Genomic DNA, 53,977 nt, shown 5'->3' with positions numbered 1-53,977 from the left:
GCGACACCCCGAACACCGCGTCCTCGGCCGGGTCCTCGAAATCGATCACCTCGCCACCCGAACGCATCGGCGCCAACGCACCCAACGCGACACCATCATCGGCATCACGCTTGAAATAGATGTTGAAGAACGCCAGGAACCGATGCCAGGCCACACCCATACTCGGCTTGAGTCCGATGGTGATCGCCCACGTCATCGAGATGACGATCTTGACCGTGGCGACGATGAAGATCAGGTTCTCCAGCGTGCCGTCGGAGAGGTCCGCGAACGCGACCACCAACGGGTAGCTCACCCAGTAGCCCGGCTCGTACGCGTCGACTCCCGCCAGCGCGCCCTCCAGGCCACGCAGCATCATGATGCAGACGCCCACCGAGCCGACCACGAACTCGACGAAGTACGCCTGGCCGAACCTGGACCCGGCGAACCGGCTCTTGCGACCGGGCCGGCGCGGATGGGAGGACTGCCGGATCGCGATCAGCACCAGGATGCCGACGATGGTCATCAGGCCCATGAACTCGGTGAAGACCTCGAACACGTCCCAGTGCCCGAGACCCCACAGCGCGAATTTTGGCGAGAAGAGTTGGCCGTACGCGTTCACCAGGGTCAGGATCAGCGCGCCGAACCCGACCATGACGAACCAGTGCGCGGCACCGACGATGCCCCAACGGAGCATCCGGGTATGCCCGATGGTCTCGGTGAGCATCGTGCGCAGACGCGTGCCGGCCGCGTTGGTCCGGCCGCGCACGGGCTGCCCGAGTTTGACGAACGAGTAGATGTAGGCGGCGGTGCGCCCGAGTAGGGCGAACCCGATCACGCTGATCAGCAGCGAGATCACGATCCCTGCGAGTTGCATGCTGTTCGGCTCCTCCGGTGGGACGTCCCTTCCGGGGCGTGTATCGGCCGACTGGGCAAGGCCGCTCGGGCGCCCTACCCATTGGTAACTTGACCACTGCGTCGATGATATCGGCCCGCCCGACACCGCCGACCTCGCGGGTTTCGCCCGCTTCGCCCCGACCGCGCCGCACGTTCCGATCCGACCGGCCGGCTCGCCAGTTGTGTGACGCACCGTCAGATCAGTCAGCATGCATGCTGCCATGTCGGAGCGTCGAAATCCGCAACAGGTCCCGGCATCGCGCCGTCGTCATCCGGGCACGGGATCGAAACCCTCGGCGCTCAACCGAACTGCGAGCGTCACATGCGATGCGCGTCCTCGGTCGGGTCGTGCCGATCGGTTCGAATTCGGGTTCGCGCCGAACCTGCTCCCGGGCGGCTTCGACCGGCTCCACCAGCGGGTATGGACGTGCACCGGGCACCGACCTCGGCACCGTCCCCGCATGGCCGCTCGCAAACGCTTGACCTGGCGGTCACTCCGAGAAATCGTGAAAGTGCGGAGCGATTCGGGTACTTCGCTCCGGCTCGTCCGATCTTCACGAGAAAGGGTCCCGAATGGCCGTCTCTCCCCCCGCTGATTGGACCACCAGCAGTTATTCGCAGCATCAGAATTGTGTGCAGTGGCGCAGCCCGGATGACGGGGACATCCGTGTCGCCGACTCCAAGGCCGGCCCCGACGGGCGGCAGATCCCGGTGGCACGAACCGCCTGGACGGCGTTCGTGGACGGACTCAAGCGCGCTTGACCCGAGGCCGTCGCCCGGGCGGGGGCACCCGCGCACGGGTGCCTTCGCCCGGGGTTCGCGAACGCTGCCAGTTCGGGTTCGCGCGTACGGCGCGCCGCTACCAGGCTTGCGCGGCGCGCCGCTACGAGGCTTCGTGCGCGGCGCGCCACTCGGGGGCGAGGACCGACCAGATCTCGGTGTCCTGGCGCACGCCTCGGTAGGGGTAGTTCTGCCGCTGGACTCCTTCGCGGCTCATGCCCAGGCGCTTGGCCACGTTGATGCTCGGGGTGTTCTCGGCGGGCACCAACCACTCCACCCGGTGCATGCCGCGTTCCCGGATCGCCCAGTCGATGATCACCCGGGCCGCGCGAGTGGCCAGCCCGCGGCCGGCGACGGTCGGTTCCAGCCAGCAACCGGCCTCGCAGTTGCCCGCGGCCACGTCGAAGGTCGGGAACAGCACGCCGCCCACGAGGAGTCCGTCGACCCAGATGCCATACACCCGACCGGCGTCGGCGGCGGTCTTGTCCGCGTAGCCCTGGAGCCACTTCCGGGCGGAATCGAGGTCTGCCGCGACGTCGGGCAGGCCGACGTATCGACCGATGAAATCCCGGCCGCGGTCGATGTGGGCGAGGAACTCCTCGGCCCGCCAGGGCTCCAGCGGCCGCAACTCGGCTCCGTCGCCCAGGGATAGCGCGAACATTCCCGTCCTTCCGCAATGACCGTGCAGGATCGCCGATCGATCATGCGGATTCTAGGACGATCTTGGGTCGGCTCGGACGGTTTCCACACCACGGCGTCACCGCAGACCAGCGCGAGCGCGGTGTTCCACGACCACACCGCGGCCGGAAAGTTGAAGGCGGAGATGACGCCGACCACGCCCAGCGGGTGCCACGACTCGGACAGCCGATGCCCGGGCCGTTCCGAGGGCATGGTGCGCCCGTAGAGCTGCCGGGAGAGGCCGACCGCGAACTCGCAGACGTCGATCATCTCCTGTACCTCGCCGCGCACCTCGGTCCGGATCTTGCCCCCTCCAGGGTGATCGGCTCGGCCACGTCCTCCCGGTGTTCGGCGAGCAACTCGCCCAGGCGTTTCACCAGTGCCCCGCGCACCGGGCGCCGGTGTCGTACGCCAGGTCTCGTAGGCCCGCCGCGCGGCCGTGACGGCCTCGCTCACCTGCTCCGGCGTCGAGGAGACGAGCCTGCGCAGCACGCCACCGGTGATCGGGGTACGCACGACCACGTCCCCGGCGTCGGGTCCGGGCGCGGCCCCACAGCGACGCAGGCACGCGTCGGCCCGTGCCCGCTGCGCCTCGGTGTCGGGGAGGCGGGCAGCGGAATCGGGCATGTCGTCTCCTGCTCGGGGCCGCGGCCGGTCGCGGCGTCGCGGGTGTGCGGGAATCACGCCGGTGCGGAGGGTGGCACCGCCAACTCGGTGCGGGCCTCGGCGAGGGAGGTGTCCCGCTGCGCGGCGTAGAGGTCGATCGGGTCCTGTACGGGTCGGCCGATGGTCTCCGCCAGCCAGGGCCGGTCGTAGTGCGTGCCGGAGCGGGTGGCGTCCCGGGTGCCCGCGTCGGTCAGGTTGGATTGGAAGATTCCGGCGGCGGAGCGCGGCAGGAAGTCCTCGTACACGATCGGCTCGGCCTCGATCCAGCCCTCGTCCAGGAGTGCGGCGAGGTCCTGCGGCGGCTGCCGCTCCGTCGGGCGTCGCTCCGGTGCGGTCGCCCGGTAGGTGAAGAACGCCTGCTCGTTCAGGGCCAGTTCGCGCTCGGTGCGGGGGAAGCGCGCGGTCCAGACCGCACGCGCGAGCTCGGCCCGGTCCACCGCCGTGACCCCGGCGGCCCGCCGGTCGGTCTCGGTCATCAGGTCGTCGTACAGCGCCCGGCCGGTCGTGGTGAGCGCGATGCCGCGGGCCTCGACCTCGCCGAAGCGGACCCGCAGTGTCCCGAACTCCGTGCCGCCGTCGGCGCTGCGGAACCGCCGCTTCTCCTCCAGGGCCCGGAAGGAGGTCTGCCGCAGCAGCACGTCGGGGCCGTCCCAGCGGGGTGGGCCCTGGATCTCGTCGATCATGGTGATCCCGCGCCGGCCCATCTCCGCGTAGAGCCGGTCGATGTCCAGCACCCGCGGCGTGAGGTGGTTGATGTGCGTACCGGTCACCCCGCCGATGTCCGCGGCCACCGCGGACACCCGGGCCAGTTCCCGGTACCAGGCTCCGTCGATCGGGTCGGAGGACAACCGGAAGGCGTCCACGGCCAGGGCGAGGAAACGTTCGGCCGGCTCCGGATCGAGCCCGCCGTCGCGCTCGGCCCGATCCGCGAGTTCCAGGAGCTCGGCGGGAAAGAGTTCACGCCGGGCGAGGAAGGCTTCCAGACGTGTCTGGAGATCCTCGTCGAAGAAGCGACGATCGGCGCTGGTGAGCAGGGAGGTGAAGACCCGGAAGGGATTGCGCGCCAACTCCGCCGGTTCGGTCGGCCGAAACGCGGTGGACACCACCGGTACCGAACTGCTGCTCGCCTCGCGCAGGTCGTAGAAGCCGACGGGACGCATCCCCATCGCGCCGAAGATCGCCGCGACCTGCCGCAGTTCGCCGGGTGTGCCGACCCGGATCGCCCCGTGCCGCTCCGCCGCGACCCGCTCCACGCCGCCGAGTCGACCGGCGTCGCCGTCGACCCGCGAGACGTCCTCGTTGATCTCCGCGACGGCGGCCGACAGCGTGGTGTAGGCCGGGACTTCGGTCCCGTACATGTCCGACAGACGGCGGGCGAAGGCGGCCCGCAAGCGCCAGGCGGGTACGGTCCCCATGAGTGCTCCTCGATCGGTCGGCGGCCGGAGCCGGGTCGGCGTCGAGGTCGAGACCTCGCGCCGTGGATCATTCGACCTCCCAGTCGTACCCACGCGCCGGGCGTGCGCACTCCCACCATCTCGCCGCCACGCCCGCCCCGGCGCACGCCGCGCCCGCGGGCCCGACCGTGGTGCGCCGTCCGGGCGAAGCGATCGCGACGCGGCGGCTTCGCGGCGGATGCACGGCGCCGACACTGCACGGATTTGACAAGACACGGAGTGTGCGCTCCTACGCAACGATGATTTGTCGCTTCAGCGATGACCAGACAATCACCGAAGACCTTCGAGCAAGCAAAAACTCGCGCATCATCGATCAATTTCGCTCTTCAACGACCCGATGCTCCTGATCGGGCATCCGTCCACACTTCGGCAGGGTCGCTCGCAAGGGTGATGGTTCTCCTCGTTGGGATGAATACCCGGGGGTCGGCGTGTGCCGGGCACGAAAGCCTCGTTATCCGCTCCGAAGCCGATCCGCGACCCACACGCTTCGACAAGCACCCCCGGGGCCGGCCTGCGCACGCACCGACTTCGGCGGTCGTACGAACCAGGAGCCGATCACGCCACGCACGTCGAAATCCGCATCCGGCCCCGCCCCGCACGACGAACCACGGTCCGCCGCCATCCGGGCGGGCCGCATCCGTCCACGCCCCGTCGTCCTCGCGGCCATCGCCCTCGGCGTCGCCGGCGTCGGCATCGCCGTCGCCTGGACCCGAGCCGCCGGCCAACCGGGATCGGCCACCCTCGCGCTCGTTCTCGCCGCCGTCTCCCTCGTCGTACTCGCGCGCTCCGACCTGGGATCGACGCCGCCGCGGCTGACCGTCCAGGGTTTCCTGGCCATCGCCGTGGGGACCGTGCAGACCCTGTCCTTCCCGCCCGCGGCCGCGCCCTCCCGCGCCCTGTTGTGGCCGCTGCTCGCCTTCCTCGCGATCGCCCTCGCCATCACCGTCGGCGTAGCGGTCCGGCAACTGACCGTCCTCGCCCGCTTCGAGGGCGCGTGCGCGCGCCGGGTGCGCACGGCCCTGGACACGTGGTTGATCGGCGCCTCGGTGGTCGCCCTGGGCCAAGCCCTCGCCCGGCACTGCGCCGCCGGCGAACACCGACACGAACCCACCACGGTGACGTGGGTGATGGTGGGGTGGTTGTGCGTCGACATGCTGCTGTTCTGCCTGGCGCCGGTACTGTGCGCCCGGCCCGTGCGGGGGCGCCGAGCCGCCGCGACCCTGGTCGCGCTCGTACCCGCCGTGGTGATCGGCGTCGAGGGCCTCGACGCGCTCGGGCACGCGACGGCCACCTGCACGGATCGGCTCTCGGCGGCGACCCGGATCGCCGGGATGCTGATGATCACGTTCGGGGCCTGCCTGTGCGCCGGCACCCGAACCGCGATCACCGTACGCTGCCGGGCGGCCACCGGTGCGCTGACCGTATGCGTCCCGGTGCTCGCCTGCGTGGCCATCGTCTGTGCCCACACGCTCGCCGGCCACCGACCCGACCGGTTCACCCTGGGCGTCGCCGGCTCCATCGTGGCCGCGTTGTGGATGCGCCAATGCCTGACCCACGCCCGCAACCTGCGACTCGCCGAGCAACTCGCCGCCCGCAGGCCGCACATCCCGCGCCAGACGACCCGGCGAACGCGCTGACGGGCACCGCCGCCGAGTCGCCCCGAACACTCCGGCGCAACCGCCCGGGGCCGCCCGGCACGCGCCGGGCCGACATCCGCCGCCGCGCCTCGGGCCGGTGCGCACCCGCGAACGTCGACTCGCGAGAATGGGCGACCATGGCACCGAAGATCGAACTGCTCCTGCCCACCGCTGCCGACGCTCGGCTGCGCACCGAGGTCCATCACGTCTTCCACGACGTCGCGCGCCTCGGCGGCGCGATCGGCTACCTGACACCGCCGGCCAAGCCCGCCACCGACGCCTGGCTCGAGGACGCCCTCGCCGCCGTCCGGGCCGGCGACGCCGCGTTCATCGTCGCCCTGGTGGATGGCGCCGTGCGGGCGACCGGCCTGTGGCGGCGCAGAGCAGAGCCGGTCTTCGCGCACACCGCCGAGGTGGAGAAGGTGATGGCACACCCGGCCGGCCGCGGCCTGGGCCTGGGGCGCCTGCTGATGACGGCCCTGATAGACAACGCGCGCCGGGCCGGGATCGAGACCCTCGCGCTGGGCGTCCGGGGCAACAACCACGGCGCGATCGAGTTGTACGAGGAGCTCGGCTTCACCGTCTGGGGTCGCCTGCCCAACGTCATCGAGATCGACAACGAGCGCTTCGACGACATCCGGATGGCCCTCTCCCTCGGCCACGGCCCCGACGTCGTGCTGCGCGGCTCCACGCCCGGCGGACCGGGCTCATCACCCCGGCGCCCGCTCACCCGCTGAGCGACCCGAGACCACTGTTCGGCCCCGCCCGACTCGGGACGCCGCCGACTCCGGCTCGTCGTCGGCGCCGCGGAAAGCGGCGATCGTGCCCGGTACCGCCAGCGCGGGCGCGATCTCCAGGATGACGTCGGAGAAAGCCCGGATGCGTGTGTCCGCGTCGTCGCGGGAACGCCAGACCAGGCCGTGCTCGATCGGCGGCATGTCGGGAGCCGGGACGAAGCGGATCTCGGGGTGTTGGTACAACATCGGCAGTTGTGCGTCACCGGGCACCATCGCCCGCCCGGCGGCGACCTGCGCCAGCGCTTGCGGATACGTGGCGCACGGTTCGCCGCGCCGCCCGATCACCCGCCCGGCGGGGGTCCGGCGGGGCGTATGGAAGTCGGCCCAGGATCCGGGGACCGAGTCGGCCATCGTGACGAACGCCTCCCCCGCCAGATCCTCGAACGAGAGCATGTCGCGTCCCGCGAGGCGATGCTTCGCCGGCAGTGCCATGTACCTGACGCTGCGCGTGATCACCGGGCCGATCGTCAGGTCGGGCTCGTCGACCGGCAGCGTGATCAGCAACAGGTCGGCGTCGCCGTCGCGCAGTTGTCCCACATGGTGGTGCAGGAGGGTCTCCACGACGTGCACCGCGCAGTCCGGGTTGCGCCGCTCGAAGACCTCTCGCGCGGCGGTCACGAAGCGCCCGGCCTGAATGCCCATGAACCCGACGGTGAGCGTGCCGGTGATGCCCCGCCCGGCGAGTTCGGCGCGGTCCATCGCGCGCTGGATGCCCTCGTACAGCGGCACCAGGTCGTCACGCAGCCCGCGTCCGACGGTGGTCAGCTCGACCCGCCGACTGGTGCGTTCGAACAGGGTGACGCCGAGGCGCCGCTCGATCTTCTTGATCGTGGTGCTCACCTGGGCAGTGGACACATACAGGCGCGTGGCGGTGCGCCCGAAGTGCAACTCCTCGGAAAGCGTCAGAAATATCTCCATCTCCGCGCGTTCCATCGTCCCCACCCATTCCCCGGATCCATCACCTGACGTAGACAATCCTCCCGCATCGTTCACACAGCCTGAACAATGGGGCGCCGGTCGGGAGGCAGGGGCGGCCGACGGTCACGGTGCTCGCGCGTTCGGGGTGCCCACCCGGCTCGCCGACGCGCCTCGACTCGGGTACGGGTGGTGGCGATCGGTACGGCGCCGACCCGGTGGGCGATCGGTCGGCTTCCGAGCGCCGTGCGGTAGCGCCGGTTCGTCTCCACGAGTTCCAGGCGCACGATCATGTCGGCGATACAGGCCGAGAGTTCGTGCACGGCGCGCTCCGGCCGAGCGCGGCACGCCGCGCCGCAGCGCTCCGGGCCGGTTTGCCGGCGCGCTCGGGAGGAGCGCGTGGGCGGGCGCCCGATCGGCTCCGGGGCACGACCCGTCGCCGACCGGGCATCCTCGACTACGCGAGCAGGTCCTCGTGGTTGTGCACCACCAACCAGGCCTGGTCGAACCGTCGCGCCACCGCCGTGTTGCGGATGTGTTCGGGGGGCGGCGTCGAGCCGTCGGCGGCGGAAGCGAAGTCGACCCGCAGGGTGTAGCGGGCCAGCGCGGTGTTGCCCCAGACGTCGATCACCTCGTCGCTCGCGTGGATCCCGGTGACCACGGGCGCGTCCGGGCCGACCGGTCGCGCGGCACGGATCCGGTCCAGGTCGGCCCGGCCGAAGAGGAGTTCCGGCGCGGCCGAGTCCCAGATGGTGGCGTCGGGGTGGATGCGGGCGTCGATCCGCTCGCGGTCGCCGGCCGTGAAGCCGGCGTAGATGTCGAGCAGGGCGCTCCACACGGCGGCGCGGTCCTCGGCCGACCCTGCGGGTCGGTGCGTGTCGCGCGGGGCGGCGTCGGTCATGGCACGAGTGTCCTTTGCGTCGGGGGTGGGTCGGGTCGCGGACGCGGCGACGGGTGGGGGCCGGCGAGGTGTACCCCCCGGACCGCGTCCCGCGACGGTCAGGCCGCCAGGTCCTCGCGGACGATCCGGCCGCTTTGCATGACGAACGACAACCGGCCGAGCGCCGAGATGTCGTGCAGCGGGTCGCCGTCGACGGCGATCAGGTCGGCGGTGAAGCCGGGCGCGACCTGTCCCAGGCGGTCCTCGGCCTTCACCAGTCGCGCCGCGGTGGTGGACACCGACTGGAGCACGCGCAGGTTGTCCAGGCCGCCCCGGGCCATCAGGAACATCTCGTACACCGCCGCCGGCACGCCCTCGACCAGGTCGGCGGGCGGGATGTCGGTGCCGTTGACCAGTTGTACGCCGGCCGCGACCGCGCGGCGGAAGCTCTCCCGATGCGGTTCGATCGCGTTCTGCGCGTTGGCGATCGAGGCCTCCTCGAAGCGGTTCTCCCGCATCCAGCCCTCCGAGTTGGTTACGCACAACGTCGGGGTCACGAACGCGCGCCGGTCGGCGAGCAGCCGCGCCGTGTCGTCGTCGAGCGCGTACGCGTGCTCGAAGGAGCGCACGCCCTGGGCCAGGGCCGCGCGGATCGCGGCCGACTCGCCGGAGTGGGCGACCACGTACGCGTCGTGCTCGTGGGCGGCCCTGACCGTGGCGGCGATCTCCTCGTCGGTCATCTCGGCGTGTTCGAAGTCCTCCCCCTCGCGCGCCAGACCGGAGTTGATGAAGATCTTCAGGTGGTCGGCGCCGGCCGCCAGTTCGCCGAGCGCGGCGCGGTAGAAGCCGTCCGGGCCGCTCGCGTAGGAGCAGTCCGCGCCCTCGCCGTGCCCGTGCGGTGTGGACAACGCACGGCCGGCGCCGAAGATCCGCGGCGCTTGGATCCAGCCGCGCCGCTGCGCGTCGCGCAACACCAGGTCGATCTGGTTCTGCTCGTGCACGCAGCGCAGCGTGGTGATACCGGCGCGCAGCGCGTCGTGCGCGCGCTGGGCGGCGCGGAACGCGGTCAGACCGGGCGACTCGTCCTCGCGCGTGTCGGAGAACGGGAAGACCACCGACAGATGCGAATGGCAGGAGATCAGCCCCGGCAGCAGGTACCGGCCGCCCAGGTCGTGCGCGTTCGCGTTCGGCGGCAGTGCGGCGCGTACCTCGTCGATGGTCGCGTCCTCGACCCGCACGCTGCGGTCGCGAAGCACCTCGCCCGTGACCACGTCGACGATGTGACAGTTGGTCAGCCACATGAGTGCGCTCACCCGACTTTCTTGAGGTTCGGCGCCAGGACGGAGCACGCGGCGCGCCGGCGCGGAAGGAACTCGACCAGCACGGGTTCGTCGTCCGCGCAGGCGTCGACCGCGATCGGGCACCGGGGGTGGAATCGGCAGCCGGCCGGCGGGAAGGCCGGGTCGGGCACGTCGCCGGGCAGGTCCACGGGCAACTCGCCGCTGCCGTCGGCGCGCGGCACGGCCGCGATCAGCGCCTTGCTGTACGGGTGGCGCGGCTCGGCCCAGACCTGGTCGGTGGGGCCGCTCTCCACGACGGTGCCCAGGTACATCACCGCGACCGTGTCGGCGATCTGCCGCACGATGGAAAGGTCGTGCGAGATGAACAGCAGGCCCACATTGCGCTCGCGGGCCAGTTCGAGCAGCAGGTTGGCCACCGACGCCTGCGCGGAGGCGTCCAGCGCGGCGATCGGCTCGTCGGCGACGATGCAGGTGGGTTCGGCGGCGAGCACCCGGGCGATGGCGATGCGCTGGCGCTGGCCGCCGGAGAACTCGTGCGGGAAGCGATCGGCGAACTCGGCCGGCAGGCCGACCCGTTCGAGCAGTTCGCGGGCCACGCCGCGGCCCTTGTCGCGGGTGCCGCCGGCCAGGACCACCGCGTCGGAGATCTGTTCGCCGACCCGGCGGCGCGGGTTCAGCGACGCGTACGGGTCCTGGAAGACCATCTGGAGGCCGCGTTGCCTCGTCGGGCGCGAGCGCAGTCCGAGTGGGGCGACCGGGCGTCCGTCGAACTCGACGGCGCCCGAGGACGGCTTGAGCAGGCCGACCGCGGCCTTGCCCAGGGTCGACTTGCCACAGCCGGATTCGCCCACCAGGCCGACCACCTGCCCCGGTTGCACCCTCAGGCTCACTCCGGCCACGGCGCGCACGGCGGGCCGACCCGGCGAACGGTAGGACACGCTCACTTCGCGCAGCGTCAGCCCGATGTCCTTGGAGGTGACGGCGATGGTGGAGGTGAGGGAGGACAAGGTCATCGGCTATCCACCTTCGAAGCGGCGACGGCGAGCGGGTCGATCGGGCAGGCCCCGGCGTGGGTGGGGGTCAGCGCCAGCAGTCGCGGGCGCTCCTGTCGGCAACCGTCCACCGCGTGCGGGCAGCGCGGGTGGAACGCGCATCCGCCGGGCGCCTGACCCAGCTTGGGCGGCGCCCCGACGATCGGCACGAGCGCCGCGGTGCCGCCGTCGGGGTGCGGCAGCGCGTCCAACAGGCCCCGGGTGTACGGGTGTCGCGGCTCGCGCAACACGTCCGCGCGCGGCCCGCTCTCCACGATCCGGCCCGCGTACATCACGCTCACGCGGTCGGCGAGCGCGGACATCACACCGAGGTCGTGCGTGATGATCAGCACCGACAGGCCGTTCTCCCGGCGCAGCCGGTCCAGCAGGCGCAGAATGCCGGCCTGGACGGTGACGTCGAGCGCGGTGGTGGGCTCGTCGGCGAGCAGCAGCGCCGGGTCGCAGGCCAGCGCGATGGCGATGGCGATGCGCTGGCGCATGCCGCCGGAAAACTGGTGCGGATAGCGGCGCAGCGCCCGCTCGGGGTCGGGGATGCGCACCGTGGTGAGCAGTTCCACCGCACGGGCGTTGGCCGCGCGTTTGTCCAACTTCTTGTGGTGGCGCAGGTGTTCGGTGAGTTGTTTGCCGATGCTCAGCATCGGGTGCAGCGAGGTCATCGGGTCCTGGAAGACCATCGCCACCCGGTTGCCGCGCAGGTCGCGAACCTGACGCGGCGTCATGGTCAAGACGTCCTGGCCCTCGACGAGCATCCGCCCGCTCGCGCTGCCGCCCTGGGGCAGCAGTCCGAGCAGGGCGAGCGCGGTCATCGTCTTGCCGGAGCCGCTCTCGCCGGCCAGGCCGACGATCTCGCCGCGGCCCACGGTCAGGTCGACGCCGTCGATGGCGCGCAGTCGTTCGCCGTCGGGTCCGGGCAGTTCCACGACGAGGTCGCGGATCGCCAGGAGCGGTTCGTCGTCGGCGACCGGCGGGGTCGGGGTGTCGTTCATGTCCGTCACTTTCGGATCGCCCGTGCCGTACGCGGGTCCAGCGCGTCCCGCAGGGTGTCGCCCAGGAAGTTGAAGGCGAGCACCGAGAGCAGGATGGCCGCGCCGGGGAAGACCGCGACCCACCACGCGTCGAAGTTCGCCGAGCCGGCGTTGACCATCGCGCCCCACTCGGCGGCGGGCGGTTGTGCGCCCAGGCCCAGGAAGGACAGTCCGGACAGCAGCAGTACGGCGTTGCCCAGGTCGAGCGCGGCGAGCACGGCGACCGGGCCGGCCAGGTTGGGGCGCAGGTCCACGGCCAGCACCCGCCACCCGGAGGCGCCCAGGAGTCGGTCCGCCTGGACGAAATCGGATTGGCGCAGGGTCAGCACGAGTCCGCGGACCACGCGGGCGTAGGTGGGCCAGCTCACGATCACCACCGCGAGCACGGCGTTGGTGAGGTTGGGGCCCAAGGCCGCGACCACGGCCATGGCCAGGATGATCGCCGGGAAGGCGAGCACCAGGTCGGCGCAGCGCATCACGACCATGTCGATCCAGCCGCCGAAGTAGCCGGCGACCGCGCCGAGCACGGTGCCGATGACCATCGCGAGCACGACCAGCAGCAGTGCCAGCGGGAGCGAGATGCGGGTGCCGTGGATGACCCGGGAGAGGATGTCGCGGCCGAGTTGGTCGGTGCCGAACCAGTGTTCACCGGACGGCGACTGGTACTTGGGCCATTTCTGGGCGAGCGGGTCCTCGGGCGAGATCACCGACGCGAAGATCGCCGCGATCAGGAAGACGCCGATGATGACCAGGCCGGTGATGGCCAACGGGCTGCGCCACGGCGACTTGCCGGGGCGGCGCTTGCGTCGCGGGGCGGGGTCGTCCGTGCCGGTGCGGTCGGCTCCGAGCCGATCGCCGAGGAAGAGGCGCGTGGCGTTCACGAGAGGCGAATCCTCGGGTCGATGACCCCGTAGAGCAGGTCCACGAGGAGGTTGATCACGACGTACACGACCGCGACGAACAGGCAGACGCCCATGATGGACGGCAGGTCCAGGTTGAGCGCGCTCTTGTACGCGTACTGGCCCAGGCCCGGCCAGGACAGCACGTTCTCGACCAGGACGGTGCCGGCGAGCATGCCACCGAAGGTGAGCCCGGCAACGGTCAGGATCGAGGTGAGTGCGGGTCGCAGCACGTGCCGGCGGATCACGGTGGACTCGGGCAGGCCCTTGGCCCGGGCGGCGCGGACGTAGTCGTTGCCGAGGGCTTCCAGGACCGCGGCGCGGGTGAAGCGGGTGAGCACGCCGATGTTGAACGCGGCCAGCACGCACGCGGGCAGGATCAGCCGGGAGAAGGCCTCGCCGAAGGTGCCCGTGTCGCCGGTGAGCAGCGAGTCGAGCGTGTACAGGCCGGTGATGTCCTGGGGTGGGATGGCGCCGGGGGACAGTCGCCCGCCGGCCTGGATCCAGCCGAGTTTGAAGGAGAACAGGTAGAACGCGACCTGGGCGAGCCAGAACACCGGCATGGACACACCCGCGAGGCTGACGACGCGGATGATCCGGTCCGGCCAGCGGTTGCGGGTGACCGCCGCGACGATGCCCAGTCCGACGCCGATCACCAGCGCCAACACGATGGCCACCAGGGCGAGTTCGAGGCTGGCGGGGACCCGGTCGGCCAGGTCGTCCCAGACCGGTCGGTGGGTCTGCTGGGAGGTGCCCATGTCGCCGTGCAGCAGGTTGTTCAGGTAGGTGCCGTACTGGGAGGGCAGGGACTCGTCGAGCCCGTTCTTCGCCTTGAACGCGGCGACCGCGGCCGGGTCGTTCTGGGCGCGGTCGCCGAGGTTGGCGGCGACCGGGTCACCGGGCACGGAGTGGGTGAGCACGAAGGCCAGGATCGTGATGCCCACGCACAGCAGCAGACCGACGGACAGCCGCACCAGCACGAAGCGGGCGAAGGGATGGGAGCCGCGCGCGGCCCGGGGGCCGGCGGCCGCACCCTTGCGGGGTGCGGCCGTCCGGGGGGTGCCGCGCTCGACCGTGGGGTCAGCCGAGCTTGTCGACATCGATGTACCAGATCGGGTTGTAGTGCAGGTTCTTCACCGAGTTGTTCGCGGCGATCACCTGTGCGGGCTGGAGGAGCGGGATGAACGGGCCGGTCTTGTTCATCGCTTCCTGGAGCTGCTTGTAGAGCTGGACGCGTTCGGCGTCGGAGGTGGCGACCTTGGCCCGCTGGGCGAGGGCACTTACCTCGGCGTTGCCGTCCGCCTTCCAACCGGCGCGCTTGGCGACCAGTTCACCCGGGGTGAAGGCGAGGTAGTCGCTGGCGTCCGGGTAGTCGGCCTGCCACCACCAAAGGCCCATCGCCTCGGTGCCGTTGCGGTAGGAGTCCAGTGCGGTCTGGGTGGGGGCCGGCTTGAGGTTGACGGTGATGCCGACCTCCTTGAGGTTGGCCTGGACCCGCGCGCCGAGGTCGCCGAAGTTTATCCCGTTGATGGTCACGTCGGAGGCGTAGTACAGGTCGACGCTGGGGTTGTTCAGGCCGGCCCGGGCCAACGCGGCCTTGGCGCGCGGGACATCGCGCACGATCGCCTTGGCCGGGTCGAGCGCGCCGGTGAAGAAGCCGGGCACGATCCCGGCGGCCTGCGCGGAACCGGCGCCGGCCACGTCCAGCAGGCTCTTGTAGTCCACGCCGTAGCGCACCGCCTCCTGGAAGTCCTTGTTGGAGGTGGTCGGCGAGATGGCCGGGTTGTCGTTGGTGAACAGGAACGCGGTGGTGGGCGTGGGCTGTTGCAGCACCTGCGCCTGGCCCTTGACCTTGACCGCCTGGTCCGGCGACATGTCCAGGGAGACCTGGCTCTCACCGCTGAGCACGTTCAACTGCTGGGTGTTCGCGGGCACGTTGCGCACCACGACCTTGGCGTACTTGGGCTTGGCGCCCCAGTACTTGTCGTTGCGGGTGAGGATGACCTCACTGCTCACGTCGTACTTGGTGATCTTGTACGGACCGCTGCCCTGCGAGTCGGTGTTGAGGAACTGCTCGGCCTTGTCGCCCTGGTCGGCGCCGGCCGCGTCGGTGCCGCCGTGCGCGGCGACGGTCGTGGAGTTGACCACGCCGAGCGCGGGGGTGGCGATGCGGAACGGCAGCGCGGGGTCGGCGGCCTCGGTGGTCAGCACCACCGTGTGCTCGTCCTTGGCGGTCGCGGTGACGCCGTCGAGCAGGAAGGCCGGGTTGCCCTTGAGGTTCTTGACCCGGTTGAACGAGAACACCACGTCCTTGGCGGTCACCGGCGAGCCGTCGGAGAACTTGGCCTCCGGGCGCAGCGGGAAGGTGAACGTCTTGGCGTCCGGGGCGACCTCGTAGGACGCGGCGAGCAGCGGCACCGGCTTGGTCACGTCGCCGCCCGCGAAGGTCAGCAGCGTGTCGTACACGGGACGGGTGACCAGGATCCCGGTGGGCTCGAACGTGCGGCCGGGGTCGGCGGTCTTGAGACTGAACGAGGTGTCGACGACGAGCGTGCCGCCGCCCTCCGCGTCGCCGGACTGCTTCTTGGCTCCGCCGCACGCGGCGAGCATCAAAGCGGCGGCGACGGTGACCGCCAGTGGGGCGGCGGCCCGGCGTACGGCCTTGGCCCGGCGACTGTCCCCGATGGGGTGATTGCCCTGCATGGCGTACCTTCCTCGAGCCACCCGATCGGCCGATGACGGAACCGAGTGTTTGATCTGGCTGAACGGTGGGCTCGAAAGTAGGCGTGGCCGAGCGTGATGGTCAATGACTTTCTCGGCCGTCTCGAAATTTGGGACCAAAGATCCATTCAACGTGATCGCACGTCCACGTGGAGCGACGATTTTTCGCCTTGATAACGGTTTGATGACTGCTCAGAGCCCTCTCGGGACCTCGCGGGCGTCATCCGGCGCACCCGTCGGCGGCGTTCACCGCGGTGCCCGGCCGGCGGGATCCACCCGGTCCCACTCCGGTGGCCATCACCCGGACGACACCGTGATCTTGACGGGGAGTCAGCTTCGTGCCTATGTTCGCCCCGAAGCGTTCAACCACATTGAACACGTCATGAAGCACAAGCCAGGATCCGCGAGTCGAGGGTGCTCGGCACCGGAGCGAACGGGGATCGGACCATGCTGGGTGACCGACTGCGCGAGCTGCGCCAGGCGCACGACCTGACCTTGCGTCAGTTGGCCGTCCAAGCCGGTATCTCGGCGGGGATGCTCAGTCAACTGGAGAACGGCGCCGCGGAACCGAGCCTGAGCACCCTGCGCAAGCTCGCCCGCGTCTTCGACACCTCCATCGCGACCCTGTTCGACGATCCGGACGTACCGCGCGTGGCCGTGACCACGCGCGAGCAACGTATGCGGCTCGGCGCGGCCCGCCAGCACATCACCTATTCCAGGCTCACCCCCGGATCGGGCGATCTCGAAGTGCTGGAGGCCGACATCGAGCCAGGCCAGGCATCCTCCGACGAGCCGTACAGCCATCCCTCCACGGAATGCGCCACCGTGCTCGCCGGACGGCTCGACGTCGAGGTGGACGGCCGCGTCCACCACCTCGAGGAGGGTGACGCGATCACCTTCGACTCGCGTCTGCCGCACCGGTTCGTCAACTCCTCCGACGCACCCGCGCGGCTGCTCGTCGCGGTGACGCCGCCGATGCCGTAACCGGCACCGCGTCGCCCGGATCCCGCGTTTGTGCCCCGAAAGGACCCAGGGCATGGATCGCACCACCGTCGACTGGCACGGCTACATACCGGCCGTGACAACCCCCTTCACCTCCCAGGGCGACCTCGATCTCGCGGCCTGGGACGAGCAGTTGGAGTGGTTCGCCGCCGAAAGCGTCGACGGCGTGATCATCGCCGGCACCACCGGCGAGTGGTACACCCTCACCGCGACCGAACGCGCCGCCCTGTTCACCCGCGCGGCCCGCCGGGTACGCGGCCGCTACACGCTGCTCGGCGGTTGCAACGCCTACACCGCGTCCGCCGCGATCGGCCACGCCCGCGCCGCGCGGGCGGCCGGCCTCGACGGCATCCTGCTCACCCCGCCGCCGTACGTGGTGCCCAACCCGCGCGAGACCGCGGCCTTCTACCAGGACGTCTCCGCCGCCGTCGACATCCCGATCTGCGTGTACAACTGGCCCCGCGGCACCGGCCTGGACCTGGACACCGACACCCTGTGCGCGCTGGCCGAGGTGCCCAACGTGGTCGCGATCAAGAACTCCACGGGCGACTTCGGCGCCTTCGTCAAGGGCCTGATCGCGCTGCACGACCGGGTGCGCTACTTCGGCATCACCACCGACCAGGTCGGGCTGGCCCTGATGCGCGGCATCGGCGGCGACGGCCTGATGGGCGCCGGCGCCGTACTCGGCCGCGACCACGCGGCCTTCTTCACCCACCTCGCGGCCGGCGACGAGGCCGCCGCGCTGGCCGTCGGCGCCCGCGACCGGGTGCTGATGCGAGCCTGGTTCACCGCCGACTACGGACCCCGCTTCGGCAGCGCGCCCGCCATCCTCAAGCACGCGCTGACCCTGCGCGGGGTGCCCGCCGGTCACCCCCGCCGCCCGCTGCTGCCGCTGAGCGTCGCCGAGGCCGAACAGGTACGGGCCACCGTCGCCGAACTCGGACTCCTGGCCTGATGGACCGCACCGAAGTCCTGGTCGTCGGCGGCGGGTTGCTCGGCTGCGCGCTGGCCTACCACCTCGCCCGCGCGGGTGCCGACGTGCGGGTGATCGAGAAGGATCAGCTCAACCGGCACGCCTCCGGCCAGAACGCGGGCAGCCTGCACTTCCAACTCGAGTACCGGATGATCCAACACGGCCCCGCGGTCGCCGCGCGCGCCGCCGAGGCCCTGCCGCTGCATCTGGACGCCATGCGCTCGTGGGCCGCTCTGGAGGACGAACTCGGCGAACCGTGCGGCGTGCGCCGCGGCGGCGGCCTGATGCTCGCCGAATCCCCCGAGGACATGGCCCTGCTCGCGCACAAGGCCCACCTGGAGCACGCCCACGGACTCGACGTCGAACTGCTCGACGCGCGCGCCACCCACGAACGTGCCCCCTACCTCTCCGACCGGGTGATCGGCGCCGCCTGGTGCCCCGGCGAGGGCAAGGCCGACCCACGCCTGGTCACCCACGCCTATGCCCGCGCCGCCCGCCGGCACGGCGCCCGGATCGACACCGGCGTACGGCTGACCGCTCTGCGCCACGACGGGCGGCGGTGGCTCGCCGAGAGCACCGGCGGTCGCCGACTGGCCGCGAACGCGGTCGTGGTCGCGGCCGGCGTGTGGACCGGCGAGGTCGCCGCGATGGCCGACATCCGCCTGCCCGTGGTACCCGTCGCGCTCACCATGACGGTCACCGCCGCCGCGCCGCCGCTGATCCCGCACCTGGTCCAGCACGCCGGCCGCCGACTCTCGCTCAAGCAGACCCGCGAGGGCAACATACTCATCGGCGGCGGCCGGGCCGCCAAGTTCGTCCAGCACGCCGGTGCCCTCGACCTCGACGCACGCCCGGAACTGCGCCTGGACTCGGTGTTCGCCGGCGCCGACGCCGCCCGGGTGGTGCCGGCCGTACAGCGCCTGCCGGTGCTGCGCGTGTGGTCGGGCGCCACCTCGCTGGCCCCCGACCAGCTCCCGCTGCTCGGCCCCGTCCCCCGTCGTCCCGACTTCTACGTCGCCACCGGCGGATCCGGATTCACCCTCGGCCCCACCTACAGCCGACTGCTCGCCGAGCAGGTGCTCACCGGCAGCACCGGTCTGCCCCTCGACGACTACTCCCCCGCACGGTTCGGAGCACTGAACTTTGTCTGACCACCCGGCGCAGGTGTCCATCACGCTCGACGGCCGGCCGCACACCGTGCCGTCCGGCCGCTCGCTGGCCGCCGCCCTGATCGCCACCGACCGACCCGTCACCCGCTACGACCGGGCCGGCCGCCCCCGCGCCCCCTACTGCGGGATGGGCGTGTGCTTCGACTGCGCCGTCACCGTCGACGGCACCCCGCTGGTCCGGGCCTGCCAGGAACCCGTCCGTTCGGGCATGCGCGTGGACACCGGCCGCGGGGTGCGCGCGGGCACGCCGGACGAGAGCGACACGGACACGCGCGACGAAAGCGGCCATGCAGCCGTCATAGGTGCGCGGGACGACGGCGACACGAAGACGCGGGACGAAACCGGCCGCGACGCCCGCGCGGACACGCGTGGCGACGCCCGCCCCGAGGACGTGTGATGAGCGCCGTCGAACCGCAGGTGTTGATCGTCGGTGCCGGTCCCGCCGGGCTCGCCGCCGCGGTCACCGCCGCCCACCATGGCGCACAGGTGCTGGTCGTCGACGAACAGGCCCGCCCCGGCGGGCAGATCTGGCGCCGACCCGACCCCGGAGCGGGCGGCCCCGACCCGCTCGCCGGTCCCGCCTACACCGCCGGCCGCACGCTGCTCGCCCGGGCCGCCGCCCATCCGCGGATCACCTTCGCGCACGACACCACCGCATGGGGCGTCTTCGGCACGCGCACCACGCCCGACGGCTTCGCCGCGCCCCCCGGTACGCCCGTGCCCGAGGGTCCCCGGGTCGCCGTGCACGGCCCCGCCGGAGTGGAAATCCTGCTCCCCCGGGCGCTGTTGCTCACCGCCGGCGCCTACGACCTGCCCGTGCCCATGCCCGGCTGGACCCTCCCCGGCTTCTTCACCGTCGGCGGCATCCAGGCCCTGCTCAAGGGCCACCGCACGCTCGCCGGGCGCCGCATCGTGCTGGCCGGCGCGCACCCGCTGCTGCTGATCGCCGCCGCGCAATTGGTCCGGGCCGGCGCCGACGTCGCCGAAGTCGCCTTCGCTCAGGGTCTGCCCGGCCCCGCCGAGCTGACCCGCGCACTCGCCGCACTGCCCGGCAACCGGGCCAGGGTCACCGAAGGTACGACCGCCGTGCGCACCCTACGGCAGGCCGGCGTACCGATCCGCACCCACACCCTGATCCTGCGCGCCGAGGGCGCGGACCACCTCACCGGCGCCGTATTGGCCCGGGTCGACCGGAACTGGCGGCCCATACCCGGCACGGAACGCACCGTCGCCTGCGACACGGTCGGCACCGGCTACGGCTTCGTCCCTTCCACCGAGCTGGCCCGCCAGGCCGGGTGTGCCGCGACCTGGAACGGCCCGGCCGGCGGCTGGGTCCTGGTCCACGACCACGCCATGCGCACCACGCTCCCGCACATCTGGGCCGCCGGCGAACTCACCGGCGTCGCCGGCGCCGAACACGCGGTCGCCACCGGCAAACGCGCCGCGCTGGACATCTGCCTCAGCCTCGGCATCCTCACCACCGCCGACCACGATCGGGAACTCAGCGCCGTGGACCGTGAATTGGCCACGACCATGCGAATGGCCAAGCTGCTGGAATCCACCTGCGCCCCCGACCGCGCCGCGCTGAACGCACTCGCCGACGACGACACGCCGCTGTGCCGCTGCGAGGAGGTGAGCTACGGGCAGATCCGCTGCACCATGCGGGACAACCCCGGCCTGGGCACCGCCGACGCGGTCAAACTTCTCACCCGCGCCGGCATGGGCCCCTGCCAGGGCCGCATGTGTGGCCCCGCCCTCGTCGAACTCCTGCACCAGGAAACCCACATCCCCCGGGAAACCCTCGGCCCCTTCACCGCCCGCCCCCCGATCAAGCCCCTCCCGCTCGCCGCCCTCGCCGAGGCCCACGCCACCACCACCCGCACGGCCGCACCGCCGATCGACACCGACACCGACATGTCCTAGGCACCCCGGCGTCAGCCCTGGACCTCTCTGCCGGAGCCGGACCAGTTGTCGTGCAGGCGGTCCAGGTACGAACTCGCCTGTGAACCCGGCTTCACGCCGCGTGCGAAGGCCGACATACCGGCCGGTCGAGATCGCGACGGCGCAGGGGGCCACCGGCTGCTCGCCGTCGAGGAGGTCGGGGTGACAGACCCGGCCCACGTGCCACAGTTGGGCGAAGATCCGGCTTCCGGCGGCATGCACGGCCCGCGTGGTCCGGCGCCACCCCTCGACCTGCGCCGGCTCGGTCAGCCCCGGAACGCCGGGGCCGCCCTTGCCGGGCCGGTGCGGCCGAATTCCCTCGCCGACGATCAGGCCCGCGCCGGCGCGCCGGGTGTAGTACTCGGTCGTGATCGGGGTGGGCACACCGGTGTCGTCGTCGGCCCGCGCGGGATCATCGGCGCCATCGCCGCGCGGCTGGGCAGGCGCAGCGCGGGGCCGCGACAGAGCGCCGGCAGCGGGGACTTCACGGTCCTCCTCACGGCGCGGTGAGCGGCTCGGCCCGGTAGGCGCGGTGCAGCAGATCCATGAAGGCCGGCGACCCGGGCAGGGACACGTCGCCGATGCGGAGCACCTCGACACCCGGCGTCCACGAGTTCATCACCACGGCCGCGGTCAGTGTCGGCAGGTCGGCGGGCGTGATCTCGCGGACCCGTTGCGGCACTCCGAGGCGATCCAGTTGCCGACGGACGATGGCCATCGTGGTCCCGCCCAGCACCTCGGCCTCGGGCCAGATCACCTCGGCACCATCCCAGAACGCCAGGTTCCAGATCGTCGCCTCGCCGAGCCGGCCCCGCCGGTCGACGAAGGCGGCGTCGTCGAAGCCGCGCGTGACGGCTCGGCGCAGGTAGTGGGTCTTGGCCACCTCGCCGACGTGCTTGATCTCCGGGAGCACCCGCTCATACTCGACTACGTCCAGCGTCAACGGCCCCGTCGGGCCGGTCGCGGGCGGGTCGACACGGACCAGCACTTCGGGGTCCGCGTCGCTCCCGGTCGCGGTGAACTCGCCCACCGGCGAGTACATCGTGGCCGTCAGCGAGGCGTCGGCCGGACCGGCCGCCAGCGCCGCGCGCAGGTGGGACCGTACCCGATCGTCGGACAGCGCCCGCCCGAACAGCCTCGCCGAGGCGCTCCGCAGCCGGCTCAGGTGCAGGTCGAGGCCCCGGATCCGGCTTCCGCGGACCTGCATGGCGGTGAAGTGGGCGTAGCCGGCGAAGGCCAGCGGCGCGAGTTCCTCGGCGGTCGCCGGCCGGCCGTTGCGGTGTGCGACGGGGGTCGCACGCACCGGTGGTGTCGTGCCACCGGGTGTCATGTGCCGGAGGGTCTCGTTCTGGGGTGTCGTCGTGGCGGACGGCGCGGTCGGGACGGTGTCGGTGCTCATCTGAAGTCTCCCCGAATCGTGGTCGGTCGCCCCCGCCGACGGCTCGCTCGGAGGGGGTGGCCACGAGCCTGCCGCACCTCGGCCGGGTCACCCAGAGCCCTGTTCGGCTTACGACCGGTGGTCCTACCACTGGCAGGGTCAGGCTCGCCCACCCTCGTGGTCCTACCACCGGAGATAATGGGCGGCATGAACGATCGGCCCGACAACACGGCGGCGGAGGCGGCGGATCTCGGCGGCGAGCCGATCGATCCGCGTGCCGAGATCAGCGAATTCCTGCGCAACCGCCGCTCCCGGCTGCGGCCGGAGGATGTGGGCCTGACCGGCTCGACCGGGCGGCACCGGCGCGTACCGGGACTGCGCCGCGAGGAGCTGGCCCAGTTGGCCGGCGTATCGGTGGCCTACCTCACCCGGCTCGAACAGGGCAAGGGCCACAACGTGTCGGAGGAGGTGTTGGACGCGGTCGCCCGCGCCCTGCGGCTGACCGACGCCGAGCACGCGCACCTGAACCACCTCGTCCACTGCCAGCGCCGCAAGCGCGCCTCGCCGCCGGAACGGCAACAGGTGCGTCCAGCGCTGCGGGGGCTGCTGGCCTCGCTGGAGACGGTGCCCGCGTACGTGACCGGGCAGCGCACGGACATCCTCGCCTGGAACCCGATGGCGGCGGCCCTGTTCGGCGACTGGGACCGGTTGCCGGCCCGGGAGCGCAACTGGGCGCGGCTGGTGTTCCTGCGGCCGGACCAGCGCGGGTTGTTCGTGGATTGGGAGGCCAAGGCCGCCGATATCGTCGGCGCCCTGCGGTTGGACGCCGGCTGCCACCCGGACGATCCGCAACTGTCCGCGCTCGTGGGTGAACTCTCGGTCAAGAGCGAGGAGTTCCGCTCCCTCTGGGCCAGGCACGAGGTCAAGGAAAAACACCACGGCGCGATGCACCTGCGGCACCCGCTGGTCGGCGACCTGGCCCTGTCCTTCGAATCCCTGCGCCTGCCCGACGACACCGAGCAGTCGCTGACGATGTACCACGCCCGACCGACCTCGCCCACCGCGGAGAACCTGCGCCTGCTGGCCAGTTGGGGCGCGGACACGGCGACCAGGGAAGAACCGGCACCGCGCTCCTGATTCCCCACCGACATCCCGAGCCGGAGCCGACCGCCCCGGCCGCGGTGTGCCGTGAGCCGTGAGCCGTGGGAACCGGCCACCAGGACCGCGCCGAAGGCCGACTACCGGAGTCCGACCGCCGGTGCCGTGCCGAGCCGAATGCTCACCTGGGAGCCCACATCCCGGAAGCCCAGCGCGAGCGCCACTCGCTGGGATGGCTCGGGCCGCGCTCGCCATTGCGGAAGCAGGCCGGCGGCCAGGGCATGGTGCACCGCGGCCGATGCGACCGTCCGCGCCAAGCCGCGGCCTCGACTCCCGGTGCCACCAACACACCGTGTTGCGCCACGGCCCGGGGCCAGACCTCGTAGCCGGCCGCCGCAACCACTTCAACACCTTCACGGACCACGAAAACCGGGGATCTGACGTCCGCCAAACCACTCTCGTCCGCGTCCAGCGTGTCGACCCGGGCCAGGAGTGCGGTCATCTCGGCATCGTCGCAAGCCACTTCCTCGACTTCGGCGTCGCCACCGTTGGGCTGGAAAGCCGCGCGGTCCAGATACAGGAGCGAGGCCGGGCCCAAGAGGTCGAGAACGGGCAAAAGCCCCCGCAACCGGTCGGCGTCGACAACGGCGACGTCGTCCGCGACGTCGGTGGGCAGGCCGAGCGCCTCGGCGAGCACCTCAACCGGGCCTGCGGCACCCGCCGACGCGCGTTCCGACAGCGCTGCGGATCGACACGGACCGACTCGGCGACAGCCAGGGCACGTCGGCGCTCGTGCGCGGCGCCGGAGGCGAACCGCGCCACGGACGCGCGCAGCCGGGCCACGCCTCCCGGCGGCGCGTCGGGCACGGACGGAACGGTGTAGGCGGGATCGGCCGGTACGGCGGGACTTCGCAGGGTCATGGGCCCATCCTGACCTCGGGATGTTACGGCGCACGCCGAAGCTCAGACGGCCGATTCGACCGGTTGGGGGTGCGGTGGCGGACCGGGCGGCCGGGGCCGGCGTGGCGCCGCCGCGGCCAGGGCGGTGACCCGCTCGTGCACCCGCTCGACGTGGGCCGCGGCGTCCGGGCGCAGCAGGGCACCGCGCAGGATGTGGGCCTCGTTGCGATCGGCGACCGCGCGGGGGTGTCGGCGGACGAAGTCCAGGACGCGCACCGACGACGTGCTCAGGTGGGCCGGGTGTTGGGCGCCTCCGGTGTCCGCGCGCAGCATGTGCCGGCCGGCCGCCGTCACCGATGACATCCGCGGGTGGGGCTCGCCGGTGAGAGGTACGAAGGTCAGGACGTCCAGTTCGGGTTCCTGATACAGCATCAGCTCCGGCTCGGCGTCGATCAGGTCGCGCCAACGGCGGGCGCCGCGCAGGCCGGTCACGAGCACCTCGCCCAAGCCGTCCGTCGTCGGCGGCAGCGCGCGCAGGGTCAGCCACAGCGCGGCGGCCGGGCTGCCGGACCGGGCACGATCCGGGTCGAACACGCCGGGGAGTCGCCGCGCAACGGACCCGGGCTGCTCCTCACCGTCCTCGTCGCCGTCGCCGGCACGCACCAGCAGTACGCCGCACGGGTTCGGGTGCAGGCCCTGTCGGTGCGGGTCCACGAGCACCGAGTCGCAGTCGGCGATGGCGCGCAGGTGCCGGGCGGCGGGCGTGCCGCGAAGTTCCTCCGCGTCGGCCAGCAGGGTGAAGAACCCGCCGTAGCCGGCGTCCACGTGCACGCGCACGCCGTGCTCGTGGCACAGCGGCAGGATGTCGGCGATCGGGTCGACCGCCCCGAGCGTGGTGGTGCCGGCGGTGACCACGACCGTGCCGACGCGTTCCCTGCGCAGCACCGTCACCAGCGCGTCCGGGTCCATTCGGCCGGCGGTGTCGACGGAGACGGAGTACGCCGGAACACGCAGCAGCTCGCACATACGTTCGTGGGCACCGTATCCGTCGGCACTGTGCGCGATGCCGACCTCGGGGTGGGCCTCGCGGGCCGCCCGCAGGGCCTCCAGGGCGGCGATGTCGCCGCCCGAGGTGAGCTGCCCGTGCCACGTGGCAGGGCCGAACATCGCGGCCAGGCCGGCGACGACCTCGTCCTCCAGCGCGGCGGTGGTCGACTCGTCGTCGCACGCCCGATCCTCCGGATCGACCAGCGTGGCGGCCAGCAGACCGAGGAGCGCGGCCCGAAGCGGCGGCCGGACCAGGTGCCCGGCGTAGGCCGGATGCGAGAACGGCCGGCCCGCCCGCAGGTGCTCCGCCAGCACCGCGTGCCGCGAGTCGTCGCCGGCCTGCGCGTCGGCCCACGCGGACCACGTGTCGAATGCCTCGGTCAGCCGGCCACGGGTGTCCATGATGTCCCTCCGGATGCAGCGGTTGACGGGGCGCCCGGCGGTTCGGCCGCCGCGCCACGCGCCCGTCGTCCACGCGTCGGGACAACCGCGCGAGGATCGGGTCGAGCGGAACGCAGAATGCCGCACTACCGGCGCAAACCGGACAGCAAGAGTTCCCGACCCGCCGGGCGATCATGCACACGCCTCGCACCCGGATGGCCGCCGACGCGCACCCGGCCGGCCGGCGGCCCATCCCCTCCCGGGCGCGCGGGTCGCCGGCCCCGCCCACGGCGTCGCGAGCGGGAAGTACCGGAACCCGGGACCTCGGTCCGGGCCGGTCGGTGGGGCAGGACTCGGGTCCGGGGTCGAGATCGTCAATGCGGCGGTCCGCACGGGCCGCCGAAGGCGGTGGAATGGAAGACGACTGCGTTCTCACGACGACCGCTCCTCGTCGACACGCGGCCGACCGGCCGAACGGCTCTCCTGTCCGTCGACCACCGACAACCAGCCAAGGAGGCCCGAGGATGGGGTCCGATCACCCGCCGGCGCTCCCGGCAGCGGCCGGCGACGGCACCACCGCGCGCCGACGCGCCGGGCGGTACGCGCGAATCCGGCGCGAGGTCACGGCCTTGTCCGCGCACCGCAACGAGCTGTTGCTCGCGATTGCCTCCGCCGCGCTGGATGTACTCGCGTACGTCACGGCCGAGGAGTTCGACCCCGCCCCGGCCTCGCTGGGCCCCGGTATCGCGCTGGCGATCCTGGGTTCCGCGTTCCTGCCGTTTCGCCGCCGGCACCCGCCGGCCGTGCTCGCCGCCGTGACGGTGGTGCAACTGCTCTTCACGTTGTTCACCGACGCGTCCGCGCACAGCTACGGCTGCGCGCTGATGATCGCGGTGTACACGGTGGCCCGGTATCGCCGCCCCCTCGACATCGGGCTCGCCGCGGCCGCGGCGATGACGGTCCAGGTGGTGCGGGCGGCGCGCGGCACGGAAGCCTTCGCGGCGACCGTCGCCGGGACCCTGGGGGCGACCTGTCTGGTGATCGCGGTGGGCGTCGGCACCGCCGCGTGGCAGCAACAGCTGGCCATCAACCGGAAGTTGCTCGCGGATCGGGCGGTGACCGAGGAACGGCGGCGGATCGCCCGCGAGTTGCACGACATCGTGGCGCACCACATCACCACGATGTATCTGATGTCGGGTGGCGCTCGCGCGACCTTGGACCGCGACCCCGAGACGGCCAAGGGGGCGCTGTTCACGCTGGAGCAGTCCGGCCGCACCGCGCTGGGCGAGATGCGCCAGTTGCTCGGTGTACTGCGCAGCACCGACGCTCCCGAGGAGGCGCCCTCCGAACCCCAGCCCGGCATGCGGGAGATCGATCGGCTGATCGTCGAGTCGCGCGCGGCGGGCCTGCCGATCGACTACGAAGAGATCGGCGAGCGGCGGCCGTTGTCGCCCGCGACCGGTCTGACGTTGTACCGGGTGATCCAGGAGGCGCTGACCAACACGCGCAAGCACTCGGGCGACGCGCGGGCGTGTGTGCGGGTGCGGCATCTGCCCGATCGGGTCGTGGTCGAGGTGGTCGACGACGGCGCGGGCGGTCGGTCGTCCTCGGCCGGCATCACCGGCAGCGGATACGGGCTGATGGGCATGCGCGAGCGGGTGACCCTGCACGGCGGCACCCTGGAGGCCGGACGCCGCCCGGAGGGCGGGTTCCGGGTCGTCGCCGACGTGCCGGTGCCCGGGAACGAGCGCGAGTGGGTCGGCTGAGGCCGGACGGCGCGCGCCCCGGACGGGACTCCGTCCATCCGGGCCCACCCGCCGGAGACGACCCGAGCCGGGCCGCTGCCGTCCGGTCGGTGTCATGGTTGTAGATGCCCAGCCCCACGGCGGCGCCCGCGACGCCGAGTCCGGACAGGAGCGCCCCGCGCCGTGAAAGCAGCCGCGGCCGCAGCACGACGGTCGATGCGAGGGCGTCCGTACCGTCGGCGAACGGCTGGAGGAGGCGCGCCACTTCGGCGGCGTCGCGCGGGCGGTCGGCGGGTTTCTTGGCCAACATCCGCAATACGAGCGCGTCCAGCGCGACGGGCACCTCCGGGCGGACCCGGCTCGGTGGCTCGGGCCCGTCCGCAGGTGGGCGTACATCGGTGCCATCGGCTCACCGGTGCCGAACGGCTTGGTACCGAGCAGGGTCGTCAGTTCGTACCGTTGCGCCAGGTCCCGAGCCGTCATCCGCCTGGTTTCCCCCGTCCGCTCCCCGATCCGCCCAGCGGGATACGGGATACGGGCCGCATCCCATGGGGACCCACCGGCGCGGCACGAGCGGCGACGCCGGGTGCCCGGACCGGCCCGGTGTACTCGGCACCGCCATGCGAGGCCGCGGCGCGGGTACCCTCCTGGGAACTTCGGCGGATGGAGCGGGGCACCGCCGAACACCCCGTCCGGGTCGCCGGTTCGGCGGCACCGACCCAAGGAGATCGCACAGTGGACGCTGACGTCATCGTCGTGGGGGCCGGGCTCGCCGGTCTGGTGGCCGCGCACGAACTCACCGCGCGGGGAAGGCGGGTCGCGCTGGTCGACCAGGAGAGTCCGGCCAACCTGGGTGGGCAGGCATTCTGGTCCTTCGGCGGGCTCTTCCTGGTCGACTCGCCCGAGCAACGGCGCCTGGGCGTGCGGGACTCCTTCGAACTGGCCTGGAACGACTGGCGCGGCAGCGCCGGGTTCGACCGGCTCGACGACGAGGACGCCTGGGCGGTGCGCTGGGCCCGCGCCTACGTCGAGTTCGCGGCCGGCGAGAAGCGCTCGTGGCTGGCCGGGCTCGGCATCTCGTTCCTGCCCACGGTCGGCTGGGCCGAGCGCGGCAGCCTGCGCGCCGACGGGCACGGCAATTCCGTACCCCGTTTCCATGTCGCGTGGGGCACCGGCCCCGGGGTGTTGGAACCCTTCGTCCGGTTCGCCCGGCAGGCCGCCGCCGACGGACTGCTCACCTTCCACCACCGGCACCGGGTGGACGAGTTGATCATCGACGGCGGCGGCGCCCGAGGCGTGCGCGGTTGCGTGCTCGCCCCGGACCGCGCGCGCCGGGGCATGCCGACCAACCGGGACGAGATCGAAGACTTCGAACTCACCGCCCAAGCGGTCGTCCTGACCACCGGCGGGATCGGCGCCGACCACGACCTGATCCGCCGCCACTGGCCCGCACGGCTGGGCACCGCGCCCGCGAGCATGGTCACCGGCGTGCCCGCGTACGTGGACGGACGAATGCTCGACATCGCCGCCGCCGGCGGCCTGCGGGTGGTCAACCGCGACCGCATGTGGCACTACACCGAGGGCCTGCGCAACTGGGACCCGATCTGGCCCGGCCACGGCATCCGGATCCTGCCCGGCCCCTCCTCCCTGTGGTTCGACGCACTCGGACGGCGGTTGCCCGACCCCTGCCTGCCCGGCTACGACACCCTGGCCACGCTCCGGCACCTGCGCACCACCGAGGACCTCGCGGGCCACGACCACTCGTGGTTCGTGCTCACCCAGAAGATCATCGAGAAGGAGTTCGCACTCTCCGGGTCCGAACAAAATCCCGACATCACCGGCAAGGACCGGGTCGGCTTCCTGCGCACCCGCCTGCTCGGCAAGGGCGCGCCCGCCCCGGTGGAGGCGTTCAAGCGGCACGGCGAGGACTTCGTCGTCGCCGACACACTGGAGGAGCTCGTCGCCGGGATGAACCGCACGACCCCCGAACCGCTGCTGGACCCGGCGCTGCTGCGCCGCCAGATCGAGGCCCGCGACCTCCAGATCGCCAACCCGTACGGCAAGGACTCGCAGGTCCAGGGCATCCACAACGCCCGCCGCTACCTCGGGGATCGGCTGGGCCGGGCCGCCGCGCCGCACCGCGTCCTCGACCCCGCGGCCGGCCCGCTGATCGGCGTCAAGCTGCACATCCTCACCCGCAAGACCCTCGGCGGCATCCAGACCGACCTCGAATCGCGGGCCCTGGGCCCGGACGGCCGGCCCGTCGATGGCCTGTACGCGGCCGGCGAGGTCGCCGGCTTCGGCGGCGGTGGTGTGCACGGCTACAACGCCCTGGAGGGCACGTTCCTGGGCGGCTGCCTGTTCAGCGGCCGCCACGCGGGCCGCGCCGCGGCCCGCGCCACCGCCACGTAGCACCGCGGCCGCGCCCGCCGTTCCCGCTCGCGACACCGGATGCTCGGCAGCTGCTCGACGTCGATACCCGAGGCCGGGGCGCGGCACCGGGCGCGCGACCGTGTCCCGGCCGGGTCGGCCGGGTGTCCTTCGCGACCGCCGGGATCCCGGCCGTGCACCGACGCACGGCCGTCCCGGGCTGTCCGGGACATGTTCGGGACGGGGCTCCGGCCTTCCTCGGACCCAGGGTTCACTCCCAGGATCGGCAACGCACGACCGACTCGTTCACCGATCCGGAGAACCCCATGACCTCGAAGACCCGAGACCTCGCATCGATGGCGCGCACCCCGCACGGCGCCTCCCACCCACCCGACCCGTCCGCCCCCGACGACGCGCGTCCACCCCACCGCGGGTGTCCGCCCACCAGAACCCGTCCGACCCCTCGTACATGTACCGGCGGCGTCCGCGGCATCGCGGGCGTCGTCGGCCGGGGGTTACCCGGGAGGCGCGGATGACCCCGGAATTCGGGCTCCTCGGCGGCATCGAGGTGCGGGTCGACGGAACGCCGGTCGATGTGGGCCACGTGCGTCAACGCTGCGTGCTGGCCGTGTTGTTGGTCGAGGCCAACCGCCTCGTACCGATCGAGCGCATCGTCGAGCGGGTCTGGGGCCACAGCCCGCCGCACCGGGCCCGCGAGACGCTCTACAGCTACCTGTCCCGGCTGCGCCGACGACTGGCCGTCGCGGAGGTACACATCGCCCGCCGTCCCGGCGGCTATCTGCTGGAGGCCGACACGTCCGCCGTCGACCTGCACCGCTTCCGCGACCTGGTCGCCCTGGCCCGGCGCACGGACGACGACGGCCGCGCCGCCTCGGCCTGGGCACAGGCGTTGGACCTGTGGCGCGGGGACGCCTTCACCACCGTCGACACGCCCTGGTTCAGCGCGCTCCGCGAGGCCCTGCATCGCGAGCGGTATCAGGCCGAGTTGGACCTCGACGACCTCCGCCTGCGACTGGGCGATCACGCCGCGATGTTGCCTCGGCTGGCCACCCGGGCACGGACGGATCCGCTGGACGAGCGCTTGGCCGGGCAACTCATGCTCGCCCAGTACCGCAACGGCCGTCCCGCCGACGCCCTGGCGCACTACCAGCGCCTGCGCCGGCGGTTGGCGCACGAGTTGGGCACCGACCCCGGCCGGGACCTGCGGCGGCTGCACCAGGGGATCCTCACTGCGTCGCCCGTCCTCGCCGTACCGGCGCCCGCCGACGCCGAGGCACCCCTACCCACGACCCGGACCCCGATTCCCCGGCAACTTCCCCCTGCCCCGGCGGTATTCATCGGGCGAGCCCGTGCCCTGGCCGACCTGGACCGGGCGCTCGGCGAGCCGCGTCGACCCGGCGATGCCGTCGCGATCGCGGTGATCGGCGGCTCCGGCGGCATCGGCAAGACCTGGCTGGCGCTGCACTGGGCACACCATCATGCCGACGCCTTTCCCGACGGACAGTTGTACGTCGATCTGCGTGGCTTCGTACCCAGAGGCCAACCCGTGTCGGCCGGCGTCGCGGTGGGCGGCTTCCTGGAGGCCCTCGGCGTCGACTCCGCGGCGATCCCACCGGACGAGGCGGGACGCGCCGCGCTCTACCGCAGCCTGATCGCCGACAAGCGCATGCTGATCGTGTTGGACAATGCCCGCGACAGCGCGCAGGTCCGACCGCTGCTCCCGGGTGGGCCGTCCTGCGCGGTGTTGGTCACCAGTCGGCGCCGGCTCACCGGTCTGCTCACCGCACACGGTGGCCGGCCGCTCTCGCTGGAAGAGCTGGACCCGACCGAGGCACGGGAGTTGCTGCGCCGGCAGCTCGGCTCGGCACCGGACGCCGAGCCGGACGCGGTCGCCGCGCTCGTCGAGCACTGCGCCGGCCTGCCGCTGGCGCTCGGCATCGTCGCCGCCCGCGCCGCCGCCCGTCCGGGTCGCCCCCTGGCCGAGGCGGCGGCCGAACTGCGGGATCGCTCCGGCCGGTTGGACGCTCTGGACGTGGACGACCCCACCGCGGACGTGCGCGCGGTGTTCTCCTCCTCATATCACGCGCTGGCTCCCGCAACGGCGCGCGTGTTCGAGTTGCTGGCACACGCGCCCGGGCCGGACATCGGCGTACCGGCGGCCGCCGCGCTCACCGGGCTCACCATCGCCCGTGCCCGGACACACCTGCGCACGCTGGAGGCGGCGCACCTGGTCCGCGAACACGTCGCGGGACGACACCGCCTGCACGGCCTGATCCGGCTGTACGCCATCGAGCGGGGTCGGCACGGCTCGACCGGGCAGCGGTGCGAGCCGGCGCTGCACCGACTGGTGGACTTCTACGTCGACACCGCACGCGCGGCCGATCGGCGGCTGTCCGCGTCGCGGCCCGCACGCTCGGCGGGCCGCCCCGAGGCGGCCGCGCCGGTCGTCTTCCGGAACGCTGCCGCCGCGATCTGCTGGTTCGACACCGAACACGCGTGCCTGCGGGAAGCGCACACCTTGGCGATCGAGCGCGAGTTGCCGCATCGGGCCTGGGAACTGGCGCTGTTCCTGGACACGTTTCACTGGCGCCTGGGCCATCTGGCCGAGCGACGCGAGATGTTGCGGGCCACGCTTGCCGCCGGTGTCCCGGACGACCTCGCCGCTCGCGCACACGCGCATCGACTGTCGGGCCGCGCGCACGTTCCGGCGGGCGAGCACACCGAGGCGCTGCGCCGGCTGCGGGAGGCACTCGCGCTGTCGGTGACGATCGGCGACGAGGCCGGGCGGGCGAACGCCCATCTCCTGTTGGCCGGGGCGTGGGAGCGGCAGGGCGACCACCGGCAGGCGCTGATACACGCGGAGCAGGGCCTGCGGATCCACCGGGCGCACGCCCAGGCGTGTCTGCGTACCCGGGGCCGGCCCGCGGATCCGCGCGGGGAGGCGGCGGCGCTGGGCGCGGTCGGCCGGTGCCACGCCCGGTTGGGACACACCCGGTTCGCCCGGGCCTACTGCGAGCGGGCCCTGACTCGTTGCCGGCTGCACAACTTTCCCGACGGCGAGGCGGACGCCCGGGAGAGTCTGGGCGGGCTCGCCGAACACGACGGGGAGTACGCGCTCGCGCTGGAGCACTACAGTCGGGCACTGGCGCTGCGCCGGCGACTCCTGGACGCCTTCCGCGAGGCCGACACGCTGGCTCGACTCGGCGAGGTACACCTTGCCCTCGGCCGGATCCCCCAGGCCCACGACGCGTGGCGGCAGGCGTTGGGCCTGTACCGGACCCAACGGCGCAACGAAAGCGCCGACCACCTCCGACATCGTCTGACCGACACCGCCTGACCGACCCGGGGCACGATCGCGGCCGACTCGCCGCGTACGCCGCGCGTGAGGCCCGGGAGGACCCGCGTGCCGCGGCGACTCCCGGGTCCGGTGTTCCGAACCCGCGCGACTCGTCCCGGCGTTCGCGTCGCACCACCCGGCGTCCGGACTCGAATCACCGACTCACCCGACCGTCGAAACGCCGGCCGCGGCGGATGCCCGCGCGGTGTCCGCCCGCCGTCCCAGCTCGTGCAGCGCCTGCCGGGCCACCGCGTCGCTGTGGCGCAGGAAGCCCGCGTCACTCCCGGGACGGGGAAAGTCGCCAGGATCGAGGAAGAAGCGGGCGGGGTGCACGCTGCCGTCGCGACGTTTGACCCGGTTCTCGATCGTGTCCACCATGCCGTTGGGATGCCGCGTGCCTCGTACCGGGTCGACGCGCGTCTGCTCGCGCAGTTCACCGCGTTCGATCAGCCGCACGAGCAGCGAGTCGTGCACTCGGCCCAGGTCCCGCCCCGGCAGTCGGGCCTCGATCAGCGCCCGGGTGCGCAACACCGTGTCCACGCTGGTGGAGCGGGCCTGGAACACTCCGTCGCGGACCGTGACCTCGAGCCCGGCGCCGATGGGGTGCACGATGCCGGCCCGGGTCAGGGCCAGGAGTTGTTCCAGGCGCGGCCCGGGCGGGCCGCTGGTGCGGAAGCGGCAGAAGTCGAAGAACTCGGGCAGTCCGTGGGTGGCCGAACGCGGCGAGAGTTTGCCGTCGCGCACCATCGGCCACAGTGCCTCGGCGATCCCCGAGAGCGCGTGATAGACGGCCAGATGCGCGCTGTGCCGAGAATCGCGCCCGCGTTCCACATCGGCGGCGAGATAGTCGATCATCCACCGCCGCAGAGCGCCGGTGTCGGCGAAACGGCGGCCGGTGAGCGGCCGATCGAGGCCTTCGAGGTCGATCCGGTCCCGCTCGTCGGGCACGGCCGCTTCGACGAGTTCCCGGTACTCGGGGGTGTTCCAGGCGACCCCCTCCAGCGCGGCGAGGAAGGCGCCGGGGTCGGTGGCCAGCCGCCCGGGATGCGAGCACGCCAGTTCGCGGTAGCCTGCCCACGCCAGTTCACGGGCGATCGACGGCCACAGGTCGGTGACGAAGTCCGGTACGCGCCCGCCCGATACCTCGGGCACCGGACAGCGCCCGACCCCCGGCAGCGGGCCGCGCAGGGTGTAGCCGAACTTCGACCGGTAGGGCACGCCCCGGCGGGACCCGGCGTGGATCACGGGTTCGCGTCCGGACGGCTCGTAGCGCAGTTCGCCCGAGACGTCGCGCCTGAAGCGCCCGCCTCTCCCCTCGGTCAGCAGCACCATCGTGTCGATGAACGCCAGACCGAGGCCGCGGACCAGCACGGGTTCTCCGGGGTCGATCCGGGACGCCGCGCTTTCCGGGTCGAAGGTGGTCGGCAGATAGGTGAGCCGGTGCCGCACGGCCTGTTCGGCCAACGCGTGCTCCTGCGGATACGGGCCCACCCGGAAGTTGCCCTGCGCGTGCACGACCACGTCCACCTCCAGCGGGTCGCGCCCCTCCAGCGAGATCCGCTGCCGCCCGGTGGGCAGGTCGCGGACGTCGAGCGCGGCCGCCGCGTGCACATGTACGCGCACGTCGGGCGCGGCGGCGGCCACGGTGCGGCGAAAGACCCAGGCCAGGTAGTCGCCGACCAGCGCGCGGGTGGCGAACCAGCCGTCGTGCACGCGGGCCGCCTCCGCGGGCGTGTTCGGGCCGGGCCGAAATCCGCGCGGATGCGGCTCCTCGCCCCGGGCCAGGTCGCGGGCCCACCGTGCCAGGGTCGGGCCCGGCACGATCGGGCCCCGGCACGTGACGCTCGCGTCGGTGAACAGCGTGCATTCGTCGGCTCTGGTGTTCGACCACAGCAGCGCGGACTGGCGACGGCGCCATACCCGCCCGCCGCCGGGCGGGTACGGGTCGATCACGTGGATGTCCGGGCGCAGGCCCGGCACGCACCGCGCAGCGTTCGCGACGATCCGCTCCAGGACCGATGTCCCGCGCGGTCCTGCGCCGATGATCGCGATACTCGGCACGTGCGCGCGGTCCGGCGCGTCTGTCATGGCGGCTCCTTCAGGCGATGAGCAGTTGGCGGGCGGCCAGGTCGCGGTACAGCGGGCTGGTGTCGACCAGTTCGTGGTGCCGACCGACCGCCGCGACCCTCCCCCGGTCCAGCACCACGATCCGGTCGGCGTCGACCACGGTGGCGAGCCGGTGCGCGACGATCAGCATCGTGTGCTCGGCGGATACGGCCCGGATCGCCTCGCGGAAGGCGAACTCGTTGCGCGCGTCGAGATTGCTGGTGGGCTCGTCGAGGAGCAGGATCGGCGGGGCGGTCAGCAGCGTGCGGGCGATCGCCAACCGCTGACGTTCGCCGCCGGACAGCAGCACACCACTCTCGCCGACCTCGGCGTCCAGGCCCAGCGGCGAACGTTCGACGATGCCGGCGAGGTTGACCGCGTCGAGGATCGTGAGCAGTCGCGCGTCGTCCGCCTCGGGCGCGGTGAGCAGCAGGTTGTCGCGGATCGTGCCGGCCAGGACCGGCGCCTCCTGCTCCACATAGCCCAGTCGCGCGCGCAGCAGGTCGCGCGGCAGCTCACGGATGTCGACCCCGTCGAGGCGGATCGCACCGGCGTCCACGTCGTAGAAGCGCTCCACCAGCGCCAGCACGGTGGACTTGCCCGCGCCCGACGGTCCGACCAGCGCGGTCCGGGTGCCCGGCGCGATGTCGAAGGAGACGTCGCGCAGCACCGGTTCGGCGGCGCGATAGCCGAACGTGACGTCCTCGAAGGTGATCACCGACGTGCCCGCGGCCGGCAGCGGGGCACCCGGGTGTTCGATCGTGTGGGCACGTGCCACGACCGGCCCGGTGGGCACCTGTGCGGACGGGATGGTGACGTGTGTGTCGCCGGCCGTTTCGGTGGGCAGGCGCAACACCTCCTCGACCCGTTGGATCGCGCCCAAGCCGGTCTGGAGCTGGGTGTACGCGGTGATCACCTGGCCCAGCGGGACGACCAGAAAGAACAGGAACAGCACGAACGCCACCAGATCGCCCACGGACAGCGTGCCGTCGGCGACCCGGGTCCCGCCCACGCCCAGCACCAGCAGGAACACGCCGTGCGTCGCGATGTGCGCGATCGGCGCGACCAGCGCCTGGAGCCGGGCCAGCCGCAGCCCCGAGGCGTAGGCCAGCCGGGCGCTGCGGTTTATCGCCTCGGTCTCGCGCTGCTCGGCGCGGGCGGCACGAATGGTGCGGACCGCGCCGATGGCCCGCTCCAGGCCGGAGGCCATCTCGCCGAGGCGGGCCTGGGCCTGCTCGGACACCGGGCGGGTTCGGCCGCTGATCAGCATCGCACCCAGCAGAGCCGCCGCCAGTCCACCGCAGGTGACCGCGAACAGCACGGGGTCCACCAACAGTGCCGCGGTGGCCGCGCCCAGGATCATCAGCCCGCCGGTGGCCAGTTCGAACAGGCCCGCGGTGACCACGAGTCGCAGCAGCGCGCTGTCCGCACCGATCCGAGACAGCAGGTCACCGGTGCGGAGCCGGTCGTAGTCCGCCACCGGCAACCGCAGCACGTGCGCGGTCAGCCGTTCGCGTACCGACAACACCAGCCGCTCGGCGGTGCGCACCAGCAGGTATTCCCGAATTCCGTTGACCAGTGCGGCTCCCAAGAGCAGCGCGCCCAGCACCAGCGCCGGGGCTACCGTCGAGCGGGATTCCTCGATCGCGGCGATCACCGATCGGATCAGCAGGGGTTGCAGCAGGGTCCCGGCCGCGGCGATCAGGGACAGGAGGCCGGCCACAGCCATCACGCCCACGTGACCGCGCAGGTACCGAAGCAGTTCCCGGGGCCCGACCCGAGGGGTCCGGCTCATCGCGGGCCCACCGCGAGGATTGGCATGGTCGATCCACCCGCTTTCGTCCCCAGGGAGCATTCGTCCGTTGCGTCACCGGCCGGGGTGCGTGATCGCTGGATCCCGCACCCCGACACGGTCACGCTTCGATCAACAACCCAGACTCGCCCAGCTGCACGCGCAGCAGACCGAGGTCCAGCCGCTCGCGAAGCCGTCCTCGGAGCCGATTTCGGACTGCATCTCCTGCAGTCCCAGCACGAAGTTCGACATGGGGTTCACCTCCCTCCGGAAATCGCGGTGATGGTGTCCTCGAACCGGTGTCCCGTCGTATCGGGGACCTCGGCCGAGAGTTCGGGGTGGGCGTTCGCCCAGGACGCGGAGCCGAGGAAGGGCAACAGCTCGGCGGTTCGTCCGGCAAGCACGTTGATCAGGCGCAACACACCTGCGGATCCGGTGGCCAGGTCGAGCGAGGCGCGCAGGTTCTGCTCGCCGGGGAAGACGAGGCCGTGCTCGTCGGCGAGCGCGTACAGGTCCAGCGCCGCGACACCCGCGTCGACACGCTCGGCGAGGTGCCCCCGGTCCGGTCGCGCGCCCGACTCGCGCAGCGCGCCGACCAGTCCGGCCCTGCCGTTGAACAACCCGGCGCCGACGCACACGTCGTCCGCGCAGGCCAGGGCCAGCGACGGTACGGCGGCGGCGATCCGGTCGTCGTGTTCGTGGCCCAGGATCAGGTCACCGACCAGTGCCACACCCGCGCTGCCGGTGGCCAGGTAGGGCAGGACCCGCCCGCCGTTCCTGACCTGGAGGCTGCCGTCGGGCAGGGATCGGCACTGGTCGAGGTCGCGGTGCAGTGCCGCGACGGCCGCTTGCAGCCAACGCCTTCGACCGGTGACCTCGAACATCCGGAGCAGGAACAGCGCGGGGCCGGTCCAGCCGTACATCAGGCCGCCGGAGAAGTTGTCCACGGCGTTCCCGGTCCGGTCGCGCAGTAGTGAGCCGGCCGCGGCGGCGTGCTCTCCGACGCCGAACACCCCTTGGCCGACGGCCGTTTCCACGGTCGCGGCCGATTGCTCGGCGTGCTCGAGCAGGTTCGGGTCGCCGGTTCTGCGATGGAAGTCCAGGCTGGAGAGTCCGATGCCGGCGAGTCCGTCGAACAGCTTGATGCCGTACACCTGCGGAGCGTGGATCAGGCACCGATCGTGGAACGCGAGGGCGGTGTCGGTGCGGCCCAGGTTGTACAGCACGTGGCAGATGCCGGCCGCGCCGTCGTAGAGGCCCAGGCGCGGCTCGCGGCCCGCGCCGAGGTCGCGTTCGAGCCAATCCGCGGCGCCCGCGAGTTCGCCGGCGCCCACGCCGGCGGTGTACAGCGTGTCGATCACCCCGGCCGCGCCGAACGCCATACCGCCGCCGCCGTGGAAGAACTGGTTGATGTCGCCCGGGAACAGTCGATCCCGCCGATCGAGCGTGGCTCCCGCACGGATGGACGCCGTCAGCGCACTCGTGTGCCGCTCCCAGGATCCGGCAACCTCCGTGAAGGCCAGCCGCGCGTCCGGTGGACGCAGTCCCGAGGCCGGTTCGACGGCGACGGTGAGCGCCCGGGTGAGCGGACGGACCACGTCGTCCGGGAGGCCCAGGCGCTGTTGCGCCTTGGCGACGAGCACGTGGGCCTTGGCCGGGCACAGCGCCAGCAGGCTGTTCAACGGCAGGTACAGGAACAGCCGGATCGCGTTGAGCGAGTACAGGTCGGCGGCCTCGCCGCGCAGCACGTCCGGGGCGGCGAACCCGGGGGCGCCCAGCGGGCGGGGTCCGGGCGTGCCTTGCGGCTGCGCCGCCTCGAAGTCGATCAGCGACACGTTCAGTTCGTCGTCGATCAGCACGTTGCCCGGATGCAGGTCGTTGAACAGGTATCCCCGGGCGTGCACGGCTCGCACCGTGCGCTCCAATCGCTCGAGGATGTGCTCGACCGTCGCCGCGTACTCCGCGGCCGAGCCGTGTTCGCCGGGGTTGTCCGGGCTCGGGTAGTTCAGCGTGACCCAGGTCTGCAACGAGATGCCCGGGACGTGGTCCATGGCCAGGAACTCGTGGCCGCCCAAGAGGTGGTAGTCGTGCGCGAGCGGGATACCGGCGATGCCCTTCAGATCGACCAGGACCGCGTGTTCGAGGCGCAACCGCGCGGGGGCGTCCCGACCCAGACGGTCCAGGCCGGCGTGTGGTCGGCCCTCTTTGAGCACCAGTTCGGCGCGGTCGTGGAAGCGGCGAACCCGGTAGACCCCGCCGCCGTTCGAGAAGTGCAGCGCGGAGAGCATCTCGTAGGGAAACTCCTCCGGTTGTTCACGACTGATCCGCGGCGTGGCCGAGGGGGCGAGGAAGTCGGGCATCTCGACCCACTCCGGCACGGTGAACCGAGGTTCGCGATGATCGGGCACCAGTACGCCGTCCGGCCGTTCGACGGCGGGCGTCCTCGTGCCGTCCTGCCCGTAGACGTGGCGCAGCGTGAATCCGCCGTAGCGGACGTACAACGGCCCCTCGTTCCAACGCAGATCGCTGAGGATGTACGGCCCGGGCGACCCGCCGATCGCGGCATCGAGGTCGACGAGGGTGCGGCGCAGCTCCTCGACATCCCTGGGGTAGAGGGTGAGGAACTTTCCGCTGCCCTCACGGGGGGCGTACTTCCCGTTCCGCGCCTGGAGCACCAGCGAGTTGGGCAGGAACTTGACCGCGATCACGTGCCGAAAGCAGTACGCGGTCACCTTCTCCAGCAGTTCGGCCGCGTTGTCGAGCGTGGCCGAGACGTGGATCTTCCAGCCCTGAGCGGGCAGTGGGGCCGCATCGGGCGGAGGCCGCAGGTGGGTCCACGGCCCCGCGGCCACCAATTCCCACCCGGGCGGGGTGTCGACGAGGGTTCGGTAGTCGAGTTGGCCGGCATCCGGCCGCAGCCGATCCGGAGAGTCGTAGAACCTCGGGTCCGCCAGACAGAAGGCCGGATACCGAACGTCCATCGGGGTCTCCTCTCGAACTTGGCGAGGCACGGGCAACCGGACGGGGCTCGAGCACCGGCGGATTGGTCGGCCCCGAGGGGCCTCGGCCTATCCGCCGGGTCGGCGCCGGAGCGACGGACACGACGATGCGGGATCGACCCTGAACAAACCCTGAACAGGCCTTGAGCAAAGCTGGAATCGGCTGGTCGGCGGGCGGGCGACCGGAGACGCACGGCCGTGCCGGGTGCAGGGTGCCCTGTGCCCGGTGCCCGGTGCCCGGTGTCGGGGTCGTCGCCGGCGGGGCGGGCATGCGCGAGCCCGGCCGGGCGATCCGCCGGGCCGGGCGCGTGGTTCAGGCTGCGGGATGGGCGATCCCGAGGACCGGCGCGACGCTCGGCCGGTCGTGGATCGTGCCGGGGATGGGGGTCGCCGGGTCGGCGGGTTCCGCAACGAACGGCCGATGACGGTCGATGCGCGAACTCACGGCCGGTTCGGGGGGTTCGGGCGTTTCGGGGACGAGGGCGGACACGAGGCGGCGCGGATCGGGCGGTTCGGTGGCCCCCAGCACACCGGTACCGGCCGCACACGCCGCGGCATTCGTGTCCATCCTCGTCCCAGTCGCCCCACCGGTGACTCGGCGTGCTCCCCTCCAGCCGCACGCGTGGCACGTTCGTACGGGCGACTCGCGCGATCCGCCTGACGCGGAACGCGCTCGCACCATCCTCGCGAGCATCGGGCGTCCGGCGATATCCCATATTTCTGGGAGCATTTGCGGGACTGCCCGGCGGCGGAACGCAACACCCGCGAGTAGATCACCACCCCCTCGATACGACCATACGATAATCCGACCACGCTGTGTCGTCGAACACATACTCGTGGTACACGCCGCAGGTCACGGGGTATGCCTTCGATCGACGTCAGTGTGCGCCTCGTGCCGGTCGCGAGGCGCACCCGGGGTGTGTGCGGGTCCACCGGAACGGGGCCCGCCACCCCGGCCATCGTGTGTACGTTCCGCACGGCGTGAAATGGGGGCGCCCATGGCCACATGGGACGACCTGATCGCACATCTGCAAGCCGTTCCCGAGGGTGTGTACGAGGGCTGGAACGCCCGGGATGGCTATGACAATCACACCAAATGGGGTCGGGAGTTCGGCGAGGACGGCGTCGCGTGGTGCGTCATCTTCGACTGGTGCATGTACAACGACGTCGGCCTGGCCCGGATCGTGCCCAAGGTCGACAACGTGTCCGCGTTCGCCGACTGGGCCCGCGGGCACGGCCAGTGGTCGGAGTATCCGAGTTGGGGGGCGTGGGTCGACTTCGGCAACGGCGCGCACACCGAGATCGTGGTGCGCTTCGACGACACGCACGTGTACACGAAGGGCGGCAACACCATCCCGACCGGCGGCGACGCGGGTCAGGGCAACGGCGTGTACTCGCATACGACTCGCCGCACGGACCCGAAGGTGACCGGCTATTTCGCGCCCCGCTTTCCCGACGGCTGCCCACCCACCGCCGACCCGCACGACCCGCGCGGCGGCGGTTCGGGCGGCGGGAGACCGACGGTCGACCTCGCGAACGTGCTCGACTCGGCCCGGCGCGACCCACCCGCGCCGCAGGGCTCCGCCGCGCACCGCACCGACGTGCTTCTGGTCGAACAGGCGCTACAGGCCGAGGGGTTGCTCGCCTCGGGGCTGGTCGACGGATCCTTCGGCACGGCCACGATCCGCGCCTACGCGGCCTACCAGCGCCGCCTGGGCTACTCCGGCACCGACGCCGACGGCGTCCCGGGGCGGACCTCGCTGACCCGACTGGGCAACCAACACGGCTTCAGGGTGGGCTGATTCCCGAGCCCCCACCAGCGACCACCGACCACCGCGGGTGGGCGTACGGCGCGCGCCGCCGCACGCCCACCCGACCCGCCCCGGCCGGCGAGGCGCCCGACCCCGGGCACCGAACCGGCCCGAGCGCTTGACCTGGAGCGCGCTCCAGGTTGTTGACTCCCGTTCGGGGCTCGGAGACCACGGGCCGAACCGGAGGGAAACATCATGAAGTACCGCACCATCGGAACCGATCCGACCACCCGCCGCGAGGTGAGCGTGCTCGCCCTGGGCGCGATGCTCTTCGGCACCCGGACCGACGAGAAGACCTCCTTCGCCGTACTGGACCGCTACGTCGAGGCCGGCGGCACCTTCATCGACACCTCCGACAACTACGCCTACTGGGAGGACGGCGGCCAGGGCGGCCAGAGCGAGGCGCTGCTCGGGCGCTGGCGGCGCAGCCGCGGTGTCGGCGACGAGATAGTGATCGCCACCAAACTGGGCGCGGCCCCGCTCGCACCCGGCACCGGATTCATCGACAACCCCGAGGGGCTGTCCGCGAAGACCATCCGCGAGGCCGCCGAGCGCAGCCGGGAACGTCTGGGCGTGGAGCGGCTCGACGTGCTCTACGCGCACATCGAGGACCGGACCGTCCCGCTGCGCGAAACCGTCGAGGGCTTCGGCGCGTTGGTGCTCGAGGGTACGGTCGGGCTGCTGGGGGTGAGCAACCACGCCACGTGGCGCGTCGAGCGGGCCCGCGCGCTGGCGGCGGCGGCCGGCGTGCCCGGCTACGAGGTCCTGCAGTACCAGCACAGCCTGCTGCGCCCGCGCTACGACATCTCCGACGCGCTGTTCGAGGACGGCAGCCTCGGTCATGTCGGGCCCGATCTGCTGAGCTACCTGCGGGCCGAGCCGGACCTGACCCTGGTCGCCTACTCGCCGCTGCTCGGCGGCGCGTACGTGCGCGAGGACAAGCCGCTGCCGCCGGACTACGACCACCCGGGCACGCCGGCCCGGCTGGCGGTCCTGCGCGAGGTGGCGAAGGAGACCGGGGCCACGGTGAACCAGGTGGTGCTGGCCTGGCAGTTGGGCAGCGCGTTCCCGATCGTCCCGCTCGCCGGCGCGTCCTCGGTCGAACAACTCGATGAGAACCTGGCCGCGGTGGACCTGGAACTGACCCCGGAGCAGCGCACCCGACTGGACACGGCCCACTGACACCGGGCAGCCCGCCCAACCATTCGGGACCCTTATCGCGATCGCACCCGTGGCGTGCTGGTCGCACCGAACGAAGACGGAGCCCGGAATTGGGTCGGCCGAACGGATCCGCCCGGGCATCGGCTGCCTAGTCTGTGGTCCCATGACACATTCAGCCGCGCTGCCGTTCGGGACCCACGACTTCGTACTGCGCGGCGGGCGGGTCCTCGATCCGGAAACCGGGCTCGACGCGGTGGCCGACGTGGGAGTGACCGCCGGCATGATCAGCGCCGTCTCCCGGGAGCCGCTCCGGGCCCTGCGGACGGTGGACGTGCGCGGTCTGGTGGTCGCGCCGGGCTTCATCGACATGCACAGCCACTCGCACGATGTGGCCGGCCACCGCCTCCAGGCCCTGGACGGAGTCACCACCGCGCTCGACCTCGAGGCCGGCCTGTCGCCGGTCGAGGAGGGCTACCGGCAGGCCGCCGCCGAGGGGCGCCCGCTCAACTACGGCTTCTCCGCGTCCTGGTGCCAGGCCCGGATGACCGCCGTCGGCGGGCTCCCGCACGGTGGCGGCATCGCCGTCGCGCTCGCGCAGCTAGGCCACCCGGCCTGGCAGCTCGAGGGCGACGGCCGGCAGCTGGACGCGCTGCTCGAACTGCTGCGCCGGGACCTCGCCGCCGGCGCGCTGGGCATCGGGATCGTGGTCGGCTACGCGCCTCGGATCAAACCCGAGGAATACCTCGCCGTGTCGCAACTCGCCGCCTCCGCCGGTCGCCCGACGTACACGCACGCCCGGCAACTGATCGAGGTGGAGGAGGACACTCCCATCGACGGCGCGCAGGAGATCGCCCGCGCGGCGGCGGAGACCGGCGTGCACGCGCACTACTGCCACGTCCCGTCCACGTCGCTCCGGCACACCGACCGGGTGATGCGGCTGATGGAGGACGTGTGCGCCGAAGGCGGCCGGGTCTCCACCGAGGCGTACCCCTACGGCGCCGGTATGACGGCCATCGGCGCGTCCTTCCTGGCGCCCGAGAAGCTCGGCACGGCAAATATCAAACCCTCCGACATCGTCTACGCCCCGACCGGCGAGCGTCCGGCCGACGCCGCGCGGCTGCTCGAACTGCGGGCGGCGGATCCGGGCGGTCTGGCGATCGTGCACTTCCTCGACGAGAACGACCCGAACGACCGCGCGTTCGTGGACCGGGCGCTGCTGCATCCGGGCAGCGTGATCGGCTCCGACGCGATGCCGTTGACCTGGATGAACGGAACGGCCGACCCGATGGCATGGCCGCTGCCGCCGAACGTGGTCACCCACCCGCGCACGGCGGGCACGTTCTCCAAGGTACTGCGCCGCTACGTCCGCGAACTCGGCGCGCTCACCCTTATGGACGCCGTCGCGCGCAGCAGCTTCGCGCCCGCGCGGCTCCTCCAGGACAGCGTGCCCGTGATGCGCCGCAAGGGCCGGGTGCAGGCGGGATGCGACGCCGACCTGATCGTCTTCGACCCCGACACCGTCTCCGACCAGGCCACCTACGAGCAGAGCACCCGCCCCTCCATCGGGTACGCGCACGTCCTGGTCGGCGGCGTCCCCGTGGTCCAGGACGGCGTCCTGTGCCTGGACGCCCTGCCGGGCACCGCCGTACGCGCCTGACCGAACCCGCCCACCCCGACGGACCGCGCCCTCGCCGAGGGCGCGGTCCGTAGGCTTTCCCGCGACCGGGGGACCGTCGTGCGATCACCCTCCCCGCACCGCCCCGGCGCACCTGCCCCGCCCTTTCGGCGGCGGGCAGGCGCTGCCCGGCAGGAGGGTTCGGATACCGGCTTCCGTGCGCCGCACGGCCCGGTGGTCGTGCCCCCGTATCGCGACGGTGGCGGTCAGCCGCCACCCGCCGGCGATCCGGCGGTGAGCGGCAGCGTGAGGTGGACCCGGAAGCCGCCTTCGGGGCGCTCGCCGGCCGACAACGTGCCGCCCAGGATCTTGGCCCGCTCGCGCATACCGATCAGACCGTGGCCGGGACCCGCGCTCGGACCCGATTCCGCCACCGGCCCCGGGCTCGGGCTCGGCCCCGGGCCGACTCGCGCCCGGACCGCGTCGCGGCGCGGACCGTCGTTGGCGATGCTGACGCTCAGCCGATCCGAGAGATGCCGGACCCGTACCTCGGCGCGGGTGGTCCCGGCATGCTTGACCACGTTGGTCAGCGCCTCCTGGACGATGCGGTAGACGCACAGTTCCAGGCCCGGGGCCAGGTGCTTGGCGACGCCCTCGGTGGTCAGGTCCACCACGACCCCGACCGTGCCCATCCGCTCGGCCAGATCCGCGAGTCCCTCCAACCCCGGCATCGGACCGGCCGCACCGTCGCCGCCGGTGTCTCCGGTCCGCTCGCCGTCGACCCCGCCGCCCTCGTCGAAGTCGACCCGGAGCAGCGCCAACAGGCGCCGCATCTCGTCCAACGCGTCCCGGCCCACGTCGCCGATGACGTCCAGCGCGGCGCGGGCCGCGCGCGGATCGGAGTCGAAGACGTACGAGGCCAGGCCCACCTGCACGGTGATCACCGACATGTGGTGCGCCACCACGTCGTGCAGTTCCCGGGCGATCCGCACCCGCTCGTCCACGATCGCGCGCCGGGCGCGCTCCTCCTGTTCCCGCTCCAGCCGCGCGGTGAGCTGGACCAATTGCCGATTGCGCTGCGCGAGTCTGCGCATCGCGTCGCCGATCACCACCGCGATCAGCGGTACCAGGACCGCCTGGGCCAGTACCAGCGCCGGCCCCAGCCGTCCCTGCGTGCCGCTGAACGCGACGACCCCGCCGACGAGCACGGCCCCCGCCGCGGCGACCCGCGGCGGTCGTTGACCGGCCAGGGTCACGAGCGCGATCACCGGCGCCCAGAAGTTCAGCGAGGGCTGATAGCCGGCGGCCAGGTACACCACGTACATCGACGCCGAGGCGATCAGCACCGGCACCGGGGCTCGCCGGCGCAGCGCGAGCGGCAGGCTCAGCGCGCAGGTGAGCAGGTACGCGGTGGTGTCGTAGCGCGCCCACCCGTCCGGGTGGAACTGCTGTCCCGCCACGCAGCCCGCCGCGGCCATCGCCACCGCCGCCACCACGTCCACCAGCCGATGATCCGGGCGCCATCGCACCGTGCGCGCGGATTCACCCGTGGGCGCGGCGCCCGCCGAGCCCCGTGGCAGGTCCCCGACCACCCGGCCTCCGGCTCTGCCGCCCACCGGCGGTACCCGTTCGCGCACGCTCTACCGACGCGCGACGGAGCCGACGATGGATCTCCCCTGGCCGGGCCCGACACCGCGCCCCGCGCGCGTGCCACCGCCGCCTACCGCACCCATCGCGGCTCCGTCTCCCCGTCGACCGCCCTGTGCCGTCGACCCCCGACAACGCTACGAATCCGGCGGCCCCAGGACATTCCCTCACCGGATGAGAAGCGAATGGAACTTCCGCGGTATACGCGGCGCCCGCTCCACCCACCGCGGTAGTCGCGCCCACCCGCCGGGCCCGGACGAGGATCGACACCGAGGCACCGAGGCACCGAGGCACCGAGGCACCGAGGCACCGAGGCACCGAGGCACCGAACCGCCCGGGCCGTGTCGGCGATTCCCGCCGCGTCCACTCGCTCGGAACCCGACGAGCCGGTCACTCCCGCGCGGTGCGTTGGAGCCAGCCGTGCGGGTTGCTGGTGACGCCGTACAACTCCAGGTCGCGGCGTGTGGTGAACGCGCCGCCCTGCTCGGTGGCCAACCAGTCGGTGACCGCGGGCACCACACCGCCCGGCATGCCGGGCGGACACAGGTCGGGGTCGTCGACGATGCCGTCCTCGACGACGAAGAATCCGCCGTCGGGGACCAGTCGGGCGAAGTTGCGCAGCGCGGCCGTCGTCGTGGCGTACTCGTGCAGCGTGTCCTCGACGACCAGGCAGCGGGCACCGGGTGGGACCTGGTCCGCGACCCGGTCGGCGACGCTCGGATCGGTGACATCACCGGCCACCAGGGTGATCTCGCGGGCGAAGGACGGGTCGGCGTCGTGCAGCAGGGCGGCGACGCGGTCCTGGTCCAGGTCCACCGAGATCACCCGGATCCCGTCCGGGACGCGACCGTAGCCGGCCTGGGTGCGCAGCCGGTCGCGGAACCACAGCGCCGAGCCGCCCAGGTGTGTGCCCAGTTCCACCACCACCTGGGCGCGCGAGGCCCACAACACGTGCTCGAACACACGCAGGTCCTCGGGGAACTTCTTGATCCGCAGCCCGGCGTACCAATCGCGGACGTGTTGGCGCCCGCGCGCCCGCCGGTACTCCAGGAGGCTGGCCCGGTGGTCGGCGGTGACGGTCGGCGGCAGTTGTCCGCCCTCGATGTGATCGGTGATGGTGATCCGCTCCTGTCCCGATGACTCGACGGTTTCGGGCGGCGGACCGGGCCTGTTCGGGTCGTTTCGTGTCTCCGCCATCCTTCCATTGAAGAGGCCGACCCCGGTTTCGGCAGCCGGAAGCGGGAAGTCGCGCCGTCGCCGGAGCGGGCGCCGCTCAGTCGGGCAGGATCGAGCGGTACCAGTCGATCTTGGCCCGCAGATGTCCCTGTTGGGCGCGCAGCAGCGCGATCTGTTCCTCGACCGCGTCGTCGTGCCGTTCCAGCAGCCCGATGCGCTCGGCCAGCGACTCCTGGTCGCCGGTGCGCGCCAGTTCGGCGTAACGGCGCATGTCCGCGATCGGCATGCCGGTGTCGCGCAGGCAGCGCAGTATGCCGAGCCATTGCAGGTCGTCCTCGGTGAAGCGGCGGTGGCCGCTGGGCGCCCGGCCCACGTCGGCCAGCAGGCCGATGCGCTCGTAGTAGCGCAGGGTGTCCAGGCTGAAGCCGGATCGCTCCGCCGTCTCGGCCGGGGTCAGGTAGCTCGTCGCGGTGCTGGTCATGACCGCATTCTGCCCGCCGTCCGCCTGACGGCGCGCTCCCCTTTTCGAGCCGGGCGGCGGCCTCACGCCGACGGCGCGCGCGTAGTGGCGGATTCGGTGGCACGTGTGCGCTGGGCGGGCTCACGGCGGCGCGGGTGCGCTGGGCGGGGTCCACTGCGGCGCGTGCGCGATGGGCGGGCTGACCCTGACACCGTGTCAGGCGCTGAGCTGGGCCGCATGATCGCCTACAACGGCTCCGGGCCGTACTGCTACACCCATTGTCTGCGCATGATGCTCGGCTCGTACGCGCCGGATCCGGCCGTGGTCGAGACCCTCACCGGGTCGCCCTTCGGGGTGCAACTGGTCGGCGGCGAAACGCCGTTCTTCGACCCGTTCGGTTGGGATCCGGAACTGGGACTGGCCGCCGCGGTCACCGCGCTGGGCTGGACCTGCGAGCGCGAGTGCGGCGGCACCGCGGACGAGGCCCTGGACCGGCTGCGGGCCGCCTGCGCCCGGGGCCCGGTCCTGGCCGGGCCGCTGGATCTCGGACTGTCGACGTATCGGCCCGGCACACCGGTGGCGGACGGCGGCGACCACTACGTGGTGGTGCCGGCCGCCGACGAGGACACCGTGCTCCTGCACGACCCGCAGGGGCACCCGTACGCCCGTTGCCCGTCGGGGAGTTCGCCGCCGCGTGGCGCGGCGCGGAGATCGCCTACCTGGATGAGCCGTTCGTGCTGCGCACGCGGTTCGTCCGAGTCCGCGAGGTCGCCGTCGCCGACGTGTTGCGCAAGTCGTTGCCCGCCGCCGCGCACTGGCTCGCCGGCCGCACGGACCTGCCCGTGCCGCCGGGCACCCTCGGCGGCGCCGAAGCGCTGCACGCGCCGGCCGAGACGGTGTCGCGCGGACTCGCCCCGGACGTGCGCACGCTGCCGGCGTCGTTCGCCGTCCGGGTCGGCGCGCGCAGGCTCGACAACGCGGCCGGATGTCTCGCCGGGCTGGGTCTGCACGAGGTCGCGCGGATCGCCGGCCGACAGGCCGCGTCGGTCGGGGCGTTGCAGTATCCGCTCGTGGTCGGGGACGACCGGGCGCCGGCGGCCGGCCTGCGCGAACTCGCGCCCACCTACCCGGAACTCGGTCGAGAGCTAGGGCGTGCCCTCGTCGGCTGAACCCGGGCCCGCCGCGCCGCCGACGACCGCGTCCCACGCCGCCATCGCGCACGCCGCGAGCCGCTCCAGGTCCGCGCGCGACGCGCCGTCGCGGGCCTGCACGGACATGCCCTGGATCACCGCGCTATAGAAGGAGGCAACGGTGGCGGCGTCGACGCCGGAGGGGACGTCGCCGTCGCGCACGCCCTGGCATAGTCTCCGCGTCAGGTCGTCGATGCCTTCCTTGCGCACGCCGGCCACGTGCTCGCGCACGGGCGCGTTCGCCTCGGAGCAGTTCGTCGCGCACAGCACGATCATGCAGCCGCGCGGCTTGGCCTCCTCGGTGTACGCCCGCGCGTTGGCGGCCAGCATCGCCGCGACGGCGGCCCGCGCGGTCGGCTCCTCGACCAGGGCCCGCGTCACCGTCCGGCCCTCGGTGTCGCCGTACAGCCGCAGCGACTCGCGGAACAGTTCCTCCTTGGAACCGAAGGCCGCGTACAGGCTGGGCGAACCGATTCCCATGGCCGACGTCAGGTCGGTCATCGACGTCGCCTCGTAGCCCAGATCCCAGAACACCCGCATGGCCCGTTCCAGGGCCGCGTCCCGGTCGAATCCCCTGGGTCGTCCGCGTCCGGCCAAGCCGGGCCACCGCCCTTCGCTCATCCATTTCTGTGTCGTTCGTTCAATATATGCCTTGACCTGCCCGGACGGCCCTGTGATTATTTCTGTGCCGATCGACACAGAAATCGGCGAACCGAAAAAGAACATCGACACGGAGTCGGGGGACGGGCATGCACGAGCCGACGGACGCAACGGGCGCGACGGGCAACAGGGCCGCGCTGATCACGGGTGGCAGCAGGGGAATCGGCGCGGCGATCGCCCGACGCCTGGCGCACGACGGCGTGGACGTGGCGTTCACCTACGTGAGCGCGACCGGCAAGGAGAAGGCCCAGGAGGTGGTGGCCGCCGTCGAGGCGACCGGCCGGCGGGCCCTGGCGATTCGGGCCGACGTGGCGGACGCCGACGCGGTGACCGAGGCCGTGGACCGGGCGCACGCCGAGTTCGGGCGGTTGGACATCCTGGTCAACAACGCGGGCGTCTTCCCGAACGGCCCGATCGAGCAGGTCGCCCTGGACGAGCTGGACCGCACGTTGGCCATCCACGTACGCGCCGCGTTCCTCGCCTCCCAGGCCGCGATCCGACACCTGCCCGAGGGCGGCCGGATCATCTCCATCGGCAGTTGCCTCGCCGACCGGGTGCCCTTCCCGGGCATCGCGCTGTACGCGATGAGCAAGGCCGCGCTGGGCGGCCTGACCCGGGGCCTGGCCCGCGAGCTGGGGCCGCGCGGGATCACCGCGAACGTGGTGCACCCGGGCTCGACCGACACCGACATGAACCCGGCGGTCGGCCCCGACGCCGACGCGCAACGCCAACTCAGCGCGCTGGGACGCTTCCTGGACCCGGAGGAGGTCGCCGCGACGGTCGCGTTCCTGGCCGGCCCCGGTGCCGGCGGCATCACCGGCAGCGCGCTGACCGTCGACGCCGGCTCCAACGCCTGACCCGGCCCGCCGCCGCGGGTCGCCCGGAGCATGTCCCCGGGCGACCCGCGTGGCCGGTGTGGCCCGCCCGCGCGGCCCGCCCGCGTGGCCCGCTGCCGCCGGACGAGCGGAAGCCGCCCGGTCACGGGGACTTGCTGTAGCCCAACGCCTCGACGATGCGTCCGTCGCGGATGTGCATCAGATTGACGCCCGCCACCCACGCGGACCCCGCGTGCGCGTCGCCGAACACCTCGTTCACCTCGCCCCCGCCGAAGTACACGTTCCAGCGGATCACCGCGCGATCCCCGAACACGAACACCTCCTGGGGCCGGAAGGCGGTGTTCGTGTCGGCGGCCAATTCCTGCCAGAAGCCCAGGCACGCGTCCAGCCCCTCGTACCGCGTGCCCTCGGGCGCCGGCTGCACGCTCACCATCACGCACTCGTCGGCGACCAGACCGGCCAGGAGCGTCGGATCGTGCGCGGTGAACGCCTCGTTGAACCGCTCGATGACCTGAGCGGTCGTCATGGTCCCGGCGGTCTCGCCGGACGTGCCGGTCCCGGTCGTCCCGGCGGTCCCGGTCGTGGTCTCGATGGTCGTCGTGGTCCGCGACATGGTCGTGTCTCCCGTGTGTGTTCCGACGAGTTCTCCCGAACTCGTCGACGATGTCCGGCCCGCCGGTCTCGGCGGCGCCGTGGGAACGATCTTGCGACCCTCGCGGGGACCGGACAATTCCCGGCAGGGAATGACCGGCAGCCCGCTCGGATCCCGCGGTCACCCCGGACGGCGTCCGATCGTCGTCGAGGGCGCGGCCGCAACGTCGGCCATCCGACCCAGTGATCGCGTCACGGCACACGACGGGTCACCCTTGACCATCAAAACCGATCACCATATGGTTTTTGAACCGGGCAGTAGCCCGGACTGCCCCGGGACCCACCGATCGGAGTCGCCATGGCCGCGCACGACCTCACCCTGACCGACAAGGCCGCGTTGACCAGCGGCCTGGGCCAGATGACCACCAAGGCGATCGAGCACGCGGGGATCCCGTCGATCACCATGTCCGACGGCCCGCACGGGCTACGCCTGCAACGTCCCGATCGCGAGCCGGGTCAACTCGACCTGAGCCCGGCCGCCCCCGCGACGTGCTACCCGCCGGCCGTCGCGCTGGGCAGCAGTTGGGACATCGAACTCGCCCACCGCGTCGGCGCCGCGCTCGCCGTCGAGGCGGCCGCGCACGGCATCGGTGTCCTCCTCGGCCCCGGCATCAACATCAAGCGCTCGCCGCTGTGCGGGCGCAACTTCGAGTACTTCTCCGAGGATCCGACGCACTCGGCCGAATTCGGCGGCGCCCTGGTCCGCGGCCTCCAGGAGCACGGCACCGGAGCCACCCTCAAGCACTACGCGGCCAACAATCAGGAAACCGACCGCATGCGGGTCAGCGCCGACATCGACGAGCGCCCCCTGCGCGAGATCTACCTGCGCGCGTTCGAACGCGTGATCCGCCGCGCTCGGCCCTGGGCGGTGATGTGCGCCTACAACGGCGTCAACGGCGTGACCCTGTCCGAGAACACTCGGCTGCTCACCGACATCCTCCGCACCGAGTGGGGCTTCGACGGCCTGGTGATGTCCGACTGGGGCGCGGTGCGCGATCGGGTCGCCGCGCTGCGCGCCGGACTCGACCTGGAGATGCCGCCGACCGGCGGGCGCACCGACCGCGAGGTGGTCGCCGCCGTCACCGCCGGCGAGCTCGACGAGGTCGTGCTCGACCAAGCCGTCGAGCGGCTCGTGCACTTCGCCCACCTGGCCGCGCGACCCGCCGGCGACGGCTCGACCGCGCCGTACGACGAGCACCACCGACTCGCCGGCGAGGTCGCCGACAACTGCGTCGTGCTGCTCCGGAACGAGGGCCCGCTGCTGCCGCTCGACCCCGCCTCGGGCAGCGTCGCGGTGATCGGCGAACTCGCCCGCACCCCGCGCTTCCAGGGCGGCGGCAGCTCCCAGGTGACGCCCACCCGGGTGGACGTCCCGCTCGACCACATCCGCGAACTCGCCACCGGCGCCCGGGTCGACTTCGAGCCCGGCTACCCACTCGCGGACGGCCCCGAACCCGACGCCGACCCGGTCGGGGCCGCCGACCGCGCGGTCCGCCTCGCCACCGCGAGCGACACCGTCGTGCTCTTCCTGGGCCTGGCCCAACAGGACGAGTCCGAGGGCTTCGACCGCGACCACATCGACCTGCCCGCCGAGCAACTCGCGCTGCTGGAGCGCATCCTGGCGGTCAACTCCCGGGTGGCCGTGGTGCTCTCCAACGGCGGCGTCGTGCGCACCGCGCCGTGGCACGAGCGGGTGCCCGCGCTCGTCGAGGGCTGGCTGCTGGGCCAGGCCGGCGGCGGCGCGCTCGCCCGCGTGTTGTTCGGCGCGGTCAATCCCTCCGGCAAGCTCGCCGAGACCATCCCGCTGCGCCTGGAGGACTCCCCCAGCTTCCTGACCTTCCCCGGCGCGGAGGGCCACGTGCGCTACGGCGAGGGCGTGTTCGTCGGCTACCGGGGCTACGACGCGGCCCGCCGCGAGGTCGCGTTCGCGTTCGGCCACGGCCTGTCCTACACGACCTTCGCCTACCGCGACCTGACCGTGGCGCCCACCGCCGACGACACCGGGTTCGCCGTAAGGGTCACCGTCGCCAACACCGGCGACCGCGCCGGTCGCGAGGTGGTGCAGGTGTACTCCTCGGCACCCGCCGGCTCGACGGTGGAGCGGCCGATCCGGGAACTGCGCGGCTTCGCGTCGGTGCGTCTGGAGCCGGGCGAGAGCCGGGAGGTGCTGGTCGAGTTCGACCGCGCGGACCTGGCGTACTACAGCGTGCGCAACGACGGCTGGCGGGTCGAGGGCGGCACCTACCGCATCGAGGCCGCCGCGTCCTCTCGCGACATCCGGCTGTCCGTCGACCTGGCCGTCACCGCCGACGACGCCGGCGCCGAATTGAACGTGCACAGCACGCTGGGCGAGTGGCTGGCCCACCCGGTGGGCGGCCCGCTGCTCCTGGAGCGACTGGCCCGCGCGAGCTCCGACCTCACCTCACGGCTCGCGGAGGACCCGATGTTGCAGCGCGCCGCGCACAACGTCCCACTGGAGGTGGTCGCCGACTTCGCCGGCGGATTGATCGGCCGCGACGAACTGGCGGTACTCGCCGAGCGGGTCGCGCAGGCCGCGGGCTGAGGTCGGACCCGAGCCGACCGGCGGGTGCGGTGCCACGAGGACGCCGCACCCGCCGGGCCCGAATCCGGCTCAGTCGCGGCCCGTCGCAGCGGGTGCCGGCGCCGGCTCCACCAGGGTCAGGATGTCCTTGATCGCCTGCTCCATGTCGATCGAGCGGTCGTTGAGCCACTGCAACTGGATGCCGTCCGCGACCGCGATCAGCAGCACCGCCAGCCGCTCCGGCGGAATCACACTGTCGATGGAACCGTCCTCGACGCGCGATCGCATCGC

41 protein-coding genes and 3 pseudogenes (1 of these 44 cut by a window edge) are annotated in these 53,977 nt (G+C 72.3%); 19 read left to right on the top strand and 25 right to left on the bottom strand.

Features of this window, described 5'->3' with window-relative positions:
• A pseudogene (locus ACZ4FV_RS20835) lies at positions 1-853 on the bottom strand (Fe-S oxidoreductase); the annotation flags it as partial.
• A gap of 593 nt (positions 854-1,446) precedes the next feature.
• On the opposite strand from ACZ4FV_RS20835, the gene ACZ4FV_RS20830 reads away from it, so the two are divergent.
• On the top strand, positions 1,447-1,635 hold the full coding sequence (locus ACZ4FV_RS20830; RefSeq protein WP_395870020.1) for a DUF397 domain-containing protein: 189 nt from the start codon (positions 1,447-1,449) through the stop codon (positions 1,633-1,635).
• A gap of 121 nt (positions 1,636-1,756) precedes the next feature.
• Here ACZ4FV_RS20830 and ACZ4FV_RS20825 read toward each other — a convergent pair whose 3' ends face one another.
• The 3 genes and pseudogenes from ACZ4FV_RS20825 to hglS form a co-directional block, all read right to left on the bottom strand.
• Positions 1,757-2,314 carry a GNAT family N-acetyltransferase gene (locus ACZ4FV_RS20825; RefSeq protein ID WP_395870022.1) on the bottom strand — a complete coding sequence of 186 codons (558 nt, stop codon included), beginning with the start codon at positions 2,312-2,314 and terminating at the stop codon, positions 1,757-1,759.
• Between the two features lie 77 nt (positions 2,315-2,391).
• Positions 2,392-2,958 (bottom strand): annotated as a pseudogene (locus tag ACZ4FV_RS20820) (aldehyde dehydrogenase family protein); the annotation flags it as partial.
• A 53-nt stretch (positions 2,959-3,011) separates the two neighbouring features.
• Positions 3,012-4,412, bottom strand: coding sequence for a 2-oxoadipate dioxygenase/decarboxylase (hglS, locus tag ACZ4FV_RS20815; protein WP_402237236.1), 1,401 nt, complete (start codon positions 4,410-4,412; stop codon positions 3,012-3,014).
• Positions 4,413-4,879: 467 nt separating this feature from the next.
• Here hglS and ACZ4FV_RS20810 point away from each other — a divergent pair, with 467 nt between their 5' ends.
• Both ACZ4FV_RS20810 and ACZ4FV_RS20805 read left to right on the top strand, forming a co-directional pair.
• Positions 4,880-6,088 carry a hypothetical protein gene (locus tag ACZ4FV_RS20810; protein ID WP_402237238.1) on the top strand — a complete coding sequence of 403 codons (1,209 nt, stop codon included), beginning with the start codon at positions 4,880-4,882 and terminating at the stop codon, positions 6,086-6,088.
• A gap of 137 nt (positions 6,089-6,225) precedes the next feature.
• Positions 6,226-6,825 (top strand): GNAT family N-acetyltransferase, encoded by a 600-nt coding sequence (locus tag ACZ4FV_RS20805; protein ID WP_395870026.1) that lies wholly within the window; start codon positions 6,226-6,228, stop codon positions 6,823-6,825.
• Here ACZ4FV_RS20805 and ACZ4FV_RS20800 read toward each other — a convergent pair.
• The 8 genes from ACZ4FV_RS20800 to ACZ4FV_RS20765 form a co-directional block, all read right to left on the bottom strand.
• Complete coding sequence (locus tag ACZ4FV_RS20800) at positions 6,799-7,803, bottom strand: LysR family transcriptional regulator (protein ID WP_402237241.1); 1,005 nt, start codon at positions 7,801-7,803, stop codon at positions 6,799-6,801. The two genes, ACZ4FV_RS20805 and ACZ4FV_RS20800, sit on opposite strands and share 27 nt — an antisense overlap.
• A 454-nt stretch (positions 7,804-8,257) precedes the next feature.
• Entirely contained in the window at positions 8,258-8,701 is a 444-nt protein-coding gene (locus ACZ4FV_RS20795) for a nuclear transport factor 2 family protein (RefSeq protein WP_465323046.1), read from the bottom strand.
• A 98-nt stretch (positions 8,702-8,799) separates the two neighbouring features.
• Positions 8,800-9,993 (bottom strand): amidohydrolase family protein, encoded by a 1,194-nt coding sequence (locus tag ACZ4FV_RS20790; protein ID WP_402237247.1) that lies wholly within the window; start codon positions 9,991-9,993, stop codon positions 8,800-8,802.
• Positions 9,990-10,994 (bottom strand): oligopeptide/dipeptide ABC transporter ATP-binding protein, encoded by a 1,005-nt coding sequence (locus ACZ4FV_RS20785; RefSeq protein WP_395870031.1) that lies wholly within the window; start codon positions 10,992-10,994, stop codon positions 9,990-9,992. The genes ACZ4FV_RS20790 and ACZ4FV_RS20785 overlap by 4 nt, the downstream gene beginning before the upstream one ends.
• On the bottom strand, positions 10,991-12,019 hold the full coding sequence (locus tag ACZ4FV_RS20780; RefSeq protein ID WP_402237252.1) for an ABC transporter ATP-binding protein: 1,029 nt from the start codon (positions 12,017-12,019) through the stop codon (positions 10,991-10,993). Before ACZ4FV_RS20780 ends, ACZ4FV_RS20785 begins: the two co-directional genes overlap by 4 nt.
• Positions 12,020-12,024: 5 nt before the next feature.
• On the bottom strand, positions 12,025-12,939 hold the full coding sequence (locus tag ACZ4FV_RS20775) for an ABC transporter permease (protein ID WP_331770472.1): 915 nt from the start codon (positions 12,937-12,939) through the stop codon (positions 12,025-12,027).
• On the bottom strand, positions 12,936-14,057 hold the full coding sequence (locus ACZ4FV_RS20770) for an ABC transporter permease (protein ID WP_395870035.1): 1,122 nt from the start codon (positions 14,055-14,057) through the stop codon (positions 12,936-12,938). The genes ACZ4FV_RS20775 and ACZ4FV_RS20770 overlap by 4 nt, the downstream gene beginning before the upstream one ends.
• On the bottom strand, positions 14,038-15,660 hold the full coding sequence (locus ACZ4FV_RS20765; protein WP_395870036.1) for an ABC transporter substrate-binding protein: 1,623 nt from the start codon (positions 15,658-15,660) through the stop codon (positions 14,038-14,040). The genes ACZ4FV_RS20770 and ACZ4FV_RS20765 overlap by 20 nt, the downstream gene beginning before the upstream one ends.
• A 465-nt stretch (positions 15,661-16,125) precedes the next feature.
• Here ACZ4FV_RS20765 and ACZ4FV_RS20760 point away from each other — a divergent pair, with 465 nt between their 5' ends.
• Genes ACZ4FV_RS20760 through ACZ4FV_RS20740 form a run of 5 tightly spaced genes read left to right on the top strand, consistent with a single transcriptional unit; the run spans position 16,126 to position 20,745 of the window.
• Positions 16,126-16,662, top strand: a complete 537-nt coding sequence (locus ACZ4FV_RS20760; protein ID WP_331770475.1) for a helix-turn-helix domain-containing protein — start codon at positions 16,126-16,128, stop codon at positions 16,660-16,662.
• Positions 16,663-16,714: 52 nt separating this feature from the next.
• Positions 16,715-17,635 carry a dihydrodipicolinate synthase family protein gene (locus ACZ4FV_RS20755; protein ID WP_465323045.1) on the top strand — a complete coding sequence of 307 codons (921 nt, stop codon included), beginning with the start codon at positions 16,715-16,717 and terminating at the stop codon, positions 17,633-17,635.
• A complete protein-coding gene (locus ACZ4FV_RS20750; protein WP_402237257.1) occupies positions 17,635-18,804 on the top strand; it encodes an NAD(P)/FAD-dependent oxidoreductase in 1,170 nt (389 codons plus the stop codon). The genes ACZ4FV_RS20755 and ACZ4FV_RS20750 overlap by 1 nt, the downstream gene beginning before the upstream one ends.
• Positions 18,805-18,817: 13 nt before the next feature.
• A complete protein-coding gene (locus tag ACZ4FV_RS20745) occupies positions 18,818-19,219 on the top strand; it encodes a (2Fe-2S)-binding protein (protein ID WP_465323044.1) in 402 nt (133 codons plus the stop codon).
• Complete coding sequence (locus ACZ4FV_RS20740; RefSeq protein ID WP_465323043.1) at positions 19,219-20,745, top strand: FAD/NAD(P)-dependent oxidoreductase; 1,527 nt, start codon at positions 19,219-19,221, stop codon at positions 20,743-20,745. Before ACZ4FV_RS20745 ends, ACZ4FV_RS20740 begins: the two co-directional genes overlap by 1 nt.
• A 204-nt stretch (positions 20,746-20,949) precedes the next feature.
• Here ACZ4FV_RS20740 and ACZ4FV_RS20735 read toward each other — a convergent pair.
• A pseudogene (locus ACZ4FV_RS20735) lies at positions 20,950-21,147 on the bottom strand (oxidoreductase); the annotation flags it as partial.
• Between the two features lie 112 nt (positions 21,148-21,259).
• The gene (locus ACZ4FV_RS20730) at positions 21,260-22,093 is read right to left on the bottom strand and encodes an aminotransferase class IV family protein (RefSeq protein WP_402237508.1); all 834 of its coding nucleotides are present in this window, start codon (positions 22,091-22,093) and stop codon (positions 21,260-21,262) included.
• A 255-nt stretch (positions 22,094-22,348) separates the two neighbouring features.
• On the opposite strand from ACZ4FV_RS20730, the gene ACZ4FV_RS20725 reads away from it, so the two are divergent.
• Positions 22,349-23,278 carry an MmyB family transcriptional regulator gene (locus ACZ4FV_RS20725; RefSeq protein WP_395870046.1) on the top strand — a complete coding sequence of 310 codons (930 nt, stop codon included), beginning with the start codon at positions 22,349-22,351 and terminating at the stop codon, positions 23,276-23,278.
• A 101-nt stretch (positions 23,279-23,379) separates the two neighbouring features.
• Here the strand turns inward: ACZ4FV_RS20725 and ACZ4FV_RS20720 are convergent, their stop codons facing one another.
• Positions 23,380-23,529 carry a hypothetical protein gene (locus tag ACZ4FV_RS20720; protein WP_465323042.1) on the bottom strand — a complete coding sequence of 50 codons (150 nt, stop codon included), beginning with the start codon at positions 23,527-23,529 and terminating at the stop codon, positions 23,380-23,382.
• Between the two features lie 62 nt (positions 23,530-23,591).
• On the opposite strand from ACZ4FV_RS20720, the gene ACZ4FV_RS20715 reads away from it, so the two are divergent.
• Positions 23,592-24,122 (top strand): hypothetical protein, encoded by a 531-nt coding sequence (locus tag ACZ4FV_RS20715; protein WP_465323041.1) that lies wholly within the window; start codon positions 23,592-23,594, stop codon positions 24,120-24,122.
• 80 nt (positions 24,123-24,202) lie between these two features.
• Here ACZ4FV_RS20715 and ACZ4FV_RS20710 read toward each other — a convergent pair whose 3' ends face one another.
• A complete protein-coding gene (locus ACZ4FV_RS20710; protein ID WP_395870049.1) occupies positions 24,203-25,588 on the bottom strand; it encodes an aminotransferase class V-fold PLP-dependent enzyme in 1,386 nt (461 codons plus the stop codon).
• A 503-nt stretch (positions 25,589-26,091) separates the two neighbouring features.
• Here ACZ4FV_RS20710 and ACZ4FV_RS20705 point away from each other — a divergent pair.
• The 3 genes from ACZ4FV_RS20705 to ACZ4FV_RS20695 all read left to right on the top strand — a co-directional run bounded on the left by ACZ4FV_RS20705 (position 26,092) and on the right by ACZ4FV_RS20695 (position 33,040).
• Complete coding sequence (locus ACZ4FV_RS20705; protein WP_402237273.1) at positions 26,092-27,333, top strand: sensor histidine kinase; 1,242 nt, start codon at positions 26,092-26,094, stop codon at positions 27,331-27,333.
• A 714-nt stretch (positions 27,334-28,047) separates the two neighbouring features.
• Positions 28,048-29,724 (top strand): FAD-binding dehydrogenase, encoded by a 1,677-nt coding sequence (locus ACZ4FV_RS20700; protein WP_395870053.1) that lies wholly within the window; start codon positions 28,048-28,050, stop codon positions 29,722-29,724.
• A 490-nt stretch (positions 29,725-30,214) separates the two neighbouring features.
• Positions 30,215-33,040, top strand: a complete 2,826-nt coding sequence (locus ACZ4FV_RS20695; protein ID WP_465323040.1) for an AfsR/SARP family transcriptional regulator — start codon at positions 30,215-30,217, stop codon at positions 33,038-33,040.
• A gap of 162 nt (positions 33,041-33,202) precedes the next feature.
• Here ACZ4FV_RS20695 and ACZ4FV_RS20690 read toward each other — a convergent pair whose 3' ends face one another.
• From ACZ4FV_RS20690 to lanKC, 3 genes are all read right to left on the bottom strand, one after another.
• On the bottom strand, positions 33,203-35,128 hold the full coding sequence (locus ACZ4FV_RS20690) for an FAD/NAD(P)-binding protein (RefSeq protein ID WP_465323039.1): 1,926 nt from the start codon (positions 35,126-35,128) through the stop codon (positions 33,203-33,205).
• 10 nt (positions 35,129-35,138) lie between these two features.
• A complete protein-coding gene (locus tag ACZ4FV_RS20685) occupies positions 35,139-36,941 on the bottom strand; it encodes an ABC transporter ATP-binding protein (protein ID WP_402237282.1) in 1,803 nt (600 codons plus the stop codon).
• A 254-nt stretch (positions 36,942-37,195) separates the two neighbouring features.
• Positions 37,196-39,919, bottom strand: coding sequence for a class III lanthionine synthetase LanKC (lanKC, locus tag ACZ4FV_RS20680; protein ID WP_402237284.1), 2,724 nt, complete (start codon positions 39,917-39,919; stop codon positions 37,196-37,198).
• A gap of 1,016 nt (positions 39,920-40,935) precedes the next feature.
• Between lanKC and ACZ4FV_RS20675 the strand changes: the two genes are divergently transcribed.
• The 3 genes from ACZ4FV_RS20675 to ACZ4FV_RS20665 all read left to right on the top strand — a co-directional run bounded on the left by ACZ4FV_RS20675 (position 40,936) and on the right by ACZ4FV_RS20665 (position 44,566).
• Complete coding sequence (locus ACZ4FV_RS20675) at positions 40,936-41,739, top strand: peptidoglycan-binding protein (RefSeq protein WP_395870064.1); 804 nt, start codon at positions 40,936-40,938, stop codon at positions 41,737-41,739.
• A gap of 204 nt (positions 41,740-41,943) precedes the next feature.
• Positions 41,944-42,930, top strand: coding sequence for an aldo/keto reductase (locus tag ACZ4FV_RS20670; protein WP_402237290.1), 987 nt, complete (start codon positions 41,944-41,946; stop codon positions 42,928-42,930).
• 142 nt (positions 42,931-43,072) lie between these two features.
• Complete coding sequence (locus ACZ4FV_RS20665) at positions 43,073-44,566, top strand: amidohydrolase family protein (protein WP_402237293.1); 1,494 nt, start codon at positions 43,073-43,075, stop codon at positions 44,564-44,566.
• A 224-nt stretch (positions 44,567-44,790) separates the two neighbouring features.
• Here the strand turns inward: ACZ4FV_RS20665 and ACZ4FV_RS20660 are convergent, their stop codons facing one another.
• The 3 genes from ACZ4FV_RS20660 to ACZ4FV_RS20650 form a co-directional block, all read right to left on the bottom strand.
• On the bottom strand, positions 44,791-46,053 hold the full coding sequence (locus ACZ4FV_RS20660) for a sensor histidine kinase (RefSeq protein ID WP_465323050.1): 1,263 nt from the start codon (positions 46,051-46,053) through the stop codon (positions 44,791-44,793).
• Positions 46,054-46,561: 508 nt separating this feature from the next.
• Positions 46,562-47,368 carry a CmcI family methyltransferase gene (locus ACZ4FV_RS20655; protein WP_402237296.1) on the bottom strand — a complete coding sequence of 269 codons (807 nt, stop codon included), beginning with the start codon at positions 47,366-47,368 and terminating at the stop codon, positions 46,562-46,564.
• A 76-nt stretch (positions 47,369-47,444) separates the two neighbouring features.
• Positions 47,445-47,828: a MerR family transcriptional regulator gene (locus ACZ4FV_RS20650; RefSeq protein ID WP_395870074.1), complete on the bottom strand. Its 384-nt coding sequence runs from the start codon at positions 47,826-47,828 to the stop codon at positions 47,445-47,447.
• Positions 47,829-48,475: 647 nt separating this feature from the next.
• Here ACZ4FV_RS20650 and ACZ4FV_RS20645 point away from each other — a divergent pair.
• Positions 48,476-48,976 carry a hypothetical protein gene (locus ACZ4FV_RS20645; RefSeq protein WP_465323038.1) on the top strand — a complete coding sequence of 167 codons (501 nt, stop codon included), beginning with the start codon at positions 48,476-48,478 and terminating at the stop codon, positions 48,974-48,976.
• On the opposite strand, the gene ACZ4FV_RS20640 is transcribed toward ACZ4FV_RS20645, so the two are convergent.
• The gene (locus ACZ4FV_RS20640; protein WP_402237511.1) at positions 48,953-49,594 is read right to left on the bottom strand and encodes a TetR/AcrR family transcriptional regulator; all 642 of its coding nucleotides are present in this window, start codon (positions 49,592-49,594) and stop codon (positions 48,953-48,955) included. The two genes, ACZ4FV_RS20645 and ACZ4FV_RS20640, sit on opposite strands and share 24 nt — an antisense overlap.
• 152 nt (positions 49,595-49,746) lie before the next feature.
• Between ACZ4FV_RS20640 and ACZ4FV_RS20635 the strand changes: the two genes are divergently transcribed.
• Positions 49,747-50,514 (top strand): SDR family NAD(P)-dependent oxidoreductase, encoded by a 768-nt coding sequence (locus tag ACZ4FV_RS20635; RefSeq protein WP_402237301.1) that lies wholly within the window; start codon positions 49,747-49,749, stop codon positions 50,512-50,514.
• Positions 50,515-50,635: 121 nt separating this feature from the next.
• Here ACZ4FV_RS20635 and ACZ4FV_RS20630 read toward each other — a convergent pair whose 3' ends face one another.
• On the bottom strand, positions 50,636-51,106 hold the full coding sequence (locus ACZ4FV_RS20630) for a nuclear transport factor 2 family protein (protein ID WP_395870078.1): 471 nt from the start codon (positions 51,104-51,106) through the stop codon (positions 50,636-50,638).
• 336 nt (positions 51,107-51,442) lie between these two features.
• Here ACZ4FV_RS20630 and ACZ4FV_RS20625 point away from each other — a divergent pair, with 336 nt between their 5' ends.
• Entirely contained in the window at positions 51,443-53,707 is a 2,265-nt protein-coding gene (locus ACZ4FV_RS20625; RefSeq protein WP_395870080.1) for a glycoside hydrolase family 3 C-terminal domain-containing protein, read from the top strand.
• 69 nt (positions 53,708-53,776) lie between these two features.
• Here ACZ4FV_RS20625 and ACZ4FV_RS20620 read toward each other — a convergent pair whose 3' ends face one another.
• Positions 53,777-53,977, bottom strand: the end of a protein-coding gene (locus ACZ4FV_RS20620) for a TetR/AcrR family transcriptional regulator (protein WP_395870081.1). 396 nt of this gene lie beyond the right edge of the window; the window shows 201 of its 597 coding nt (coding positions 397-597); its start codon lies beyond the right edge, outside the window; the stop codon is at positions 53,777-53,779.

The sequence above is a fragment of the Embleya sp. NPDC025285 genome (assembly GCF_055558835.1).
Note: the sequence above shows the minus strand (reverse complement) of the source record. Positions and strands in the feature narration are given on the sequence as shown.

Coding starts and splice junctions, on each gene's coding strand:
- ACZ4FV_RS20795 (WP_465323046.1), bottom strand. CDS start 8,701: ATGACCGACGCCGCCCCGCGCGACACGCACCGACCCGCAGGGTCGGCC.
- ACZ4FV_RS20675 (WP_395870064.1), top strand. CDS start 40,936: ATGGCCACATGGGACGACCTGATCGCACATCTGCAAGCCGTTCCCGAG.
- ACZ4FV_RS20710 (WP_395870049.1), bottom strand. CDS start 25,588: ATGGACACCCGTGGCCGGCTGACCGAGGCATTCGACACGTGGTCCGCG.
- lanKC (WP_402237284.1), bottom strand. CDS start 39,919: ATGGACGTTCGGTATCCGGCCTTCTGTCTGGCGGACCCGAGGTTCTAC.
- ACZ4FV_RS20760 (WP_331770475.1), top strand. CDS start 16,126: ATGCTGGGTGACCGACTGCGCGAGCTGCGCCAGGCGCACGACCTGACC.
- ACZ4FV_RS20635 (WP_402237301.1), top strand. CDS start 49,747: ATGCACGAGCCGACGGACGCAACGGGCGCGACGGGCAACAGGGCCGCG.
- ACZ4FV_RS20770 (WP_395870035.1), bottom strand. CDS start 14,057: ATGTCGACAAGCTCGGCTGACCCCACGGTCGAGCGCGGCACCCCCCGG.
- ACZ4FV_RS20780 (WP_402237252.1), bottom strand. CDS start 12,019: ATGAACGACACCCCGACCCCGCCGGTCGCCGACGACGAACCGCTCCTG.
- ACZ4FV_RS20805 (WP_395870026.1), top strand. CDS start 6,226: ATGGCACCGAAGATCGAACTGCTCCTGCCCACCGCTGCCGACGCTCGG.
- ACZ4FV_RS20685 (WP_402237282.1), bottom strand. CDS start 36,941: ATGAGCCGGACCCCTCGGGTCGGGCCCCGGGAACTGCTTCGGTACCTG.
- ACZ4FV_RS20705 (WP_402237273.1), top strand. CDS start 26,092: ATGGGGTCCGATCACCCGCCGGCGCTCCCGGCAGCGGCCGGCGACGGC.
- ACZ4FV_RS20690 (WP_465323039.1), bottom strand. CDS start 35,128: ATGACAGACGCGCCGGACCGCGCGCACGTGCCGAGTATCGCGATCATC.
- ACZ4FV_RS20730 (WP_402237508.1), bottom strand. CDS start 22,093: ATGACACCCGGTGGCACGACACCACCGGTGCGTGCGACCCCCGTCGCA.
- ACZ4FV_RS20625 (WP_395870080.1), top strand. CDS start 51,443: ATGGCCGCGCACGACCTCACCCTGACCGACAAGGCCGCGTTGACCAGC.
- ACZ4FV_RS20830 (WP_395870020.1), top strand. CDS start 1,447: ATGGCCGTCTCTCCCCCCGCTGATTGGACCACCAGCAGTTATTCGCAG.
- ACZ4FV_RS20800 (WP_402237241.1), bottom strand. CDS start 7,803: ATGGAGATATTTCTGACGCTTTCCGAGGAGTTGCACTTCGGGCGCACC.
- ACZ4FV_RS20655 (WP_402237296.1), bottom strand. CDS start 47,368: ATGGCGGAGACACGAAACGACCCGAACAGGCCCGGTCCGCCGCCCGAA.
- ACZ4FV_RS20650 (WP_395870074.1), bottom strand. CDS start 47,828: ATGACCAGCACCGCGACGAGCTACCTGACCCCGGCCGAGACGGCGGAG.
- ACZ4FV_RS20670 (WP_402237290.1), top strand. CDS start 41,944: ATGAAGTACCGCACCATCGGAACCGATCCGACCACCCGCCGCGAGGTG.
- ACZ4FV_RS20785 (WP_395870031.1), bottom strand. CDS start 10,994: ATGACCTTGTCCTCCCTCACCTCCACCATCGCCGTCACCTCCAAGGAC.
- ACZ4FV_RS20740 (WP_465323043.1), top strand. CDS start 19,219: ATGAGCGCCGTCGAACCGCAGGTGTTGATCGTCGGTGCCGGTCCCGCC.
- ACZ4FV_RS20750 (WP_402237257.1), top strand. CDS start 17,635: ATGGACCGCACCGAAGTCCTGGTCGTCGGCGGCGGGTTGCTCGGCTGC.
- ACZ4FV_RS20630 (WP_395870078.1), bottom strand. CDS start 51,106: ATGTCGCGGACCACGACGACCATCGAGACCACGACCGGGACCGCCGGG.
- hglS (WP_402237236.1), bottom strand. CDS start 4,412: ATGGGGACCGTACCCGCCTGGCGCTTGCGGGCCGCCTTCGCCCGCCGT.
- ACZ4FV_RS20665 (WP_402237293.1), top strand. CDS start 43,073: ATGACACATTCAGCCGCGCTGCCGTTCGGGACCCACGACTTCGTACTG.
- ACZ4FV_RS20695 (WP_465323040.1), top strand. CDS start 30,215: ATGACCCCGGAATTCGGGCTCCTCGGCGGCATCGAGGTGCGGGTCGAC.
- ACZ4FV_RS20725 (WP_395870046.1), top strand. CDS start 22,349: ATGAACGATCGGCCCGACAACACGGCGGCGGAGGCGGCGGATCTCGGC.
- ACZ4FV_RS20755 (WP_465323045.1), top strand. CDS start 16,715: ATGGATCGCACCACCGTCGACTGGCACGGCTACATACCGGCCGTGACA.
- ACZ4FV_RS20765 (WP_395870036.1), bottom strand. CDS start 15,660: ATGCAGGGCAATCACCCCATCGGGGACAGTCGCCGGGCCAAGGCCGTA.
- ACZ4FV_RS20825 (WP_395870022.1), bottom strand. CDS start 2,314: ATGTTCGCGCTATCCCTGGGCGACGGAGCCGAGTTGCGGCCGCTGGAG.